The organism is Streptomyces sp. NPDC048361, from assembly GCF_040651795.1.
In the GTDB taxonomy this organism is placed as follows: Bacteria; Actinomycetota; Actinomycetes; order Streptomycetales; family Streptomycetaceae; genus Streptomyces.
In genome coordinates this window covers 1-55,651 of record NZ_JBEZKW010000028.1, presented here as the reverse complement: position 1 = coordinate 55,651, position 55,651 = coordinate 1, and the positions used below count along the sequence as shown (strand labels likewise).

At 69.2% G+C, this 55,651-nt stretch carries 53 protein-coding genes and 10 pseudogenes (1 of these 63 cut by a window edge); 31 read left to right on the top strand and 32 right to left on the bottom strand.

Translation table 11 applies throughout. The features are described 5' to 3' along the window. From AB0D31_RS18090 to AB0D31_RS18060, 7 genes are all read left to right on the top strand, one after another. On the top strand, nt 1-181 hold the final stretch of the coding sequence (locus tag AB0D31_RS18090) for a beta-ketoacyl synthase N-terminal-like domain-containing protein (RefSeq protein WP_362723646.1). It extends 758 nt beyond the left edge of the window; 181 of the gene's 939 nt are visible here — the last part of the coding sequence; its start codon lies off the left edge, out of view; the stop codon is at nt 179-181. A 42-nt stretch (nt 182-223) separates the two neighbouring features. Further along, entirely contained in the window at nt 224-1,030 is an 807-nt protein-coding gene (locus AB0D31_RS18085; RefSeq protein WP_362723643.1) for an SDR family oxidoreductase, read from the top strand. Between the two features lie 60 nt (nt 1,031-1,090). Then, nucleotides 1,091-1,354, top strand: a complete 264-nt coding sequence (locus AB0D31_RS18080; RefSeq protein ID WP_362723640.1) for a phosphopantetheine-binding protein — start codon at nt 1,091-1,093, stop codon at nt 1,352-1,354. A gap of 139 nt (nt 1,355-1,493) precedes the next feature. Continuing rightward, the gene (gene fabG / locus AB0D31_RS18075) at nt 1,494-2,240 is read left to right on the top strand and encodes a 3-oxoacyl-[acyl-carrier-protein] reductase (RefSeq protein WP_362723637.1); all 747 of its coding nucleotides are present in this window, start codon (nt 1,494-1,496) and stop codon (nt 2,238-2,240) included. 109 nt (nt 2,241-2,349) lie between these two features. Next, nucleotides 2,350-3,297 (top strand): alpha/beta fold hydrolase, encoded by a 948-nt coding sequence (locus AB0D31_RS18070; protein ID WP_362723634.1) that lies wholly within the window; start codon nt 2,350-2,352, stop codon nt 3,295-3,297. Then, nucleotides 3,294-4,352, top strand: a complete 1,059-nt coding sequence (locus AB0D31_RS18065) for an LLM class F420-dependent oxidoreductase (RefSeq protein WP_362723632.1) — start codon at nt 3,294-3,296, stop codon at nt 4,350-4,352. Before AB0D31_RS18070 ends, AB0D31_RS18065 begins: the two co-directional genes overlap by 4 nt. Before the next feature lie 190 nt (nt 4,353-4,542). Continuing rightward, entirely contained in the window at nt 4,543-5,724 is a 1,182-nt protein-coding gene (locus tag AB0D31_RS18060) for an NAD(P)/FAD-dependent oxidoreductase (RefSeq protein WP_362723629.1), read from the top strand. Between the two features lie 65 nt (nt 5,725-5,789). Here the strand turns inward: AB0D31_RS18060 and AB0D31_RS18055 are convergent, their stop codons facing one another. From AB0D31_RS18055 to AB0D31_RS18030, 6 genes and pseudogenes are all read right to left on the bottom strand, one after another. Continuing rightward, nucleotides 5,790-6,212: an acyl-CoA thioesterase gene (locus AB0D31_RS18055; protein ID WP_362723626.1), complete on the bottom strand. Its 423-nt coding sequence runs from the start codon at nt 6,210-6,212 to the stop codon at nt 5,790-5,792. Between the two features lie 25 nt (nt 6,213-6,237). Beyond that, nucleotides 6,238-8,766, bottom strand: coding sequence for a LuxR C-terminal-related transcriptional regulator (locus tag AB0D31_RS18050; protein ID WP_362723623.1), 2,529 nt, complete (start codon nt 8,764-8,766; stop codon nt 6,238-6,240). Between the two features lie 615 nt (nt 8,767-9,381). Further along, nucleotides 9,382-9,600, bottom strand: coding sequence for a hypothetical protein (locus AB0D31_RS18045; RefSeq protein ID WP_362723620.1), 219 nt, complete (start codon nt 9,598-9,600; stop codon nt 9,382-9,384). A 57-nt stretch (nt 9,601-9,657) separates the two neighbouring features. After that, nucleotides 9,658-9,858, bottom strand: a complete 201-nt coding sequence (locus AB0D31_RS18040) for a hypothetical protein (protein WP_362723617.1) — start codon at nt 9,856-9,858, stop codon at nt 9,658-9,660. A gap of 127 nt (nt 9,859-9,985) precedes the next feature. After that, a pseudogene (locus AB0D31_RS18035) lies at nt 9,986-10,081 on the bottom strand (hypothetical protein); the annotation flags it as partial. A 76-nt stretch (nt 10,082-10,157) separates the two neighbouring features. Beyond that, a pseudogene (locus AB0D31_RS18030) lies at nt 10,158-11,006 on the bottom strand (MBL fold metallo-hydrolase); the annotation flags it as partial. 93 nt (nt 11,007-11,099) lie between these two features. Between AB0D31_RS18030 and AB0D31_RS18025 the strand changes: the two are divergent. After that, nucleotides 11,100-11,447, top strand: a complete 348-nt coding sequence (locus AB0D31_RS18025) for a hypothetical protein (protein ID WP_362723614.1) — start codon at nt 11,100-11,102, stop codon at nt 11,445-11,447. A 58-nt stretch (nt 11,448-11,505) separates the two neighbouring features. Next, nucleotides 11,506-11,682: a hypothetical protein gene (locus tag AB0D31_RS18020; protein WP_362723611.1), complete on the top strand. Its 177-nt coding sequence runs from the start codon at nt 11,506-11,508 to the stop codon at nt 11,680-11,682. A 290-nt stretch (nt 11,683-11,972) separates the two neighbouring features. On the opposite strand, the pseudogene AB0D31_RS18015 reads toward AB0D31_RS18020, so the two are convergent. Beyond that, nucleotides 11,973-12,158 (bottom strand): annotated as a pseudogene (locus tag AB0D31_RS18015) (FAD-binding protein); the annotation flags it as partial. 25 nt (nt 12,159-12,183) lie between these two features. Continuing rightward, entirely contained in the window at nt 12,184-12,594 is a 411-nt protein-coding gene (locus tag AB0D31_RS18010; RefSeq protein ID WP_362723608.1) for a VOC family protein, read from the bottom strand. A 158-nt stretch (nt 12,595-12,752) separates the two neighbouring features. On the opposite strand from AB0D31_RS18010, the gene AB0D31_RS18005 reads away from it, so the two are divergent. Beyond that, the gene (locus tag AB0D31_RS18005; RefSeq protein WP_362723605.1) at nt 12,753-13,025 is read left to right on the top strand and encodes a hypothetical protein; all 273 of its coding nucleotides are present in this window, start codon (nt 12,753-12,755) and stop codon (nt 13,023-13,025) included. A 575-nt stretch (nt 13,026-13,600) separates the two neighbouring features. Then, on the top strand, nt 13,601-18,814 hold the full coding sequence (locus AB0D31_RS18000; protein ID WP_362723602.1) for a hypothetical protein: 5,214 nt from the start codon (nt 13,601-13,603) through the stop codon (nt 18,812-18,814). Between the two features lie 94 nt (nt 18,815-18,908). Here the strand turns inward: AB0D31_RS18000 and AB0D31_RS17995 are convergent, their stop codons facing one another. Continuing rightward, a complete protein-coding gene (locus AB0D31_RS17995; RefSeq protein WP_362723599.1) occupies nt 18,909-20,165 on the bottom strand; it encodes a hypothetical protein in 1,257 nt (418 codons plus the stop codon). A gap of 199 nt (nt 20,166-20,364) precedes the next feature. On the opposite strand from AB0D31_RS17995, the gene AB0D31_RS17990 reads away from it, so the two are divergent. After that, nucleotides 20,365-21,624, top strand: a complete 1,260-nt coding sequence (locus tag AB0D31_RS17990; RefSeq protein ID WP_362723597.1) for a NucA/NucB deoxyribonuclease domain-containing protein — start codon at nt 20,365-20,367, stop codon at nt 21,622-21,624. Between the two features lie 387 nt (nt 21,625-22,011). Here the strand turns inward: AB0D31_RS17990 and AB0D31_RS17985 are convergent, their stop codons facing one another. Further along, nucleotides 22,012-22,992 carry a hypothetical protein gene (locus AB0D31_RS17985; RefSeq protein ID WP_362723595.1) on the bottom strand — a complete coding sequence of 327 codons (981 nt, stop codon included), beginning with the start codon at nt 22,990-22,992 and terminating at the stop codon, nt 22,012-22,014. A gap of 554 nt (nt 22,993-23,546) precedes the next feature. Here AB0D31_RS17985 and AB0D31_RS17980 point away from each other — a divergent pair. Next, nucleotides 23,547-23,957 (top strand): annotated as a pseudogene (locus AB0D31_RS17980) (winged helix-turn-helix domain-containing protein); the annotation flags it as partial. A gap of 144 nt (nt 23,958-24,101) precedes the next feature. Beyond that, entirely contained in the window at nt 24,102-24,548 is a 447-nt protein-coding gene (locus AB0D31_RS17975; protein ID WP_362723763.1) for a hypothetical protein, read from the top strand. Between the two features lie 372 nt (nt 24,549-24,920). On the opposite strand, the gene AB0D31_RS17970 is transcribed toward AB0D31_RS17975, so the two are convergent. Together AB0D31_RS17970 and AB0D31_RS17965 are read right to left on the bottom strand one after the other, a co-directional pair. Next, on the bottom strand, nt 24,921-25,853 hold the full coding sequence (locus AB0D31_RS17970; protein ID WP_362723592.1) for a hypothetical protein: 933 nt from the start codon (nt 25,851-25,853) through the stop codon (nt 24,921-24,923). Nucleotides 25,854-25,886: 33 nt separating this feature from the next. After that, entirely contained in the window at nt 25,887-26,420 is a 534-nt protein-coding gene (locus AB0D31_RS17965; RefSeq protein ID WP_362723589.1) for a YbhB/YbcL family Raf kinase inhibitor-like protein, read from the bottom strand. A gap of 109 nt (nt 26,421-26,529) precedes the next feature. Between AB0D31_RS17965 and AB0D31_RS17960 the strand changes: the two genes are divergently transcribed. Further along, nucleotides 26,530-27,222, top strand: coding sequence for a GntR family transcriptional regulator (locus tag AB0D31_RS17960; protein WP_362723586.1), 693 nt, complete (start codon nt 26,530-26,532; stop codon nt 27,220-27,222). 512 nt (nt 27,223-27,734) lie between these two features. Here AB0D31_RS17960 and AB0D31_RS17955 read toward each other — a convergent pair. Further along, a complete protein-coding gene (locus tag AB0D31_RS17955) occupies nt 27,735-28,451 on the bottom strand; it encodes a TetR/AcrR family transcriptional regulator (RefSeq protein WP_362723583.1) in 717 nt (238 codons plus the stop codon). Between the two features lie 194 nt (nt 28,452-28,645). Between AB0D31_RS17955 and AB0D31_RS17950 the strand changes: the two genes are divergently transcribed. From AB0D31_RS17950 to AB0D31_RS17935, 4 genes are all read left to right on the top strand, one after another. After that, nucleotides 28,646-29,263, top strand: coding sequence for an NAD(P)H-binding protein (locus AB0D31_RS17950; protein WP_362723581.1), 618 nt, complete (start codon nt 28,646-28,648; stop codon nt 29,261-29,263). Continuing rightward, on the top strand, nt 29,263-30,228 hold the full coding sequence (locus AB0D31_RS17945) for an amidohydrolase family protein (protein ID WP_362723578.1): 966 nt from the start codon (nt 29,263-29,265) through the stop codon (nt 30,226-30,228). The genes AB0D31_RS17950 and AB0D31_RS17945 overlap by 1 nt, the downstream gene beginning before the upstream one ends. Before the next feature lie 286 nt (nt 30,229-30,514). Next, a complete protein-coding gene (locus tag AB0D31_RS17940; protein WP_362723576.1) occupies nt 30,515-30,646 on the top strand; it encodes a hypothetical protein in 132 nt (43 codons plus the stop codon). Between the two features lie 16 nt (nt 30,647-30,662). Continuing rightward, entirely contained in the window at nt 30,663-31,061 is a 399-nt protein-coding gene (locus AB0D31_RS17935) for a nuclear transport factor 2 family protein (RefSeq protein ID WP_362723574.1), read from the top strand. Nucleotides 31,062-31,215: 154 nt separating this feature from the next. On the opposite strand, the gene AB0D31_RS17930 is transcribed toward AB0D31_RS17935, so the two are convergent. The 4 genes from AB0D31_RS17930 to AB0D31_RS17915 form a co-directional block, all read right to left on the bottom strand. Continuing rightward, a complete protein-coding gene (locus AB0D31_RS17930; RefSeq protein ID WP_362723749.1) occupies nt 31,216-31,557 on the bottom strand; it encodes an MmcQ/YjbR family DNA-binding protein in 342 nt (113 codons plus the stop codon). A gap of 145 nt (nt 31,558-31,702) precedes the next feature. Then, nucleotides 31,703-32,266, bottom strand: a complete 564-nt coding sequence (locus AB0D31_RS17925; RefSeq protein ID WP_362723571.1) for a YbaK/EbsC family protein — start codon at nt 32,264-32,266, stop codon at nt 31,703-31,705. A gap of 518 nt (nt 32,267-32,784) precedes the next feature. After that, nucleotides 32,785-33,393, bottom strand: a complete 609-nt coding sequence (locus tag AB0D31_RS17920; RefSeq protein ID WP_362723568.1) for an N-acetyltransferase — start codon at nt 33,391-33,393, stop codon at nt 32,785-32,787. Nucleotides 33,394-33,765: 372 nt separating this feature from the next. Continuing rightward, a complete protein-coding gene (locus tag AB0D31_RS17915; protein WP_362723565.1) occupies nt 33,766-34,134 on the bottom strand; it encodes a VOC family protein in 369 nt (122 codons plus the stop codon). A gap of 63 nt (nt 34,135-34,197) precedes the next feature. On the opposite strand from AB0D31_RS17915, the gene AB0D31_RS17910 reads away from it, so the two are divergent. Continuing rightward, a complete protein-coding gene (locus AB0D31_RS17910) occupies nt 34,198-34,677 on the top strand; it encodes a MarR family transcriptional regulator (RefSeq protein WP_362723563.1) in 480 nt (159 codons plus the stop codon). 132 nt (nt 34,678-34,809) lie between these two features. Here AB0D31_RS17910 and AB0D31_RS17905 read toward each other — a convergent pair whose 3' ends face one another. The 3 genes from AB0D31_RS17905 to AB0D31_RS17895 form a co-directional block, all read right to left on the bottom strand. Continuing rightward, nucleotides 34,810-36,051 (bottom strand): HAMP domain-containing sensor histidine kinase, encoded by a 1,242-nt coding sequence (locus AB0D31_RS17905; RefSeq protein WP_362723560.1) that lies wholly within the window; start codon nt 36,049-36,051, stop codon nt 34,810-34,812. Between the two features lie 9 nt (nt 36,052-36,060). Beyond that, nucleotides 36,061-36,813, bottom strand: coding sequence for a two-component system response regulator CseB (gene cseB / locus AB0D31_RS17900; protein WP_362723557.1), 753 nt, complete (start codon nt 36,811-36,813; stop codon nt 36,061-36,063). Nucleotides 36,814-37,028: 215 nt separating this feature from the next. Further along, a complete protein-coding gene (locus AB0D31_RS17895) occupies nt 37,029-37,985 on the bottom strand; it encodes an endonuclease/exonuclease/phosphatase family protein (protein WP_362723746.1) in 957 nt (318 codons plus the stop codon). Nucleotides 37,986-38,613: 628 nt separating this feature from the next. Here AB0D31_RS17895 and AB0D31_RS17890 point away from each other — a divergent pair. After that, nucleotides 38,614-38,850 (top strand): annotated as a pseudogene (locus AB0D31_RS17890) (FAD-dependent oxidoreductase); the annotation flags it as partial. 248 nt (nt 38,851-39,098) lie between these two features. Here the strand turns inward: AB0D31_RS17890 and AB0D31_RS17885 are convergent. Together AB0D31_RS17885 and AB0D31_RS17880 are read right to left on the bottom strand one after the other, a co-directional pair. Continuing rightward, a pseudogene (locus AB0D31_RS17885) lies at nt 39,099-39,218 on the bottom strand (DNA-binding response regulator); the annotation flags it as partial. A gap of 82 nt (nt 39,219-39,300) precedes the next feature. Continuing rightward, complete coding sequence (locus tag AB0D31_RS17880) at nt 39,301-39,675, bottom strand: helix-turn-helix domain-containing protein (protein ID WP_362723554.1); 375 nt, start codon at nt 39,673-39,675, stop codon at nt 39,301-39,303. Between the two features lie 95 nt (nt 39,676-39,770). On the opposite strand from AB0D31_RS17880, the gene AB0D31_RS17875 reads away from it, so the two are divergent. The 3 genes from AB0D31_RS17875 (at nt 39,771) to AB0D31_RS17865 (ending at nt 43,771) form a co-directional block, all read left to right on the top strand. Next, nucleotides 39,771-40,652, top strand: coding sequence for an NAD(P)-binding domain-containing protein (locus AB0D31_RS17875; RefSeq protein ID WP_362723552.1), 882 nt, complete (start codon nt 39,771-39,773; stop codon nt 40,650-40,652). 270 nt (nt 40,653-40,922) lie between these two features. Further along, nucleotides 40,923-41,468: a hypothetical protein gene (locus AB0D31_RS17870; protein WP_362723549.1), complete on the top strand. Its 546-nt coding sequence runs from the start codon at nt 40,923-40,925 to the stop codon at nt 41,466-41,468. Nucleotides 41,469-41,815: 347 nt separating this feature from the next. Next, nucleotides 41,816-43,771: a transglycosylase domain-containing protein gene (locus AB0D31_RS17865; protein WP_362723547.1), complete on the top strand. Its 1,956-nt coding sequence runs from the start codon at nt 41,816-41,818 to the stop codon at nt 43,769-43,771. A 151-nt stretch (nt 43,772-43,922) separates the two neighbouring features. Here the strand turns inward: AB0D31_RS17865 and AB0D31_RS17860 are convergent, their stop codons facing one another. Continuing rightward, complete coding sequence (locus AB0D31_RS17860) at nt 43,923-45,251, bottom strand: hypothetical protein (RefSeq protein WP_362723544.1); 1,329 nt, start codon at nt 45,249-45,251, stop codon at nt 43,923-43,925. 362 nt (nt 45,252-45,613) lie between these two features. After that, nucleotides 45,614-45,841, bottom strand: a complete 228-nt coding sequence (locus tag AB0D31_RS17855) for a hypothetical protein (protein ID WP_362723541.1) — start codon at nt 45,839-45,841, stop codon at nt 45,614-45,616. A gap of 278 nt (nt 45,842-46,119) precedes the next feature. Between AB0D31_RS17855 and AB0D31_RS17850 the strand changes: the two genes are divergently transcribed. Both AB0D31_RS17850 and AB0D31_RS17845 read left to right on the top strand, forming a co-directional pair. Beyond that, nucleotides 46,120-47,220 carry an amidase domain-containing protein gene (locus AB0D31_RS17850; RefSeq protein WP_362723539.1) on the top strand — a complete coding sequence of 367 codons (1,101 nt, stop codon included), beginning with the start codon at nt 46,120-46,122 and terminating at the stop codon, nt 47,218-47,220. 117 nt (nt 47,221-47,337) lie between these two features. After that, a complete protein-coding gene (locus AB0D31_RS17845; protein WP_362723536.1) occupies nt 47,338-47,736 on the top strand; it encodes a hypothetical protein in 399 nt (132 codons plus the stop codon). An 18-nt stretch (nt 47,737-47,754) separates the two neighbouring features. On the opposite strand, the pseudogene AB0D31_RS17840 reads toward AB0D31_RS17845, so the two are convergent. The 7 genes and pseudogenes from AB0D31_RS17840 to AB0D31_RS17810 form a co-directional block, all read right to left on the bottom strand. After that, nucleotides 47,755-48,161 (bottom strand): annotated as a pseudogene (locus AB0D31_RS17840) (transposase); the annotation flags it as partial. A gap of 149 nt (nt 48,162-48,310) precedes the next feature. Continuing rightward, nucleotides 48,311-48,595: a carbohydrate-binding module family 20 domain-containing protein gene (locus AB0D31_RS17835; RefSeq protein ID WP_362723743.1), complete on the bottom strand. Its 285-nt coding sequence runs from the start codon at nt 48,593-48,595 to the stop codon at nt 48,311-48,313. Beyond that, nucleotides 48,592-48,948 carry an alpha amylase C-terminal domain-containing protein gene (locus AB0D31_RS17830; RefSeq protein WP_362723740.1) on the bottom strand — a complete coding sequence of 119 codons (357 nt, stop codon included), beginning with the start codon at nt 48,946-48,948 and terminating at the stop codon, nt 48,592-48,594. The genes AB0D31_RS17835 and AB0D31_RS17830 overlap by 4 nt, the downstream gene beginning before the upstream one ends. A gap of 517 nt (nt 48,949-49,465) precedes the next feature. Then, nucleotides 49,466-49,738, bottom strand: a pseudogene (locus AB0D31_RS17825) (alpha-amylase); the annotation flags it as partial. Between the two features lie 8 nt (nt 49,739-49,746). After that, nucleotides 49,747-49,968, bottom strand: coding sequence for a hypothetical protein (locus AB0D31_RS17820; protein WP_362723534.1), 222 nt, complete (start codon nt 49,966-49,968; stop codon nt 49,747-49,749). A 592-nt stretch (nt 49,969-50,560) separates the two neighbouring features. Beyond that, the gene (locus AB0D31_RS17815) at nt 50,561-50,989 is read right to left on the bottom strand and encodes a MarR family transcriptional regulator (protein ID WP_362723531.1); all 429 of its coding nucleotides are present in this window, start codon (nt 50,987-50,989) and stop codon (nt 50,561-50,563) included. After that, nucleotides 50,989-51,405, bottom strand: a complete 417-nt coding sequence (locus AB0D31_RS17810; RefSeq protein ID WP_362723529.1) for a polyketide cyclase — start codon at nt 51,403-51,405, stop codon at nt 50,989-50,991. The genes AB0D31_RS17815 and AB0D31_RS17810 overlap by 1 nt, the downstream gene beginning before the upstream one ends. A 199-nt stretch (nt 51,406-51,604) precedes the next feature. Here AB0D31_RS17810 and AB0D31_RS17805 point away from each other — a divergent pair, with 199 nt between their 5' ends. The 3 genes and pseudogenes from AB0D31_RS17805 (at nt 51,605) to AB0D31_RS17795 (ending at nt 52,623) form a co-directional block, all read left to right on the top strand. Continuing rightward, nucleotides 51,605-52,024, top strand: coding sequence for an alcohol dehydrogenase catalytic domain-containing protein (locus AB0D31_RS17805; protein WP_362723526.1), 420 nt, complete (start codon nt 51,605-51,607; stop codon nt 52,022-52,024). Nucleotides 52,025-52,043: 19 nt separating this feature from the next. Further along, nucleotides 52,044-52,193, top strand: a pseudogene (locus tag AB0D31_RS17800) (NADPH:quinone reductase); the annotation flags it as partial. Nucleotides 52,194-52,284: 91 nt separating this feature from the next. After that, nucleotides 52,285-52,623, top strand: coding sequence for a zinc-binding dehydrogenase (locus AB0D31_RS17795; protein ID WP_362723524.1), 339 nt, complete (start codon nt 52,285-52,287; stop codon nt 52,621-52,623). A gap of 341 nt (nt 52,624-52,964) precedes the next feature. Here the strand turns inward: AB0D31_RS17795 and AB0D31_RS17790 are convergent. Next, nucleotides 52,965-53,201, bottom strand: a pseudogene (locus tag AB0D31_RS17790) (Lrp/AsnC family transcriptional regulator); the annotation flags it as partial. Nucleotides 53,202-53,570: 369 nt separating this feature from the next. Here AB0D31_RS17790 and AB0D31_RS17785 point away from each other — a divergent pair. Both AB0D31_RS17785 and AB0D31_RS17780 read left to right on the top strand, forming a co-directional pair. After that, the gene (locus tag AB0D31_RS17785; protein WP_362723761.1) at nt 53,571-53,849 is read left to right on the top strand and encodes a hypothetical protein; all 279 of its coding nucleotides are present in this window, start codon (nt 53,571-53,573) and stop codon (nt 53,847-53,849) included. 838 nt (nt 53,850-54,687) lie between these two features. Continuing rightward, nucleotides 54,688-54,957: a hypothetical protein gene (locus tag AB0D31_RS17780; RefSeq protein ID WP_362723521.1), complete on the top strand. Its 270-nt coding sequence runs from the start codon at nt 54,688-54,690 to the stop codon at nt 54,955-54,957. Nucleotides 54,958-55,651: the final 694 nt, after the last annotated feature.

Here is a 55,651-nt window from a genome sequence, read left to right as displayed (position 1 = left end):
AGCCGTCCTGGCCTGGCTCGGCAACCGCTGCGCGGACCTCACGGCCTCCCCGGCGGGCGCCGGAGCGCTCACCCCGCTGCGCCACCTCACCGACGCACTCGCCGCCCGGGACGGCCGCGGCAGGATCCTCGTGACGGCCGCGGCGGAGGGCAATGTGGCATTTGCCCGGCTGGACGCCTGAGCACACTCCATCCCCTCCACCCCAGCAGAAAGGGAACCCGCAATGATCACAGAGGTCCAGGGATCCTGGTCCCTCGTCCTGGGCGTCTCCAGCGGCTTCGGCCGGGCCGTCGCCAGGACGCTCGCGGAACGCGGCGGCAACGTCATCGGTGTGCACTTCGACACCGCAGACGGTGCGGAGGCCGCCGCCAAGTTCGAGGGCGAACTCCGGGACACCGGAGTGTCCGCGCACTTCTTCAACCTCAACGCGGCGAGCGCGAGCAGCCGCAGGGAGGTGGTCGGCCGGGCCGTCGAACTCACCGGCGACAAGGGCATCCGCATCCTGCTGCACTCGCTGGCGTTCGGCTCGCTGCTGCCGTTCGCGCCCGTCCCGGACGGCCCGCAGGACCAAGAGACCGTCAACTCCCGGCAGTTGGCGATGACCCTCGACGTCATGGCCAACAGCCTCGTCTACTGGACCCAGGACCTGCTCGCCGCGGGACTGCTCGGGCGCGGCGCGAAGATCTACGGGATGACCAGCGCGGGCAGCACCCGCGTCCTGGACAGTTACGGTCCCGTCTCCGCCGCCAAGGCGGCCCTGGAGGCCCATCTGCGCCAGCTCGCCGCCGAGCTGGCGCCACGCGGCATCGCGGCCAACGCCCTGCGCGCGGGCACCACGCTCACGCCGGCCCTGGAGAAGATCCCGCACAGCGCCGCGTACGCAGAGGTGTGCCGGACCCGCAACCCCCACCGGCGGCTCACCGAGCCCGAGGACGTCGCCGAGGCGATCGTCCTGCTGTCGATGTCCGACTCGTCGTGGCTCACCGGCAACGTCATCGGCATCGACGGCGGCGAATTCCTCACCGCCTGACCACCCGCCCGCCGCACCACGCGACATACCCGGCACATCCGTACGGAAGGAAACCACCTCATGTCCGAGAACACCGCCGTAGCAGTGGACACCGAGGAGCTGCGCTCGCTCGTCGCCGACGCACTGGAGCTCCCCGCCGAAGAGGTCACCGACGAGGCGAACTTCGTCGAGGACCTCCAGGTCGACTCGCTGATGGCCCTGGAGATCGTCGTCAACCTGGAGAAGAAGTACGGCATCAAGATCGCGGAATCCGACTTCAAGCAGGTCTCCGATCTGCTCCAGGTGCGCGCCCTGGTCGACTCGAAGCTCCAGCAGGCTTCGTAGACCGTCCTCGCAGGGCCCCGCGCCCGTCGCGGGGCCCCGCAAAGCCGGCCGCACCCCCTGCCGACCCGCCCCATGCGCGCCGCCGATCCGGACGGCGCCCCCGGGCGACCGACTCCCAAGCCCATCGAAAGGCAGCATCATGACAGACGGCGCACGACCGGTCGCCCTCGTCACCGGAGGCTCCCGCGGCATAGGAAGGGCCGTGGTCACCCGGCTCGCCCGCGACGGCTTCGACGTGGCACTGTGCTACCGCTCCGACAACGGCGCGGCCGAGCAGGTCGCCAAGGAGATCACCGCGCTCGGCGCGCGGGTCCTGACCCGGCGGGTGGATGTCTCCGACCCGGCCGCGGCCCGCGAGTTCGTCGACCGGGCCGAGGAGGAGCTCGGCCCGCTGGACGCGGTGGTCACCAGCGCGGGCATCGTGCGCGACAACCCCCTCGTCCTGATGGAGGACGACCAGTGGCGCGATGTCATCGCCACCAACCTCGACGGCACCTACACCATCTGCCGGGCCTCGGTCTTCTCCTTCATGAAGCGGCGCACCGGCACCATCGTCACCCTGTCGTCCGTGGCAGGCGTCCACGGCAACGCCACCCAGAGCAACTACGCGGCGTCCAAGGCCGGCATCATCGGCTTCTCCCGCTCCCTCGCCAAAGAGGTCGGCAGGTACGGCATCCGCGTCAACTCCGTCGCACCCGGCCTCATCGAGACCGACATGACGGCCGACATGGCCGACACCGCCAGGAAACAGATCCTGGACAAGATCCCCCTGCGCCGCTTCGGAACGGCCGACGAGGTCGCCGACCTGGTCTCCTTCCTGGTGTCGCCTCGGGCCGCCTACATCAGCGGCCAGGTGTTCGGCATCGACGGAGGCCTGGTGGTGTGAGCGGCCTCAGCGCTACGAACCTCCGTGACGGCGCCCGACGGACACCCCCGGTGGGAAGCCGGACAGCCCCGGCGGGAAACCGGACGTCAGGCCGCCGGGGGGCGTGGACATGAGCGACCGGCCGGCCGCCGTGCTCGCGGCGCCCCTCGACGCCCTGCGCGCCGCGTACACCGCCTTCCACCCGCCCGGCTCCGAACGCCGCCGCCGCCCCGAGCAGTTCGGGCTCAGGGCACAGGAGGTGACCATCCCCGCCGGCAGAGGCGGCCGCACCCTCGCGGGCTGGCTCTGCGCGGGGGAGCGCACGGACCGGGTGGTGCTGCTGGGCCACGGCCTCGGCCTGGACAAGTCCCGCAGCCTGCCCTACGCCCGTTACCTGCACCGGGCCGGTCATACGGTGCTGCTGTTCGACTACCGCAACCACGGCGACAGCTTCCGGGACCGCGGATTCACCGGATTCGACCGCAAGTTCGCCCAGGACACCGTCGCCGCCGCCCGGTACGTGACCACCCTGACCGAGCACGCCCACGCGCGGCTCGCCCTGTACGGCTTCTCGCTGTCGTCGTTCGCCATGCTGCGCGCGCTACGCGAGTTGCACCCAGTCGTCGACGCGGTGGTCTGCGACAGCGGGCCCGCCTGCGACCCTCCGGCGATCTCTCCGAACCTGCTGCGCGAAGGCCTGCTCACGCTGCCGGAGCGTGCGCGCGGCGGACGGGCGGGGGCGGTCGCCGAACGGTCCTTCGAGCTGTTCAACCACCTCACCATCGGCGGCGCCCACTGGCCGCCCGCCCCGGCCGCGCCCGGCTACGCCACCACCCCGATGCTGTTCATCGGCGGCGGCGCGGACGCCGTGGTGCCCGCCGAAGAGATCGTGCGGCTGGCCCGCCGCTATCCGCACGCGCGTACCCTCGTGCTCCCCGACGCCCGCCACCTGCGCGGCCTGTGGACCGACAAGGAGCGCTACACCTCGACCGTCCTGGAATTCCTGGACCGGGCCTGCGCCCCGGCCGCGAACGACCCCGGGGCGGTCGCCGATCCCACCAGGACGGTGCACCGATGAGACTCGGACTGAACCTGCGCTACCTCGGCAACCTCGGTGCGGGCGCCGACCCGAGGACCTCCGCCCGGTACGTGGTGGAGGCGGAACGCCTCGACTACGCGGTGGCCTGGACCGCCGAGGCCTTCAGTTCGGACGCGGTGTCCCTGCTCGGCTACCTCGCCGCGCAGACCAGCCGCATCGACCTCGGCACGGCCGCCATGCAGATCCCGGCCCGCAGCCCCGCCATGACGGCGATGACCGCGACCACCCTCGACATCCTCTCCGAGGGCCGGCTGCGGTTGGGCCTCGGCGTCTCGGGGCCCCAGGTCGCCGAGGGCTGGCACGGTGCACGCTTCGACAGGCCGCTGGCGCGCACCCGCGAGTACCTGGACATCGTCCGGATGGCCATGCGCAGGGAGGACGTCGTGTACGACGGCGCGCACTACCGGCTCCCGCTGCCCGACGGACCGGGCAAGCCACTGCGCCTGGGCACCCGGCCGCGTCGCAAGGACGTGCCGGTCTACCTGGCGGCCGTCGGCCCGCGCAACGTGGAACTGGCCGGCGAGATCGCCGACGGCTGGCTCTCCGTGTTCTTCCCGCCCGAGACCGTCGCCGAGCACCTGCCGCTGCTGCGGGCTGGGCGGGCGAGGACCGACCGGGACCTGACCGGGTTCGACATCGTCTCCTCCATGCCCGCGGTCGTCGGCGAGAACGTCGCCGACTGCGCCGACCGCGTCCGCATGTACACCGCGCACTACCTGGGCGGCATGGGCTCCCGCAAGGAGAACTTCTACAACCGCCTCGCCGCCCGCACGGGTTACGCGGACGCCGCGCGGCGCGTCCAGGAGCTGTACCTGGAGGGCCGCCCGCGCGAGGCAGCCGCGGCGATCCCCCAGCAGTACCTGGAACGCACCTGCCTGCTCGGCCCCGTCGAGCGCATCGCCGACACCCTGCGCGAGCACGCCGGGTCGGGAGTCACCACACTCTCCGCGATGATCTTCCCCGTCGACGCGGAGGACGGCCTGCGGACCCTGCGCGCACTCGCCGACGCCCTGGACAAATCAGGCGTCGGCTGATTGCCGTCCCACGGACGGCGCCCGGCACCGGGCCCGTCGCCCGCCATCCGTCGCCCGCCGCGTCGGCCCGGAACCGGGCCCGCTGCCCGCCGCGTTCTCCGTCGCGTCCCCCGCCGCGGACTTTCCACCCCGGGCCTTCATTGCCTCGGCCCCTGAACCTTCGACCCCCCAGGAAAGGCACGGTCGCCCCGTGTACGACGTCATAGTGGTGGGAGCGCGGGCCGCCGGCTCCCCGACAGCCATGCTCTTCGCCCGTGCCGGATACCGCGTGCTGCTCCTGGACCGCATCCGTCACCCGCGGGACACCCTCTCGACGCTCTACATCCATCAGCCCGGCGTCGCCCATCTGAAGCGCTGGGGCTTGCTCGACGCGGTCGCCGCCACCGGCTGCCCGCCGCTCGACCGTGCCCGTCACCAGGTCAAGGACGTGGTGCTCGAAGGCTGTTCGTGGCCTGCCGACGGCGTCACCGCCGCATACGCCCCGCGCCGGTACCTGCTGGACCAGATCCTCACCGACGGCGCGATCGCTTCCGGCGCGGAGTTCCGCGCACAGTCCGCGGTCGACGAATTGGTGTTCGAGGAAGGCCGGGTGGCCGGCGTCCGCTACCGCTCGGGCGGGCAGCAGTTCGAGGAGCGGGCCCGTCTGGTGGTGGGTGCGGACGGCATGCGCTCCAAGGTCGCCGACCTCGCCGGTGCTCGCACCGAGCTGGAGGACCCCATGCTGACCTGCGCGTACTACTCGTTCTGGTCGGGAATCGACACCGGCTTCGAGGTGTACGAGAGCGCCCGCAGGTGGGCGGGGTTCGTTCCCACCAACGAGGGGCTGACCCTGGTCGGCACTTACTTTCCGATGAAGGAGTACGACCGGGTGCGCGCGGACGCCCGTACCGCCTACCTGGAGAACATCTCCGCGATCACACCGGTGCTGGCCGACCGGATGGCGGGCGCGACGCAGGAGGACCGGCTCTTCGGCACAGGCAACCAGCGCAACTTCTTCCGCCGGGCGGCGGGTCCCGGGTGGGCGCTGGTGGGGGATGCGGGCCACCACAAGGACTCGCTCACCGGAAAGGGCATCACCGACGCGTTCCGGCAGGCGGTCGCGCTGGTCGAGTCGGTCGGCGACGGGCTGCGGGATGCACTGGGTCTTGACAAGTCGCTGGGCCGGTACGGCGAGCGACGCAACGACCTGGTCATGGACGGCTACCGGGACACCCTGGCCGCGGCGGAGCTGCGTCCGGGTCGTCGACTGCCGCTGATGCGCGCCATCGTGGGCGACCCGCAGATGACCTCGCGGTTCTTCTCCACCATCTCCGGAGTGCTGCCTTCCGCCGAGCTGATGACACCGGAGCTGCGGGAACGCGTCGGGGCGTGACGCGCCGGTCCCCCCGCGCGAGGACGAGCGGGGGAGGCCGGCGCCGGCCGTGCGGGGCAGCGCCGTCAGATCCCGGCCACCGCCGGATTGGCCGCCACCGAACGGAAGGACTCCCGGGGGTCGGAGACGAGCCTGCGCGCGTCCAGGTCGAGGATGCCGCCCACGTTGAACACCTCCGCCACGAGGGTGCCGTCGGCCTTGGTCATGGTCTGCTCCACCCGGAAGCTCTTGCCCTCGCCGAAGACGAAGGCGCAGGTGATGTCCACCTCGTCACCGGCTACCACCTCGCGGTGGTAGCGGATGGTCGTCTCCAGGTTGACCGGGCTGACGCCCTTCTTCAGCAGATCCGCCTGGTTGATTCCGGCCGCTCGCAGCAGTTCCCAGCGCGCGTGCTCCGCGTGCTGGAGGTAGACGTTGCCGTTGAGGTGCCCCTGCGCGTCGGTCTCGTAGACGCGGACGGTGACCCGGACGGTGAAGGGCTTGGACATGGTCTTCCTTTCGGGGGTGCGCATCTCATGCGCCGTGGGTGATGTGACGGGCGACTTCCACCCGGGAGCTGATGCCGAGCTTCCGGAAGATCGCCCTGAGGTGGTAGTTGACGGTGTGCGGTGACAGGCCGACCCGGCGTGCGACCTGACGGTTCGTCAGGCCCTCGCTGACCAGAAGGGCGATGGACCGCTCGGTCTTCGAGAGTGCTTCCCAACCCGCGGTGGCGGCCCTGCCCTGGCGGGGAGGGTTCGCGACGGGCGTTCCGTGCGCCTCCGTGAAGGCCCGGATGCGCTCGATGTCGCCCTGCGAACCGATCTGCTCGAACCGTGCAAGTGCGGACCGCAGTGCGGCGGAGCCGAGAGCGCCGTTCTCCTCCTGCACGCTCAGGAGCATCCCCAGGTCCTCCTCGGCGAGCGCCCCGGCGCACGGGCTGACATGTTCGCGTGCGGCCCGGCGTAGCGCCTCGGAGTCCCGCTCCAGCAGCCCCCTGGCGTGCAGGGCGGCGACCGCCAGGGTGGGGTGCTCCGCGTTGGCGGCCGCGAACCTCTCGGCGGCCGTCACCACGGTGGCGGCGAGCGGCATGTCGTCCGCGGCCAGAGCGAGTCTGACGAGCCAGGCCGCAGCGGCAGCCTCCTCCACGAACAGCTGGGGAGAGCTGAGGAGATGCGCGTACGTCGTGGTCAGCAGCTCCGCCGTGCGCTGCGGACCGAGCTGTACGGTGGCCACCAGGCACTCGCCCCAGTCGAAGTGGATCGAGGGGAAGACCGTGCTGTCGGCGCCCACGGCTGCCCGGCAGCGCCACACGTAGTCGGCGGCCGACGCCAGGTCGCCGCGGCGCAGTGCGACCAGGATCAGCACCGCCTGCCCGACCGGTACGACCCAGCCGCCGCCGCTCCTCGCCGCGATCTCCAGCCCGGTCTGCGCGGAGTCCTGGGCTTCCTGGAGCCGGCTGGACTGGAGCAGCACCATGGCCCTGGCGATCAACGGAGTGGCCCTGTGCGGGCCGCCGAGCACCTCGGCCTCCGCCCGGGCCGTGTCGATCAGTTCCTCGGCCTCCTTGAACCGGCCGGTGTCGGACAGCTTGGTGGCCAACGCCAACTTGACGTACGGGGACCACAGCGGCGGGGTGGCCGGGCCCAGGCTCTCGACGGCGCGCCGCCCCCACGCGAGCCCCTCGGTGAGGTTTCCCACGGCCCATTCCAGGTTGGACACGACCACGGTGGCGGTCACCGCGTCCGCTTCGTCGGGGCGGCCCGGGTGGGCGGCGAGCAGCGCCCGCGCCCGGGTGGTGGTGCGCTGCACGCTGTCAGCGAAGAGGGAGACCGTGTTGCGGGTGATCCGCTCGGTCCGTTCCGAAAGCGGTGCGTACGCGGTTCCGACGGGCCCCGCGTCGCGGTAGTGGCCCTGCAGTACGGCGGTCAGTCCGGTACGCAACTCTTCGGTGAGGCCCAGCGGCAGCGGCTCGGCGCGGGTGCTGCGGGCCATCAGCAGGGCTGGCAGCAGCCGGTGGACGACTCCGGGCCCGGCGGGCGGCACCGGGAGGGGGCCGGGTACGGGTACGGGCAGGGGGGCGCTCGTTGATCCCGGCACCGAGCCGGGGGGAGGCGACCCTGGCCCGGTACCGGGGGGAGGACCGGCGGCAGGCCGGCCGGTGATCAGGAATTCCGGCGGCATCGGTACCTGGAGACAGTGCTGCCTGCTCAGGGCGCTCATGTCCTGGCGCAGCGCCTGCCGGACCGCGGAGGGAAGCGAGTCGGCGATGGAACGCCGTACCAGCTCGTGCTGGAACAGCAGCTGCTCGCCCGGGCAGATCAACAGGCCCGAATCAATGGCCTCGTTCAGTGCGGGAAGCATCGACGCCGTGGTCTCCCGCAGCATCGAGGCGACTTCGGCGACCATGAAGGAGCCGCCGACCGCCGCGGCGACCTGGACGAGCTGGCGGGCCTTGTCCGAGAGGGAGTCCAGCCAGTGCTGTGCAAGGTCGCGCACCCGTCGTGGAACGCGTTCGTCCAGCAGTCGGACCCGGTTGTGGGAGATTTCCACAGAACCCTCTTCACGCAATCCGTGGACCAGCTCCACGATCAGAAGGGGGTTTCCTCCCGCGCCGGCGATCACGGCGGCGAGCCTCGGATCGGGCGCGCCGCCGAGGATGGCGGCGGCGAGTTCTGTAGAGGTGGCGTCGGAGAGCCTGCCGAGTTCTATCCGGTGGCATCCGGTGAATTCGCTGGAAAGGCGGCGCATCGCTTGGCTCTGCAATCCGGTGCGAAGCCCGATCACCCGGACCAGGGGAGCGGACCGGGAATTCGGCGGAGCCTTGTAGCGGGCCAGCGACGCCACTGCCTCGGTCAATTCGTCGGGTACGTCGTGCAGGTTGTCCACGACCACCAGCCGCGGCTTGGGACTCTGCGCGGCGGAGGCGAGCACTGCCCGGAGGGAAGCGGCCTCATGGCGCCCTGCCGTCCCTCCCGCCGCGGGGTTAAGGAAGGAAGAGATGGTGTAGCCGAGCTGCTCCGCAGCTCTCTGGGATTCCAGGAGCACCCTGGTCGTCCCCATACCCGGCGGTCCTTGGACGGTGAGCGTGTCGCTGCGCCCGGCAGCGCCCCCGCCAAGTAACTGCTCGATTCGTGCTAACTCTGTTTTCCGGCCGAATGTCTGAATTAATTCAGTGCGATCCGTCATGTCACCCTAAGTGTTCCCGTTCGAGTGAGATCCTCCGGCGAGGGCGGTGCATTCTACTCACGCCCGTCAATGTCGTCCATGGCGTACTCCCCCTTCCCGACGGCGGCCGAATGGCGGTCCGACCTTCCTTCAGACTGTCATGGGGGCCGTCAGGAAGCGGAGACACATCGAATTCGATGCGTGAGCTTCGTCTCAGTTTCGGATTTCGTGGCGATCGCGTGTCGTTTTCATGGCGGCAGAGTGTCGCGCCGGGCGGCGCGCTGTGGCTACGGGCGGTCGGTCCGGTGCGGACTGTGGCTGCCGGGCGCCCGTCTGGTGCCGACAGTGGCTGCCTGCCAGGCGCTCGGTCCGGCGCGGGCCGCGCGGGCCCTGGAGGCCATGAAGCAAGGGCGGGGCGGGGGCAGGTCTCGACGTGCTGACGTTCGTCTGGCGGGCAGTTGAAGCCGGCGCGCGGCTCAGGCAGTGGTGGGAATACGCGTCCGCGTTCGTTCACCGCTGGGCTTCGGCCCCGGTGCCGGCCCCCTGCCCGGCGCCGAGCATGCATGCCACGGGCCACCGCGGGTCGTAGCGGGCCCAACCCGGGTCCCCGGTGGTGGCGAACGCGACCCACGCGGCGTGGACCGAGGCCGCGAGACCGGCTGGGGCCGGCACGGGTCCGAGCAGCCCTGTGTCCCCGTGCAGCCAGGGCTCGTCGGCGACGTCGAACACGAAGGGCAGTTCCACAGTGTGGGCGGCGCCGAGCCGTCCGCTCAGGGCCGTCGAACACTATCCGAAGGAATATGCGTACGTACGCCCACCTGAGATCCGCGCGTGCGCCTGTGCCATGCGCGCTGTACCCGCGCCGAACAAAGCCTGTCCGAGCAGGGCGGAGCGCAGCTCGCCCGGCGCCGCGTCCGGCCGGGCCGCGCGGTGCGCGGCGAGGACGGCCTCCGGAGCGGGGTGCAGCCGGTCGGCGACGGCGAGCACGTCGGCCTGCGTGGTGGACTCCAGGCCCGAAGTACGGTGTCATGTCGAGCCGGCCGAAGTCGCGGACCGGTGGCGGAGCGGTGGGGCCGGGCCGCGTGCCGTCGCGGACACCGGACCATCCCGGGTGCGGTGCGGGCGGCGCGAAACGCCCGGCGCCGACCGGTGGCGCCGCGTACGGGATGGCGCGGAAGCGCTCACCGGCTGTCTCACGGGCACCCCGCACGAAGCCTGCGGGACTTTCGACTACGGGATCTGCCTGCTGGGGCACGGTCGCCGTCCCGGGGGAGATCAGGAGGTCATCAGGGGGTCAGGACATGCGGGCGGATGGCCGCCCACTCCTTGATCGCGAACTTCGGCCCGCTGCGGGCCACCTCCACCGCCCCCTGGCCGCCGAAATGCGCGGGGAAGACGAGCGCGTTGGTGTCGGCGGCGCGGCCGAGCAGCTTGAGCCGTGTGGCGCGGGACTGCGCCGGGTCCTCGCAGAAGCACGAGTTGGTCTCCGGCTCGGTGATTTGCAGCGCCGTGTGCACCAGATCCCCGACGAACAGGGCCCGGTCGCCGCCGGATTCCAGGGTGAGCACGGACGAGCCGGGGGTGTGCCCGGGAGCGAGCTCGAGGCGCAGGTTCTTGTCGATCCGGTACGTCTGGTCCCACAGGTGGGTGAGGCCCGCTTGGTGGACCGGCGTGACACTGTCCTCGAAGACGTTCTGGTTCCCGCGGCCGAGCACGCTTCTGTTGTCGTTGGCCGGGTTCCAGAAGTCGAAGTCCCGCCGATTCATCAGGTACGTGGCGTTGGGGAAGGTCGGCACCCAACTCCGGCCGTCCAGACGGGTGTTCCAGCCGACGTGATCGATGTGCAGATGAGTGTTGACCACGATGTCGACGTCCTCGGGCCGCACCCCGGCGGCGGCGAGACGGCCGAGGTAGCCGGTGTCGCGACGGTTCCACACGGGAGCGTAGGGCCGTTCCTTGTGATTGCCCACGCCGGTGTCGACGAGGATGGTGCGTCCCTCGCTGCGCAGCAGCCACGACTGGATCGCCGTACGGCACTGGTCGCTCTGCGGGTCCCAGAAGTCGGGCGCCACCCATCCTCGGTGCTCCTCCCACGAGCCGGCCGGGCTGTCCGGAAAGAACTGTCCCGGGGTCAGCTCAGACGTCCGCGCACGCGGCTGCACCCCGAAGACGTCGGTCTGCGCGACCTGGGACCCCGCAGGCGGGTGGCGGGGCTGCGACGCGAGGAGGTGGCACAGCTGGCGGGCGGCAGCCTCTCGTACTACGCACGGCTGGAGCAGGACCTGTCGCGCGGGGCCTCGCCCGAGGTCCTCGACGCGCTTGCCCGCGCCCTCCTGCTGGACGACCACGAGCGCGAGCACCTCGACCGCCTCGCCGACGCCGCCCGGCACACGCCCCGTCTGCGCCGCCCCCGGCCCGAGAAGCTCTCCGAGGAGACCCGCGATCTCCTGCGTGCCCTCGACGGCGTCCCCGCGTTGGCGCTCGGCCGCCGCACCGACATACTGGCCTGGAACCCTCCAGGGCACGCCCTCCTGGCCGGGCACCTCGACTTCCTCGGCCCGAGCGACCCGGCGTGACGCCCCAACACCAGCCGGATGCTACGAGCTGCGCCATCCCGTCGTCGGCACGGTGACGGTGACGCAGCAGAGGCCGTCGATCGCCCGTTCCCGCGAGCAGTCGCTCATCGTGTGCACCACCCCCGCGGGCTCGTCGTCCGAGCGGGCTCTCACCCTCCTCGACCAGGCGACGCGCACCCGCGCGCCGTTCCTGGACGCTGCCGCCGCACCCCTCATGGGCGACCGGCGGTGGTGACCGCACCGGGCCCGTCTCCAACGTGGCGAGGCCCGCCACGGTAACCCGTGGGCGCACCCGCGGTCCTGGCCGCAGGGGTGGCTCGATGCCCCCTTCGGGCGAGGCGGTGTGCGATCCGGCGCTGGCTGCCGGAGTCGGGTTACAGCGGAGCCGTCACGAGGGTGCAGTGCACGGGGCCGGCGCGGGCCGGGTCGAGGGCGGTACTCGAAGGACGTGGCGACGCCGAAGTTGCCGCCACCACCGCGGATCGCCCAGCACAGGTCCGGATCCTCCGCCTGGCTGACCCGGCGCAACGTGCCGTCGGCGAGCACGAGGTCGGCGGAGATCAGGTTGTCCACGAGCAGTCCGCGGTAGCGGGCGAGCCGGCCGAGGCCGCCGCCGAGTGTCATTCCGCCGATCTCGATGTACGACTCCTGGGAGCCGGTGACCGCGAGCCCGTAGGGCATGGTCTCGGCATCGAACTCGCCCTGGACCAGGCCGGGTCGACCCGCAGGCAGGTTTTCAGGCGCGCTCGGGCCAGGTCGGACCTTGGTCGTTCCAGATGACGCCCCGGTTGCGGCAGAGACAGAAGGGGTGGCCGATGGGATCGGTGTAGACCTGCCAGCCGTAGCCGTTGGGCCCGATGAACTCCTGCTTCAGCGTCGCGCCGAGGTCGAGGACGCGCCGCTGCTCGGGCTCGAACTCGTCCACTTCGAAGTCGAGGTGGAACTGCTTGGGGTGCTCGGTGTCGGGCCACTGCGGAGCGCGGTAGTCGTCCACGCGGATGAACGCAAGCTCGATCTCGCCGAACTGGATGCCGGCCCACTCCCCGGAGCTGCCTTCTTTGACGGGACGGCTCGTCACCTCGGAGTAGAAGGCTGCCAGCTTCATCGTGTCCGGGCAGTCGATGATGAAATCGGTCAGTCGCAACATCCTGCGATCCTGCCACAAGAGCAAAAGTGCGGACGCCGCGACGGATCCCTCCCCGACCGTCCTCGGCCCCGCACAACCGGACGGCCTGCACGCCGCAGAGCGCACCGACGGAGCCCGCGCGGCCGTCGCCGGTCGGCTCCGGTTCGCTGGTGCTCGGCATGGCCGGCGTCGTCCTGTTCGGATCCCCATGGCTGCCTACGGCGCTGCCACCCGCACTCCGCTACGGCCCCCTGCTCCTGACCGTCCCGGTGGGTATCGGCGCCATTGTCTCCGGCATCAACTCCCTGCTCCCGGTGCGCGACGACGACGGCGTCCGGCGGTGGCGGGCCCGGACCGGCATCGCGCTGGGCGTGCTCACCGTCATCATCCCGGTCGTCCTCGTCGCCATCGGCTACCTCATGCTGTCGCAGGCGTACGCACACGCCCAATGACCGGCTCGGACACCGGAACGCGCGCTGCCCGGCCCGGCACTGCGGACGCCACCGAAGGCCGAGCCGGCCGGCAGGGCGACGACGGCAATACGTTTCCCGGCGCCCGGACCGGTCGAAGAGAGTCGCCAACTCTCCCGAAAGGCGGCGCCGAAGGGGCATATCGCGTGGACCAGCCAGTGGTCGCGGGGCGCCAAGTGATGGCCAAGGTTTTCCATTCGATCCCTTTTCTCCTTCTGTAGCCGGGAGTTGGCGATGAGTGGTATACCGGTTGCTTGAGGTTCCCATTGGGGGCTCCGCTATCGCAGCGGAGTCCGGTGCGCTGACTTCCGTTCCGAACTTCCCGGCCCACCAAGCCTTCTTCGTGAGCCGCGTGTACATCTCTTCAGCCCACGGAGTCCCCCAGGCGGCCCCGTCAGGACATTTCCTGCGGCCTCTCGGCGCTTTCTGCGCCCTGCTTCGAATGAAAAGACCACTCGGCGCACATCAACTATCCCCGGCAGCGGCTGCCTGGTTGTCAGGGGTATCCGGACGACGGCGCTGAGGAGATCAACAATTCCTCATCTGAGGGGTGCACCATGAGCATGGAAACATTCCTGCGTAACCCGCGGCTGGGCGGCGACCCCATCGGCGCTGCCGGTACCCAGGGCCCCGGATCCTTCTCGGTCTCGACCCAGCTGATGCAGGACGCGGTGCCCGCGGCTGGCGTGTCCGTGGGCGACGGCCGCAACCAGGAGGCCCTCTTCGCGAACCCGTTCAAGAGCGGACGGGAAGAAGCCCTGGTGATCAACCGGCAGCGGCAGCTGACGTACCTGGAACGGACGGACACCTCTTCCACCGGCTGGGTTCAGGAGCCGGTGGCGAACACACCGCAGGTCGCCGAGGTCGTCGTGGCCGTGCATCCCTCCGGAGACGTGTGGGCGATATGCAGCCCCAAGGACACGACAGCCAAGGTGTTCGGACTGGTCCTGGCCCTCGACGCGCGCGAACCGGACGGTACGGCGCGCTGTGTGTGGCAGGGCATGACCTCGTTCAACAAGATCGGACTCGCGGCCCAGGCGATGACCGTGTCCTACGCGCCCGACGGCGGAGCACTGGTCCTGGGTACGAGCGTGGAAGCCAGCAGCGGGCCCACGCACCTGGTTCTCACTCCGCAGTTGAAGAGCAGTGACGGCTCGGGAGGCGGCTGGTTCACCGAACCCACCGCGCTGCTGGTCCAGGGCCATCCGCTGGTGGGCGGCGGCTATCTGCCCTACCTCTCGTCGGGCGGCCGGCCCGGCACCTACGTCTACTACTCCCAGGACGGGCAGAAACTGCTCCGCTGGGAGGAGCGCATGGGTATGCCGGTGGGCGACGCCCTCCAAGTCAGTACGTCATGCGCACAGTTCTGCGGCGCCTACCACCAGCCGTACCTGAACCGCGACAACCCCCAAGGAGACATCGGGTTCCTCTACGTCGACACGAAGGGGTCTCTGGTCTGGGGTTACCGCATGTCGCCGGGAGGCGATGTCGTCACGGGGGAGGTCAGCGATGTGGACTTCGCGGCCAAGACGAGACTGTGGCAGGACGCCGACGGCAAGATGCACGTCTTCGGGCTCGACTCGGACGCCACCTTGACCGTGCTGCACCAGGCAGGCTGGGAGACCGCCGGCCGGCAGATCGGTGCGCTGCGGGTGCAGACCCTGCAACCGAAATGGACCCAGGCCCGCGTCGCGTCGGCCCCTCCGGGCATCGGCGGATACGACCTGGCCCGCCCGAACGACCGGATCGTGGCATTCGACTACACCCGGTCCGGGCACTCCGACCATCTCTTCGCCTACCGGCCCGGTCCGACCCACTACTACAGCGACCAGACCGTGTGGGTGGTCGAGCGGACCGACGAAGTCGGCGGGTTCGCCCGGGCCTTCAGCAACGAATACGGCCTGCCCGGCTACGACTTCACCTCCCCCGACGACCGCGTCGTCGCCTACGACTACACGGGGTCGGGAAGCGCGGACCACCTGCTGGCCTACCGCCCGGGGGCCGGCAAGTTCTCGATCTTCAAGAAGCGGGACGGGGCGGAAGGCTTCGTCCCCGTGGCCGGCGCCGCCACCGGCGGCATCGGCGGCAGCGATGGAACGTACGACCTGACGGACCGCCGGGACCGGTTGCTGCCCTTCGACTACCTGGGCAACAAGAAGAACGACCATCTGCTGGCCTACCGGCCGGGCACGCGCACCGCGTGGGTACTGGCACCGAAGGGCGACGGCTCGTTCACGCCGGTGGTCAGATCGTCGACCGGCCTGGGCGGATTTTCGCTGAACAACGCGGCGGACGAAATAACGGGCCTCGACTACAACAGCAAGGGCAGCAGCACCCACCTGCTGGCCTACCGCCCCGGATCGGGCATGGTGTACATCGTGGCGCCGGACAGGAAGGGCGGCTTCACCGCGGTCGTCCATAACCAGACCGGCGGGATCGGCGGCTGGGACCTGATGGAACCCGAAGACCGCCTCGTGCCCTTCGACTACTCCGGGATCGGCTGCGACGACCACATCCTGAGCTACCGGCCGGGCGACATCCCCGGCCACACCTCCCGCCAGGCATGGGTGCTGCGCCGGGACGGCGACACCACCACCTACAAGCCCAGCATCCAGGGCAAGGGTCTGGGCGGGTACGACTTCTCCTCCCTGAGCGACCTGGTGACCGGCCTGGACTACAACGGCACGGGTGGCCTGTCCTACCTCGTCGCCTACCGGCCCGGAACCGGCAAGGTCTCGGTGATGGGCCAACGCGGCGCGAACCACATCGCCCCGGTCTACCAGACACCGCCACCACCGGCGACCACGGTCACCGTGGGAGTGCACGCCGCGGTGGTGGACTACCAGCTGGATCCGTATCCGGACTACAGGCCGTCCGAGCTGATCAAAATGAGCGGCATGCCTCCGGCCGAGGCGTACTGCGTGTGCACCCAGGACATCACCACCTCGCAGTGGCAGATGGACAAGGTCCGCCTGCCCGAACCGGTCAGGAAACCCGGCCAGTCCGCCCCTCCTCCTGACGTCGTCTCGCACTACGTCGCCGATGTCACCCTGCTGTCCAAGGCGGGCCAGCCGCTGCCGGACCACCCCGTGTCCGTGTCCGCCGACTCCCTGGTCGAGGTCCAGATCGCCGAGATCTCCTACCAGGTCGGCCCCGGACGCCCCGTCGCCGTGACCACCAGCCCCCTGGGCAAGCTCGCCCTCGCCATCGCCGCGCGCGGGCTCAACCCGCCGGTGATCCACCTCAACGCCGACGGCCTCCAGTCCGGCACAGCCATCGACTTCGCCGCCCAGGCCAACGACTTCCTTGCGGGCAACGGCACCCTGCCGTCGCAGAACGGTATGTTCACCCCCGACCTGCTCGAGCACGCGACGGTTCCGTCGAACATGCCGGGAGCGCAGGAGGACCCCCCGCCGCTCGCCAACTGGACGGCCCTCAAAGAACGAGGTCTGACACCCCAGATCGTGGTCGACCACTGCACCAACATGTACGGACAGGCGGCGGGGAACAGTGCGCTCCAGCCCGTGCTGCTCGACGGCTTCGACGAACCCCAGCCCGTCATTGGGTACGTCATCCAGCTGTGGGATCCCGACCGGCCCGCCTACCAGGCCTTCCGTACCCAGCACGAACTCGACGCCTACCGGAAGTACCGCAATGCCCACCCCGCGTACGGCGGTTGGTGGGACGACTTCAGCAGCTGGGCCTCCGACGTCTGGGAGGGCATCAAGACCGGGGCAGCCAAGGTGGCCGAAGTCATCGTCACCACGATCACCGAGATCGCCATCTGGGTGGGCGACGCCATCGTCTCTCTCGGCGAAATGGTGATCGAGGCCATCGAGCAGGCCATCCAGGCCGTCGAGGCGGTCTTCCAGATGATCGCCGACGCCATCATGCGCGTCATCGACTGGCTCAAGTCCCTGTTCTCCCTCGGAGCCATCTGGAACACCAAAGTCGCACTGGAAGACGCCGTCACGTACTTCGTCCCGCTGTTCTCCTCGACGATCACTTACGCGCAGGGCCAGCTGGACGGATGGCTGACCAATGTACGCGGCAGGATCGACGACGCCCTCGACGACCTGACGCGGGAGTTCGGCGGAACGCGTATGGGGGACTTCGGCAACAAGGTCCCCGCGGCGACGGGACCCACCGGTACGCAGGTGAACACCGGCGAGCTCAACACGCCGCAGGCCAACTGGATGCAGAACAAGGCACTCTCCGGTAACGAGGCCTACCGGATCCAATTCCTGGACGCCCCCCCGTCCGGGATCGAGGAGGAACTGGCCGTCAAATTCACGACCATGTTCGATGCCTTCGGTGCCACGGGCCCGCAGGCCCTGTTCGCGAAACTGGAGGGCCTGTACGCCAAGATCGAAGGCTTCTGCACGGTCGATGCCGGAGCCGGCGCCGACCGCTCGGCCTTCGAAAGCATCGTCGAGATGCTCCGGACGCTCATCGACGCCGTGCTGGACGCGATCGGTGCTGTCGCCGACAAGGCCTTCGAAGCCGCGGCCTTGGCCGCCGCTTCCTTCGGGGACCTTTTCAACCAGCCCCTCACCACTCCCTTCGGGCTCCTCGAAGCCCTCTATGAGTGGGTCCACCAGCAGGCGCGGCCCAATGAACCCGCCGAGACGCTGACCCTGGGACGGCTCATCCTGCTGATCGCGGCCTTCTTCATGACGGTGATCCACAAACTCATCCACGGAGTGGACACCGAACCCTTCCCGCAGGGTTTCCCCACGAACATCCCGCTCCCCTCCTGGGACCCGCGCCACGTTCCGAGTACGGAGGAGGACCCGCCACCGGACTGGGCGCTGAACGACAGCCTGCTTCGGGTTCAGGAAGTCCTCGGCGTGTTCGCGGCGGTCTTCGACGGGTTGGCCACCTTCGGCACCGATCTGGTCGCCCTCAACCCCTCGGCCGGGAACAATGGGATGCGGCGCTTGGTCAACGGCATCGCGTGCTTCGGGAAGACCCTGTCCCTCGTGGTCACCTGTCCGCCGGTTCTCGGCAGCACATGGGAGCAGACGGAGGGTACGGTCGCCTGGGGGATGCAGGTCGGCAGATTCGGCTGCGACGTCGGCCTGACCGCCGCCGGCCATCTCGTCAAGTCGCTGGGTGAGCGCTCCACGCTGCTGAAGAACGCCGGAAGGGTCATCGAGGACGCCCACCACATGATCGAGGGATCGGCCGGGCACTTCGTCCTCGGCGGCGTCTCGATGGGCTGCGGCATCGCGAGCGTTCTGAAGTCCCCGCCGGAGAGCAAGGGGCTGACCCAGTGTGCGCTGGCAAGTACGGTGCTCGGGAACGTTCCTGACATCCTCCAGGTCTTCCGCACCATCGCCCGGGCGGTGTCCAGGGACGCCCTGCCCACGAAGTACATCATCGGCATCGTCGCCGTACTGGACGGACTGAGCGTGGCCGGGTCCGATCTGCTGATCGCCGTACCGGCGATCGTCGAACGGTACAACCTGCCGACCATCGACACGACCAACCCGTCCGACGCGACCGTCGGCGTCGAGTACACGTGGACGTTCAAGGGAACCGGCGGGGAGCGGTCCATCAACGACTCGAAGAAGTTCACCTTCTACGACCGGATGCCGGCCTGGCTGACCACGCGGGACGAAACCACCGGGATGGTACGCGGGACGCCCACCAGCGCGGACGTCGTCACGCCACCCGTTAAGTTCCTCGTCGCCTGTCACGACGGATTCGCGCCGCCCCAGGGGAAGACGGCCGAATTCACCATCACCGTCAAGGAGAAGCAAGCCTGAGCCGCTCATCCGCCGAACTCGCTGAGCCGGCGTCCGAGGGTCCCGCGTCGACGAGCAGTCACCCGTCGACGCGGGACCGGCCGATACAGGACCCTCAGACTCCGGTCAGGCTGTATGTACCCGTTCCGTCCTGCCGGCCGCTGGAGTACTGACGGATCAACTCCCCGTCCGCGTAACGGTCATGGCCCATCATGGAGCCGGTGTACTTGTTCTGGAGACCGATCTTCGAGCTGCCGGGTACGTCGCGGTAGATGTAGAACCTCTGGAGGTCGTCCTCCCCGCAGGTAGCCGTCGTCAGGTAGGCCTGTTCCTGGTTGGCGATGTTCGCCGGGATGGTCGCGCATCCGCCGTTGCCCCAGTTCCACAGGGACGCCTCGATGACTCCGTTGCGCTCGGTCACGTTGCACAGGCGCCAGTTGTCCAAGTGGGCGCTGAAGAAGTTCGATTCGCGCAGGCGGATGCCGTCGTTGGCCAGGAGCGGTGCGCTCCAGTTCAGGGGCTTGCCGGGGACGTCGATCCGGTAGACGGCAGATTGGCAGTCCAGGGCAGCGCGCGGGGCGGCCTTGGCGGCCTTCGTGTTCTGGGTGGCCTTGGCGGCTGTTGCGGCGTTGTCGGCGTCGTGCTTGGCCTGGTCGGCCTTGGCCGAGGGGACGGGACCTGCCGCGTGTTTCGCGGTGGCGGCGGGGGAGCCGCAGTCCAACAGGCCCTGGGCCTTGGCCATGATGCTGTTGGCGGGGACCTTGTCCTCGCAGCGCACCGCGCCTTCCTCGAGGGTGGTGAAGGTGGTGTAGCTGCCCGTGTCGGGGCCCTCGGTCCACTTCAGGCCGCCCGCATCCGAGCGGTTGCAGTTGAGGCTGCCGTAGGTGCCGGTGACCTTCTTCGTCCCCTCGTACAGGCCGTAATAGCCGGGCTGGAAGAAGTTCCACGAGATCGACTTGCTGGTGCTGGAGGTTTGGGTGTAGTTGACCTGGACGTTCAGGCCCAGGCTCGCACCGACCGAGCCGAGGGCCTCGACGGCGAAGCTGCCCTGAACAGTGCCGTTGAGCCCGACGGAGACGGAGATGGTCTCCGTGACGTTCGTGTTGACGCTCTGGGTGCCGGTCGAGCCCTGGGTGACGTACCAGCCCTTGAAGTGCGTGATGGTGGGTGCGACTTCGGCGCTCTTGATGATCGGGTGGCGGGTCCCGAGATCGGCTGCGGTGCAGGTCTGGCCCGGCTGAATCGTCTGCCCTGCGACGGGCGCGGCCGGGGTGGCGGCGGCCGGAGTGGCGGCCAGGCCCACGGCGGCCGTTGCGGTGGCTATGAGCGCTCCGAGCCCTCTGCCCAGGCGTGTTCCTGTGGTGCGGCGCATCGTTGCTTTCCCCCTGCTGTGCGTGGTCTGTGAGATGAGTGTGAGTGAAACTAGCGCCGCCAAGGGCGACAGGCCTAGACCACAACTGGTCAAACCAGATCAAGAACTGTCCCGAACTCGATTGGCACAGAAGGGAGTTGCCCGGTTCCATGCTTTCGGTGTGCCCGCGAAGGGGCCACCGACGGAAGGGACCACCCTTGTGAAACACGTCAGACGCGGCATGGCGGCGACAGCTTCACTCGTCCTCACCGCAGCCCTGCTGGCCCTGGGCACCCAACCGGCCACAGCCGCCCCGGCGGCCCCTCCCCATGGCCACGGCACCTGCACGGCTGTCCCCTCCGGCAAGGAGGCCCCCAAGGGTGCGGCGTGGGCCTGTTACGAGGTCACTTCCGGACCACCCGCCCCCGCCCTCGCACGCGCTCTTGCCCCCGCTCCCCGCGATGGCGATCCGGATCCCGATCCGAACAGTCCGGGAAGCCTGTGCGACAAACAACCCAACTCCACTCGCCTCGCGTACTGCGTGACAAGGGGATTGAGGTGGACCTACCTGGACGCCGATCAGAAGACGGAGATCGGCAGAGCCGAGGGCGAACTCGGGATCTACTCCAAGCTCCAGGGCGTGCCGCAGGCCAATTGGAAGGAGAGCGTGGTCGTCACCCTGCACAGCAAATCGGACACGATCCCTGCCGTGGAATTGGACCTGCTGCCCATCTGCACCGGACAGTGCTCCGTGACGTCGGGGCCCCTCGTCGCGAAGCTGGAGAAAGTGGATGCCAGTGTTGGCGGCTCCATCACTTACAGCTCTTCGGTCGGCCCGGATGCCGAGGCACTGGTCCAGCCTCAATACCACGCGGCAATGAGGCTCCTGGTTCCCGGAACGCCCCTGCCATCTGTCAACACCGACTGGGTCGGCCCCCAGATACGCTGCGACGGCAAGACCGGCGAATGGACGGGCTGCGTCATCCCGGAGCACATGGCCAACGTGACCATCCGCAGGTCCCTCTACCGGGCCGCCGCCGTCACCTACGAGTGGGCACAGAACAACCTGACCACCCTCAGCATGGGCACCAAGAACAAGCCCCTGCACTACAAGAAAATGACCGAAGAGGAGAAAAAACGCAGTCGAGACCTCACCTGCAATCTGGCGCCGGACAGATTCGTCAAAGACCCTTCGGTGCCGGACGATTCGTGTGACGAGTTCCCCTTCGCCGCGACCCAGGAGGGCGGTAAAGCGGGCACCCGGTGCGTGGACATCCTCCCCCAAGAAGTGGGCGGTGTATGGGACGTCAGCAACGTCAAGGTCCTGCGCAACGACAATGTCAAAACAAATGCGCCCTGTGTACGCGGCCACGTCACCAACCAGGACAACATCGATGCGGGCAGTAAAGAATTCGGCGCGGCGGTGCGGTCCGACCGCATCCTCGACGGCGAGGCCTTCCAGGTGATCATCGCCCCGTAAGGGTCGGGTCTGCCTCCCCGGGGCACCGGGAGAAGCGGACCAGGGGCCGGTCAGGTTCGAAGCCTCGGGCGTATGGCCGCAACGGGCCCAGTGTCGTCGAAGACATGGGCCCGCTCCCCGAAGCGGCCCGTCACCGGGGCGGGGGCGGCGGGATGGGCCGGCCGGGCTGTTGTCCGTCGTCCCCGATCGGCGACCTGCGCTCTGCGGCAGCGACTACTGCCGGACCCCCGAATCAGGCACCACCACGCAGGTCATATCCCTCGACACCGCACCCCAGCCGGACAGGTCGTACGCCCCACGGGGCGGTGTCGGGTCAGCGCACCGGCAGCACCCGGGTGTGCTCCTGGCGCACGGCCTGGAGGGAGCGCGGGTCAAGGCCGAGCAGGTTCAGGATGGTCGGCGCGATCTGCTTGGTCTCGGCTTGCCGGCCGAGGGGTGGGCCTTGTGCCAGGCGGCGTCGAGGCCGTCCAGCAGTGGGCCGGGATCGACCCGGGTGAGGGCGGCGGGGTCGATGGGCGACTGACGGTGCTTGGCGGACAGGATGACGCTGGTGCTGTCGGCCAGGTGGTTCTCGCGGAGCCGGGCGGTCAGCGTGCCGATCTCGCCGTCCACGTAGTCCAGGCTCTTCGCCAGCAGCGGGCCGGGGACGCCCTTGGAGGCGTAGCCGCCGGCGAGGCCGTTGGAGGCGGGCAGCTTCTGCGCGGTCGAGACCGACTGGAAGTTGAGGCCGAAGACCGCCGGAGTGCCGACCTTGTGGTTGCGGCTGTGGTCGTATCCGTCGATCTCGTTGAGGACGGCCTGGGCCTTGTAGCCGTCGTACTGCTGGGTGGCCTTGTTGTCGTCGGTCCAGTCGTCCCGGGCGGGGTAGCCGGTGGCGTCACTGTTGATCTCCGGAGTGAAGAGATCCTGGATTCCGTTGCCCGAGGGACCGTTGAGGATGTCGTAGGCCGCGTGCTTGTCCGACCACGCGGTGCGCAGGCCTGCCTGGCGCGCCACCTCGAAGACGGTGTTCACCTGGAGGTAGGAGTGCGGCTGCACCGGCTTGCAGGTCTTGGGGTCGACCGGCAGCTTGGCGGGATTCAGCAGGCCGACCGGGCGGCCGGTCATCGAGAGCACACTGCCGGGCAGGCCCTGGAGTCCCTGTCCGGCGTCGAGGGCGTGAGGATCCTTGTCCAGGTCCTCGGTGAGGTCCACCTCCGCGCCGGGCTTGACGCCCGTGCAGCCGATCGTGCCCGCGGGGAGGAGCGACGCGTCGTAGGAGTCGTCGTAGTAGACACCGGTGGTGCCGGGCCCGCCGCCGGTGACCTGGGCGACCATGCCGGGCAAGGAGTCGGAGGGCGTGGTCGTCCCGGCGTTGCTGTACTGCACGCCGCCGCCGACCAGTCGGGCCAGCGCCGAGCGTGGGTGCTGCTTGACGTACCCCGACGAATGACATGTGAACTTCCGCCGAATGCCCTGGCGGCTTCCGGAGAGGGGCGTGGCGGGCCGTAACCGGTCGGTCCGAGTTCCGCAGAGGCTTTCGGGCCGGTCCGAAGTCCCCGCGGGGGCTTACCGGGGGCGGCGCTCCGGGCGCGCTGGAACGGGCGGATGCCACGTTCGAGTTGGGCGTGGCGCCAGACCTCGTGCGTGTGCGGGGACTCCTGGGCGCGTTCGTCGAGTGCGTCGTCGATGTGCGTTGTTTTGGTCGGCAACCTCTGGTGCGCGAAGTGGGGCAACGTCCGCACGGCGACCGGTGACCGGCCTTGGCCGGGGTGCTCGCCCGGACCGGAACCGGGCAAAAGTGGCTCGGAAAGGTGACCGTGCGGAGCGCCCGCAAAGCCGATCTGACGCACGGACAGGTTCCAGGATCGAAGGCGAGTGGTCGGCTATGAGCAGGAGGTGGGGCTGCACGGCGAAAACGATGAGCCAAACAGCCCGACTGCATGCGTATACCGCCCGCACATGCCGCTTCCCCGGCACGGCCCTACGGGGCGCCACGCCACCCAGTTCTTCGAAACGACCGCCGCTCCTTTTCGGCCAACGCCGCCGTAGTGGGCGACCTAAGGTCTAGACCACAGCTCTGTTGTCGGAGAGGATGCGCACCATCACCCCCCGTAATGAAAGGTGAGCGCATGTTTGGTTTGTACGGTCTGCACCCCAGCACTCCACCCGTCCTGCCCGCCTACCTCCGTATCGCAGATGAGCTGCGCCGCGACCTCGTTCGGCGCGCCATCCGGCCTGGTTCCAAGCTGCCGTCCGAGCGGGTTCTCGCCCAGGGGTTCCAGGTCAACCGTCAGACGGTGCGTGCCGCACTCCAGCGGCTCAGGGACGAGGGGGTTGTAGTGACAGATCGCCGTGGCACTTTCGCCCGGACTGCGGCGGCCGCCTCTTCTCCGCCTCAGGTCAAACTTCCGTCGTTTCCCGGGGTTCCGTCTGCCGGACCAGGCACAACAGTCCAGTCACGGCTGTTCCGCACCTCCCTTCCGCCTGCCCTGGCGGTGCCGCTCGGCCTTCAGCCCGGCGAGAACACGCTCACCCATCACCACCGCACCCTGCGCTCCACGGGTGAGACCATCCATGACGCCGTCACGTACTTCTCTCCCACAGCGACCAGCCATGTGCGCGAACTCCGGCTCTACCAGAACCGTGTGCCGGTGGGTGACCCGGACATGCGGCTGTTCTACGAATGGGTGGACAGGGCCGGACTGCGTCCGGTGATCCAGGAATCCGTCAGTCTTACGCGTGCGGGCGAGTGCCGGGCGGACGACCCTCCCCGGCTCGCGGCGCGTCGGCACATACATGATCAACACGGCCGCATCCTCGCCATTACCGACTTCGGCTTCACCTCGCAGTGGACTGAGCTGACCTTCGAGTTCATCGGACGCCCCCTGGTCCCGTCCTCCATCGCGAAGAGCACACCCGCATTCCGACACGCCTACCCCTGACAGTGCGAGCAACTGGCCGCGCCAGACAGTCACTTCACGTGCGAGCCGTCCGGGGAGTTCCCGTGGGCACCACGGTCGCGGCGGAGCTGGCTCCGCCGGATCGTGACGGCGTCGAATGCCACCGCGAGGTGCTGGGTGAGGCCCAGAGCCGGCTGGCCGCCCGGGACGCCGCCGCGAGGCGCTGCGCGTCGTGGGCGTGCCCGACCCCGAGGACGTGATGGCGTCTTCGTCTGCGTTCCGGGAGCGGCGTGACATGGAGGAGCACGGCGGCCGGCCTGTGGGCGGCGCCCTGTTCGGGATGTCTGTGTGGCTGCACCGGCAGCCGGCCGGCCCATGCCGTTCCCGGTTCGGTATCGCGTGTCGGGGGTCAGGTCACGTAGCTGTCGTCTGTTTCGCTTGTCGGGAAGCGAGCTGAGGTCGATCTGCCTGCGCGGTGGCCTGGAACGTCCCTGCTGCGGTGAATGCGTTGGTGATCGGCGCGATGAGCGAGGCGAGGCGGCGGGCGCCTGCGTTGCCGATCGGTGCCCATAGCGCGGCGCAGTGCGCGTCTGTCTCCACTTCGATGCGCTCGCGCGCCGCACTGCCGACTTCGGTGATGACGCCGTGGGAGTCGAGCCAGCCGCGTGCGACGAGGCGTGCCGTGGCCGCCTTCCACTCATCGTCGTCCCACCGGCGGGTCGCTCGCGCCAGAGTCATGGGGAGACGGCCGGTCGCGGCGTGCAGAACGAGACAGTCGCACGGCCCGAGGCCGTTGTCGGCGAGTACGACGAGATGGGCATCGCCGCGCCACTCGCGTGCCACCGTAATCCGCTGCCAGAGCGCGGCGAGAGGATCGGCGGGAAGCGTGACCGAGGCGTTCGCGGCGGCCAGCACCTTGCCGGCGTAGTCAGCGCCGGTGACGACCGTGTCGATCAGCATGCGCGCCTCGGCAAGGTGGTGATCGCTGAAATGTACGTTGACGCGCCGCATCGCCCGGCCGACGGCCCGGAGGCGGGCGTCCTGCCACTGCTCCGGCGGTGCGGCGTCCCATGCGCCCGCCATGGCCCGCACGGCCTGCGGGCTGAAGTTGTAGAAGGCAGCGAGCGTGACTTGCCAGGGCACGGGGCCCATCGCGGCCGACCGGAAGGCCAGATACGCCGGCCCTTGGTCGGTCACGCCGAGCTCGGCGGCCTCCTCGGCGGTCTCGGGGACGAGATAGGTGAACAGGTGGGCGGCACTGATGGCGCGGCTGACGTCACGGACGGCGTTCAGGTCCATCGGGCCGTCGCCGGTGGAGGCGGGGTGGGGAAGGGCGTCGAGGTGCATGGCGGTGGTGTCTCCGGGGGTCGGGTGGTGCTGTCAGGCGGGTGTTTCAGCGGTGGCGGTCAGGACCGCGCGTCCAAGGGTGTGGCCGGCCATGGTGAAGCCGAGGACGGCGGGTGTGGCGTCGGCCGGGACTCCTGTCGAGGGGATGTCGAGGGCGTGCACGACGACGAAGTAGCGGTGCGGGCCGTGTCCGGCCGGCGGGGCGGCGCCGATGTAGCGGGCCACGCGGGCGTCGTTGGGCAACTGGTAGGCGGCCTCCGGTATTTGTGAGCCGGTGTCGTCGCCGGCGCCCTCGGGCAGCTCGGAGACGCTGGCAGGGATGTCGACGACCGCCCAGTGCCAGAACCCGGACCCGGTGGGGGCGTCGGGGTCGTAGACGGTGACGGCATAGCTCTTGGTGCCGGCCGGGGCGCCGCTCCAGGACAGCTGCGGGGATGTGTCCTTCCCGCCGGGCAGGCCGGAGGAGTGCTGCTCGGGCGGCCACGCGGCCCCGTCGGTGACGGTGGTGCTGGTGACGGTGAATGAGGCCGCCTGAGGGAGGCGGGCGAAGGGGTCGTTGGCAGGCACAGCGGTCGTTCCTTTCCGGACGAGGACGTCCTCATCGGCTACTGAATCGACGGTAACACGGATAATCGATTATCTAGGGGATCGTCTAAAAGAGGCCTAGGATGGGCTCATGACTCAGACGGCGCACTCCTCGACCCCGCCGGGGAAGCAGATGCTTTCCGAGCAGGTCTACGCACACCTGCGGGACGCGATCATGCGTGGGGACCACCCTCCTGGCGCCCCTCTCAAGCCTCAGGATCTCGCCAAGGAGCAGGGCGTGAGCCTGGCTGTGGTGCGCGAAGCGCTCGTGCGGGTGGTCGGCGAGGGGCTCGCCGACCGGCTGCCCAACCGTGGTTTCGCCGTCCCGTCCTTTTCCGACCGCCGCTGGCAGGAGATCGCTGAAGCCCGTCGCACCGTCGAACCGGTCGTACTGCGCATGGCCATCGAGCGCGGCGACGTCGACTGGGAGGCCCGTGTGCGGGCCGCCCACCATCGTCTGGTGCGCACTCCGGCGTACGCGACGGGGGAGGGTGAGTACTACACGGGCGCTTGGGCCGAAGCTCACAGAGCCTTCCACCGCACGCTGCTTGAGGGGTGTGGCAACCGCGCGCTGCTGGAGACCTTCGACCGGTTGTGGACCCAGAGCGAGCTGGCCCGCCGTTGGTCGGCGCACCGCAACCCCGACCGGGACGGCGCCAAGGAACACCGCAGCCTGGAGAAGGCGGCGTTGGACCGCGACGCCGACACTGCGGCCGCGGTCCTGGTCCAGCACCTCACCTCGACCGCGGCTGCCCTGACCGACGATTCAGGTCGGGCCACCTAGGCTTACGCCGCGACACGGGGCCGAGGCGGGAGTTCACGTCCAGCGCGAACCGGCCGTAGGGGTTCCCGTGGGCCCAGAACAACAGGTGCCCGTGGATCCAGAACGACAGGGTCCCGTGAGTTGGAACAGCAGGGACAGAGCCCGCCGGTCGGCGTCGGTGAGCCGCTGGTGCCCCTTCTCCTCGCTCAGGATGTCCTGAAGGAGCCGAGGTTGACGTGCGCCAGGCGGACTTGAACGGGTGCCAGGTGAGCATCGGGATCGGCTGCGACTCTTTGGCGGAGTCGGTCAGGTCGCCGTCCGTGCCGTAGAAGAGGTCGTGGCCGGCGCAGTTCCCGTTGTCAACGGCCTGGAAGCTGTCGTTGATCTCGCGCCGCGGGCGCGTCGGCGAGGTAGTCGCAGGTGAACGCCGTACGCACCGCACGCCCGGGCGGGGCGGTCGTGGGCTCCACCTGGCGCGGGCGCGTCACTGGGCCCGAAGTCGGCCGCGGCGCGGAGCTGTTGGCGTGAGCGGCTCATGTGGGGCGGTCCGCCGTCCGGGCGAGCTGCACGATCTCGTCGACGGGCCGTCCGGTGTGCAGGGCGAGGGTCTGCGCGATGAGGTCGGTGAGGTCGGGCCAGGGCATGTTCCCGTGCGCGTTGTACAGGGCGACCAGGCCGTGCAGAGCGGTCCAGAGCAGCAGGCCGGCCTGCCACTCCTGTTCGGGGCCGCGACGGTGTTGCTCGTGGGGGTCCTGGTGCTCGTGAGGGTCCTGGTGTTCCGGCTGGTCCTGCTGGACGCGGGCCAGCGAGGCGACGACGGATCCGAGCAGTTCCTCTCCCGCGCCGTGTGCGTTCGTGGGCACCAGCTCGTCGGGCATCCCGCCGCCGAAGAGCGTGCGGTACTGCCCGGGGTGGTCGACTCCCCAGTGCACGTAGGCGGCGCACCGGGCGGCCAGGTCGGCCAGGGGGCCCTCGGCGCCGTCCGCGGCCGTGCGCATGACCGCCGCGAGTTCGTCGTAGCGCAGCCGCAGCACGTGCTGGACGAGCGCGCCGAGGTCCGGGAAGTGGCCGTAAATGCTCGCGGGGGCGACGCCGACCTCGCGGGCGACCTGCCGGAGGGTGAGCGTCTCGGGCCGTTCGAGCGTGGCCAGCAGCCGGGCGGCGGCCTCCACCAGTTCGGTCTTGAGGACCTGCCCCTGTCCCCGCGGGTTCCGCCGGCGTCGGCGGGGGACAGCCTCTTCGCTGCTCACAGGCGTACTCCCGGCGTTCGGCAACAGTCGTTCACTGTACCGCCGACCCGTGCACCCGCTCTCACTCCCTCATCTCTGACAACTCCCTCTCCTCTGGCCCTCTGTCTTGCTCCTCCGGCCCTCGTCTTGACAGCGGGTTACCAACACTTGTTCACTTACGAAGCCAACAGGTGTTCAGTCATTCGGGAGGAAGCATGCGCATCGCCGTACTCGGGGCGACCGGCAGGGTCGGCCGCCTCATCGTGGAGCAGGCCCTTCAGCGCGGGCACGAGGTCGTCGTACTGGTCCGCCGACCGGAGACCCGCCCGGTGTCCGGGCAGCCGACCGTCGAGATCCGCCAGGCCGACGTCACGGTCCCCTCCGGGTTTCCGGACCTGACCGACGTCGACGTGGTGGTCTCCGCGCTCGGCCGTGGCAAAGACGACGGCGAGGGGACGCTCGTCGCCGGCGCGAGGGTCCTCGCCGACCTCCCGGTGCGCACGCTGTGGCTCGGCGCGCTCGGTTCCGGCTCCTCCGTCGGCGCCGGCGGCGGGATCTATCAGTGGGTCATGAAGGCATTGGTCGGCGAGGAGCTGGCGGAGAAGGCCGCCGCGGACTCGATCGCCCTCGACGGCGGCGCGACCGTCTTCCACGCCCCCGACCTGTGGGCCGGCGGCGTCAGCACCGAGCGCCGCAACATCCCTCTGGAGGACTACACGAAGCCCGTCCTGCCGCCGCACGCCTCCCGTGCCACCGTCGCGGCGCTGATGCTCGACGAGGCCGAGCGGCCGACCCGCGCAGCGGGAATCCTCGTGCCGGTGGGACGCGTCTGATGCGCGGGTACGTCGCCGTCGAGGAGGCCATCGCGATCCCGGGCCTGGCGGACCGGCGGCCGCCGACGCCGATGCCGGACAACATCGAACCCGCCTTCCTCGCGGACATGGCCGCCCGGCTGCCCGACGTCACGCGGTTGCGGCTGCCCGACATGGACGCCAACGGCATTGCCCTACAGGTGCTTTCCCTGACCGTCCCGGGCATCGAAGCGGAAGCCGATCCGGCCCGCGCGGTGGACAATGCCCGGTACGTCAACGACCGTCTCGCCGAGATCGTCGACGCCCACCCCGGCCGGTTCGCCGCCTTCGCGGCGCTCCCGCTCCAGGACCCGGCCGCCGCCCTCACGGAGCTGCGCCGAACCGTCGAACGCCTCGGGTTCAAGGGAGCGCTCGTCAACGACCACATCCAGGGCCGGTACCTCGACGACCCCGCCTTCAACGGGGTCTGGGCCGCGCTGGGCGAACTCGGTGTACCGCTGTACCTGCATCCCGGCATGCCACCCGCGGACCGCTGGCGCGTCCTCGACGCCCACCCCGAGCTGGACGGCGCGTTGTGGAGCTGGCAGGCGGCCACCGGCGGGCACGCCATGCGCGTGATCATGTCCGGGGTGTTCGACCGGCATCCGGAGGCGGCGATGATCCTCGGGCACGCCGGCGAGTTCCTCCCCTTCCAGCTCTCGCGCTTCGACTCGCGCTACGCGACCCTCACCGTGCCGCACCCCCATAGGCGCAAGCCGTCCGAGTACTTCGGGAAGAACGTGCTCGCCACGACCAGCGGTGTGTTGTCCCCGGCCGCGATCGAAGCGCTCGTGCACGTGCTCGGTGCGGACAGCGTGCTGTTCGCCGTCGACTACCCCTACGAGAGGACAGGTGCGGCCGTCACCGCCCTCGAACAAACCCGCCTCCCGGACGCCGACAAGCAGAAGATAGCCTTCGGCAACGCCCGTCGGCTCCTAAGCCTTTGAGCGTCCCTCGGGACCAACTGCCGGGCGCGCTACGGTTGTTCCGGCGTCGACGTCCGGCCCGGGCCCGGGCCGGCGGATCCGCGGGACGAAAGGCCCTTCAGCGGGCCTTGCGAGACCCGACCAGGATCTCCGACTTCCGGGCGCCAACGCAGAAGCGGACCTCCGCGTTGGCGAAGTCCGCTCCGTACTCGGTGACCAGGCGGTGAAAGGGCCGGTACCGGTGTGCCGCTGCTTGCGCGGAACCCCCCGCCGGCCTGCGCTCCGGCTCGCCGCTGTGGCGCGCCGGATGGCCGACGCAATCGAAGGCAGCACCGTCCGCGTACTGCGGCACACCGCGCATCTCGCGGCCCGCGAAAACCCGGAAGCCGTCAACGCCGAAATCCACGCCTTCCTCGCCGCCCTGCCCGTCGCGGCCTGACCAGGCAATCACCCTCATGCCCTACACCGCCCACGCGACGACCGTGCCCGACTGGGTCCTCGCATTCATGGACGCCATCGACACCCTGGACTTCACCGATGGCTTCGCACCCCTCACCGAGGACACCGACATGTACTTCGGCACCGCCCACGTCCATGGCGTCGAGGCCATCAAGGCCTTCTTCGTCAAGATCGACGCGCCGCTGAACATCACCCATGAGGTGCTTGAGTGCTGGACCGCGGACAACGGTGTCCGGTTGCTCCGCGGCGAGGCGGTCATGGCCGAGAAGAGCCGACCCGAGCACGTGGTGCGCGCTCCGTTCATGCACATCTTCGACCTTGCGCAGGAGGAGCCCGTACGGGTCCGGACCCTGAGGGTCACAGCGGGGCCGCTGCGCACGGACTCCGTCATGTGACCGGTGGTCCGGCCCCGCCTGCCGCTGCGTGGACCGGCCCGACCGCTGGGTGTGAAGAAGACACCGCAGCCGAGAGTCGAGCCAACGGGCTCACGTCCGGCAGGCAGGAGTGATTGCCGGAATCACACGCTGGCCCGTGCCCGGGGGCGGGGATTCAGGCGGAAGCGGAATGCCGGCCGGGGCCGAGTTCCGGGTGGGCTTCGAGAAGTCGGTCGGTGGCGGCCTGGCGCCAGGAGTCCTCCAAGATGTCGCGCAGCTCACCCAGTCCCTCCAGCGCGGCCAGCCGTACTCTCACCCAGGACGAACCCGCTTCGTGTGCCGGCACCCAGAACTTCTCCGGTTCCGCGGCGATCAGTTCGGCCCGTTCGTGTCGGGGGCAGCGTACGGCGATCGAGGTCTGCTCATCCGGGACGGTGATGAACATCCTCCCGGCCACCCGGAAGGTAGGCATGCTCCACGCCTCCTTCTCGGCGGTCTCGGGAAGGGAGAGGGCCATGCGCCGGACATCCTGGGCGGTCGGTGTGTGTGTCACGACGACCACGGTAGTGAACCCTGGACGCCTGACCCGCGCAGGGTGATCACTTCGGACCGGTGCGGGCGCCCGTCACAGCCATCGCGCGCCGGATCAATGACAAGCCGCGCTAGACCGCCAGGTTCTCAAGGACTTCCGCACCCGGGAGCTGGGCAAGCGCCCAACCCGGGACGATCAGCTTGCCGCGTCGCCGGCCGCTGCCGATGAGGACGTACGGGGTGTCCACCACCGCCGCGTCCACGAGCAGCGGCCACGAGGCGGGCAGACCGATGGGGGTGATCCCTCCGTACTCCATGCCGCTCTCGTTGACGGCGACGTCCATCGGCGCGAACGACGCCTTGCGCGCGCCGAGATGCCTGCGGACGGCACTGTTCACGTCGACCCGGGCGCCGCCGAGGACGAGGCACGCGGCGAGCGTGGTCTCACCCCCGCGCTTGGCGGCGACCACGACACAGTTCGCGGACGCATCCAGAGGCACGTCGTACGTCTCGGCGAAGACTGCGGTATCGGCCTTCGCGGGATCGCTGTCGACGTAGATGACGGCCTGGGCCGCGCCCTGTGTGTCCCAGCTCCTGAGAGCTCCGGCCACGGGCGCGGCAAGGCTGTCGTGGACGTCGAGCGCGGTGTGAGCGATGTCGAAATTGCCGAAGGGGGCGGAAACTGGGGTGGCCATGGACGGACTCTAGTGCAGTGCGCGATTGCCTTCGGGCCGTCTCCCGAGGGCCTGGCTCCCCAACCCGGCGGTCCCGCCCACCGGTCGGGAGCCCGGTCGTGGCGAGGCTCCGGGCGGGTGCCGGCAGCATGGTGACGGGGCCAGCTCCGTGCCCGGTGCCTCTCTCCGAGCCAGTGACAGACGCGAAGCGCTGCGCGATGAACACGCACAACGTCCCAGAGCGAACCCCGTCCATGAGTACGAACTCGCGGACTTGGCCGGCGTCCTGACTGATCACCGCCCCGATCCTGGGATGAGGATCGACCGCGATGTCCACCACGACGAGCACGTCAAGGTGCTGTCGGACTTGGCTCCATGGAGGGCACTTTGGGCCATCGCCAAGTGGACCAACTGCCCGATGGCGGCTATCCATTGCCCGTCTGGTCAGGCAATTGGTCGCAGCACCACCGCGAGGCGATCCTGAGATCGGCGACCAGCACGTGCCGCGCGGGGGCCAGCCCCGCGCGGCACGTGCCGGGTCAGATACCGAACGCGGCGGCGTAGCGGACGGTCCCGCTGGGGAGCGGATGGCCGGCGTCGAGGCTGAGGGCCATCAAGGCGTCATCGGGGACGTCGATGGTCAGCCCGATGCCGTGATTCGAGGCACGGGTGAACCCGAACCGGGGGTAGTAGGCCGGGTGCCCGAGGACGACCACGTGGCGCTCACCGAGGGATCGTGCCGCGGCCAGGGCGGCACGGACCGCCGCTGTGCCGGCACCGGTGCGCTGCTGTTCCGGCCGGACGGCGCTCGGTGCAAGGCAGAGGGCCGGCGTGGTGTCGATGTGGCAGCGGGTCAGCAGCGCGTGACCCACCAGGTGGCCTGTCTCGTCCGCTGCGACGAGGGAGAGGCCCTTGATCCAGGCGGTCGAATCGGCGCGCAGGCTGTCGACGAGGTCGGCCTCGGCGGGAGTCGAGAAGGCGGCGAGGTTGATGCCGCGGATGGTGGGGATGTCGGCGCTGGTTTCGGCGCGCGTGTTCCACAGTTTGGCCGAGAGCCGATGACCAACCGTGACCTCATCGTCAGACCCTGCCGTTCGAATGCGGCGGAGAAGACATCGGCCCGGGTGCCGGGCAGGCGAAGCCTTCATGGTCGGATTACTGATGCCATCGCGTATGAGGTCTCTTCCCCGCCCGGGGCCGGCGGCCAGGACGCGACGCTGACGGCGTCGGTGCACCACTTTGCCGCCCACTCGGTCCTGGGACCGCATCTCCGACCGGGGCGACCAGGGTGCGGCCGGGTGGAAGGACCGACCGTCACCAGGACGTTCATCGAGCCCGGCCTGTCCGTACGCGACGGCTTCGCCGAAGGACCGCTCGCCGACAGTGCACTGGTCCGCACGGCCCGCGCCGGGAGGCTTCTCGACGAACTGCTGGAGCAGGCACCCACGATGACCGACGCCCAACTTGCGCGACGGCGGGCACGGGGCGCTGCCACGGTGATCGGCGGTGGCGTTCGCCGATCAGGCACGGTCGTGGAGAGTGACGTGGTAACCGTCGGGGTCGGCAAAGGTGAACGTCCGGCCGAAGGGCCCGTCGATCGGTGCGGAGACGATCGTGTGACCGTCGGCGACGAGAGCATCGTGGATGGCCTGGACGTCTGTGGCATGGAGCCAGATCGCGGCACCGATGCCGGGCTGGGCGACGGATGCGAGATCCGTGCCGGGAACGATGGTGCGGAGCGCGAACGCGATCGGCCTGGTCTCGAAGACGACGGCGTGCGGAGGTCCGGCCTGCGAGCGGACGAGGCCGAGGTAGTGCTCGTAGAACGCCTGCGAAGCGTCGAGGTCGCGTGCCTGGAGCGAGATGAAGTCGGGGCCGGTCGCGGGCATGATAATGCTCCTTCTCTTCGTGTCAGATTCCTGACACAGGTAAAGCTATGTCAGACTTCTGACATGAGTCAAAGCGATGTCGGCATCGACCTGGACAAGTCACTGGGCTACCTGCTGAAAGAGGCTTCGAGTGCCCTGCGCGCAGCCATGGAGGAGGTGCTGCGGCCACTCGGAATGAGCGTGACGCACTACTCCTGCCTCGAACTGCTGGCCCAGCGGCCGGGCTTGTCGAACTCCGAGCTCGCGCGGGGCGCGTTCGTGACACGTCAGTCGATGAACGTGCTGCTTCAGGCCTTGGAACGAGATGGCTACGTGAGCAGGCCCGCGGAGGCGCCCGTCGGGAAGGTTCTTCCCGCCCGGCTCACGCCTCGCGGGCGACGGAGTCTGGAGAAGGCGACCGTAGCGGTCCGGTCCGTCGAGGTCAGAATGCTGGCCGGCATGACCGAGACCGAGCAGACAGGAGCATTCCGGATCCTGCAGAAAATGATTCATTCCCTGCGCGACGGCGACGGCGATGGCGACGGTGACGACGGCGGCGCATAGCCCGTTCCTCGGCGCGCCTCGTGCCGCGTCCGGGCCGGAGTGCGGCCGAGCGTGGGACTCCGTGCAGGCGACCTCGGAAAACGACAGCCCCGCCTGGCGGTGGCGTCGGTAGGGGTTCTGGCGGCGCGACGGTCAGGTCCGGGGGAGTTCGAGGGTGGCTGTCGCGCCGCCGTCGGGGGCGTTCGTGAAGCTGAGCTGGGCGCCGAGTACCTCGGACTGGCCCAGGGCGATGGTCAGCCCGAGGCCGTGTCCGTGCCCGCGCTCGGCGCTGTTCGTGCGGAAGCGCTGGGGGCCGTGGGTGAGCAGAGCGTCGGGGAAGCCCGGCCCGTGATCGCGTACCGTGACCCGTGTCCCGGCCACGGTGACCTCGACGGGAAGCGCGCCGTGCCGGTGGGCGTTGGCGATCAGATTGCCGATGACGCGCTCCACCCGGCGCGGATCGGTGCGCACCTGGGCGGGCTCCTCGAAGCGGACACGCGTGTCGGCCCAGCCGCGGCGGACCACGTCGGAGACCAGTTCACCCAGCGGTACCGTGTCGCGGTGCGCTACCTCGGCGCCGGCGTCGAGCCGGGAGATCTCCAGGAGGTCCTCGATCAGGCCGCGCAGGGTGTGCACCTGGGTGCGCACCAGGTCCGCCGCCTCGTCGCCCGTCGGCAGCAAGCCCGCCGCGGTCACCAGGCCCATCAGGGGCGTGCGCAGTTCGTGGGCAACGTCGGCGGTGAACCGCTTCTCGGACTCCAGCCGCCGCTGCAGGGCGGCGGCCATGTCGTCCACGGCCGACGACATCGCGGTGATCTCGTCCCTGGCCCTGCCGGGACGGCCGATGCGGGCATCGAGGTTTCCGTCGGCGATGTGCCGGGCGGTGCGGGAGCCATGGCGCAGCCGCCGGTTGATCGGTTCCGTTGCCAGCGCGGCCAACGGGACGACGAAGGCGAGGGCCACCAGCACGGCCTTGACGATGCTGCGGTCCAGGAGCTGGAGGCCGCGCACCTCCGCGCTCATGTCCGTACGCACCGAGAGGACTTGGTCGCCGACGCGCACCGCGGCCCACATCCAGTACCAGTTCGGCGGTCTCTGGTCATACCAGAGGGCGTACTCGCCGGGCAGTCGCACGTCTGCCAGTTTCGCCCGCAGCGGCTCGGGCAGCTCGTCGACCGGTCCGAGGTCTGCCGTCTCCGGCCGTCGGCCTGTCCGGTCCAACTCGTCCTGTGCTGCGCGCAGTTGGGTCACTGAGCGGTCCTGGCCCGCGGCCCGGCCGTGCTGTGCGGTCGCGTTGTGCACGAGAACGCCGATGACGGTGGCGACCGCACAGCAGGCCACCGCCACCAGTGCGGCGATCTTCCAGCGCAGGGCGCGGGGGTTGAGGAAGTTCATGGACGTCGCTCAGTCCCGTACGAGCTTGTAGCCGAAGCCGCGGACGGTTTCCACGCGGTCGGCGCCGATCTTCTTGCGCAGCCGCACCACGCACAGATCGACCACGCGGGTGTCGCCCTCCCAGCCGTAGTCCCACACCTCGCGCAGCAGCATGCGCCGGTCGAGGACGACACCGGGGTGCTCGGCGAAGGTCAGCAACAGCCGCAGCTCGGTCGGTGTCAGCGGCACGGGCCGGCCGGACCTGTGCACCTCCAGCCCCAGCGTGTTGATGGTCAGGTCCCCGAACGCGAGTGTGGCGGGGTCATCCGCGGGGGAGGTCCGTCCGGGCCGCGCCGTGTCGGTTGACGCATGGGACGCATTGAAGGAGGCGCGCCGCAGCAGGGTCCTGATGCGGGCGACGAGGATGCTGGTGTCCACGGGCTTGATGACGTAGTCGTCGGCCCCCGCTTCGAGCCCGGCGACGACATCGAGGGCGTCGCCGCGGGCGGACATCATCAGGATCGGTACGAGGCTCTCCTCGCGGATGCGCCGGCACAGGCCGATGCCGTCGAGGCCGGGCAGCATCACATCCAGGATCAGCAGGTCGTGCCGCCCGGCCCGGAATGCATCCAGAGCGTCGAGTCCGTCGGCTGCGACGGACACCTCGTACCCGTAGCGTTCCAGTGCCAGCTGAACGGCACGGCGGATCACCGCGTCGTCCTCGACGACCAGCACCCTGACCGGGTCCGGGACGAGGGGGCCGGACGAGAGGGGTCCAGACAAGAGGTCACCTTTCCCCGCGGCAGCAAATTTCCCCGCGGCAGCAAACGTGCCGGTCGTTGACCGAAGCGTAACCACGGCAGAGCCGTACGCGGTCGCGCCGAGCCCGCGGCGCGTGGCGTGCCCCTGGGTGGTGCGGTTGGTGGGCCGTCACAGGTTCCGGGTCGTCACGGGTTGCGGGCCGTCACGGGTTCCGGGTCGTCACGGGTTCCGGGTCGTCACAGGTTCAGCGACGCCGCGACCGGGAGGTGGTCGCTGCCGGTCGCGGGCAGGGTCCACGATGAGACGGGCTTGATCCCCTTCACCATGATCTGGTCGATACGCACCACCGGGAACGTGGCCGGCCAGGTGAAACCGAACCCGCCGCCGGCCTTCGCCTGCGCCGAACTCAACTGCTGTGCAAGGGGTTTGAGGGCCGAGTCCTCCACCGATCCGTTGAAGTCGCCGAGCACGACGACTCGGGGCAGCGGCTCGGCCCGTACGAGCGCGGCGAGCTTGGCCCCCGACTCGTTACGGGTCGCCGTCGCGAAGCCGCTCGGCAACACCCGCACCGACGCCAGGTGCGCGACGTAGACGGCGACCGGGCCCTGCGGCGTGTCGACCGTGGCGCGCAGGGCCCGTGTCCACGGCATGATTTCCAGCGGCTCCACCGCCCTCAGCGGATACTTGCTCCACACCCCCACCCCGCCGCGCACCTGCGCATAGCGATAGACCGACGCCAGCTCCCGCGCGTAGGTGTCCTTCGCGGACGCCTTCCGGGACAGCTCTTCGAGTGCCACCACATCGGCGCCCGAGGCGATCAGAGCGCGGGCGGTTCCGCCGGGGTCGCCGTTCTCCTCGTTCACGTTGTGGCTCACCACCGTGAGGTCCCCGCCGGCGGCCCCCTTGTCGGCGAGGACCCCCGCGAACAGGCAGCACCACACCACGGCCGGAATCAGGACGACGACCAACGCGAGCCCGGAGCGCCGCGCGAGGGCGAGCACGAGGAGGACCGGCACAACCAGGCCCGTCCAGGGCAGCACCGTCTGGAACAGGCTGCCCAGGTTACCGAAGCTGTTGGGGAGAAGGCAGTTGCAGGCCATGGCCAGCGCACTGAGCACCGCGCATCCGGCGAGCCACCGGCCCCGCCGCGGCAGACGCCGGAGCAGCGGGCGGCGGGCGGCGTCCCGCACCATCGGGCTCAGCCCCTGCGGCACCACACCGACTGGACGCTTCGTACCTGTGGACACCTCGGCCGCCTCCCACATCCGGGACTCGTACACCGTGCTCCGGGTACGGCCCAAGACTTCAGGACCGGCGCTTCCGCCCGGTCAACGCCAGACTGCGAGCGCCCTGCGGATGTGTATCAACTGTGCTTCGGCCCCCGTTTTGCCAGCACCTGGCAGGGCAGATCGCCCCGTGTCAGCTCACGCCATGGCCTGGTCGGCTTCGCCTCGTCGAGGCAGCAGCGCGTTGCGTGGAGCGGCGCGTTGCGTGGGGCGGCCGCCGGCACAGGTGGTCGGCATCGTCGGCGAGGCCCGGCCGGCATGTGCCTCGTACCACTCGTGGAAACCCAGGCCGGTTGGTGCGATCAATGCCTGCGGCAAGGGATGCCAGGACGGCATGGTGGCGAGTCAGTGGGCGCCTGACGCGACGGTCCTCCCGAGGCCAACGGGCATGGAGCTGGACCTCGCGGCCTCCTGCTCGACGCTGCAACCTGCGTCACGAAGCGCCGAAAGGCGCCGCAGAATGACGTAGATCACAGCGTCACCTCGTCTGCACACTGCTCGACAAACCTTCTCCGAGAGCTGTCGAGGGAACGAGATGAACGAGCAGGAGCAGGCCGACGTCGTCGTCATCGGTGCCGGAGTGTCCGGACTGACGGCAGCGCGGCGTCTGACCCAGGCCGGGCACGCGGTGGTCGTGCTCGAGGCGGGCGATCGGGTCGGCGGCCGCACCGTCAACCTGGACGTCGCAGACGGCGTCGACACCGAGGGCGGTGGGCAGTGGGTGGGCCCCGGACAGGACCGGTTGCCGGCGCTCATCGACGAGCTCGGTCTCAAGACCTTCGGGCTCGAAGTGGATGTGCGACACAACAGGCCAGTCGCCTCCTGCGACGGATTCGGGGTCGACACGGAATCCGCGAAGGTTGTCGGCGCGGCACGATACCGATGTTACTTTTGGCCCTCGCCCTCGCCCTCGCCCTCGCCCTCGTCTCGTCGAGGATTTCGTGGCGGACGGTGCGGTAGTTATCAGCCAGCCAGCCAGCCCGGGCGGCCCCGCGCCCGGATGCGTATCACCGTCCGCCGCTACGTCGTGCACCCCCACGTACTCGTCAGTCCGCTTTCGTAGGCGGCAATGACAAGTTGAGCACGTTCCCTGGCTCCCCGTTTTGTCAGCAGACGGCTGAAACGCCACCGGGCGGTGGCCACGCGATACGACAAACTCGCGGTCCGCTACGAGGCGACCGTGCTGGTCACGGCCGTCAATGCGTGGTTGTGACCAGCACGTTCACAACAGACCCTGGGCCGCCTTCTCTTCCAGCCCTCGAGTGGTCGGCCGCTCGCGTCCCCAGGCGGCCAGCGGCTGGAGTGCGTCGTTGAGGTGCATGCCGTCCTCGGTCAGCGAGTACTCGACGCGGGGCGGCACCTCGTCGTAGGAGACGCGGCGCACGACGCCGTCCGCTTCCAGCTCCCGTAGGTGAGAGGCCAGCACCTTCTCGGTGATGCCGGGGAGCAGCCGACGCAGCTCGCCGAAGCGGCGGTAGGGGTGCTCGTGGAGCGCCCAGAGGATCAGCACCTTCCACTTGCCCCCGATCACCTCCATCGCGGTGTCGATCCCGCAGACGTGTCCGTCTGGTGCGCTCGGCCGGTTCAGCGTCGTCATGCCCCACCCTTCTGACGTGCTCGCTCACCCCGGGGTAACCACCCACTCCGAAGTGCGTACTTGATCACTTCCGGGCCTGTGACCAGCCTATCGGCATGGCACACAACACTGCTGAGAAGACTTCCGTCACGCTGCTGGGCCTCGGTGCGATGGGCACTGCGCTGGCCCGTACCTGGCTTTCCGCCGGCCACCCGCTCACCGTTTGGAACCGCACCCCGGCCCGCGCCGCGGCACTCGCCGCCGAGGGGGCACGGGTCGCGGACAGCGCCGCTGAGGCGGTCGCGGCGAACCCCCTGGTCATCGTTTGTCTGTTGGACGACGCCTCGGTCGAAGAGGTGCTGGCCGGCACCGACCTGGCCGGCCGGGACCTGGTCAACCTGACCACCGGCACCCCTGCCCAGGCCCGCGCCCGCGCCGAGTGGGCCCGCGAGCGCGGTGCCCGCTACCTGGACGGCGGGATCATGGCCGTCCCGCCGATGATCGGCGTCCCGGAGGCCGGCGGCTACGTCTTCTACAGCGGCTCGCGGGAGCTGTTCGAGCGGCACCAGGAGACCCTCGCCGTCCCGGCCGGTACCACCCATGTCGGCGAGGACGCGGGCTTCGCGGCTCTGCACGACGTGGCCCTGCTCAGCGCCATGTACGGGATGTTCGCCGGTGCCGCGCACGCCTTCGCCCTGATCCGAAAGGAGGACATAGATCCCGCGGCGCTCGCCCCGCTGCTCGCCGACTGGCTCGTCGCGATGGCCCCGGCGGTTCACCAGACTGCCGACCAGCTGCGGAGCGGCGACTACACCAAGGGTGCCGTCTCCAATCTCTCCATGCAGGTGGCCGGCACGCCGACCTTCCTGAGCACCGCCGAGCAGCAGGGTGTCAGCCCGGAACTACTCAGTCCCTACTTCGAGCTGATGCGCCGCCGCCTGGCCGAGGGCAGTGGCGAGGAGGACCTGACGGGCGTGATCGACCTGCTGGTGCACTGACCAGCCACTCGCCGCCCCAGCAGCGGCCGTGCTGGTCAAGGTCCTCAGCGAGACTCTGCGACCAGCACTTTCACAACACGCCCTGGTAAGCGAAGGGCTGCTGGCGGCACGGATCGCGGCCGGCCAGCAGACCCGGCGCTGCGTACGATGCTGGATGTCGGCCCGTCCTACTTGATCCCCTCGGCCCTGGCAGCCGGGCCGGTAGCGGGAGCCAGGTGGTGGCACCGCTGGACCGCGCTCGCCGTGCTTGCGGTCCGTGCACCGCACATCATGAGCGATCTGACCAAGCTGGCGGTCACTCCCGTCGGCCACGTGACAGCACTGGTCACGGGGATGCTGCTCGCATGGGGGCTGCGATCGTCCGGCGACCGCCACTGCTACAGGCCGGGACTGACGTCATGTGCCGCGCCGCTTCAGACCGAAGAGCGCACCAATGAGCGGGCATTGGCAACGTTGAGCTGGTGGCTTCGGGGCTGGATGATCGCCGGTTCGATTGATCATCGGGGGCCGGCTGTGGGGAGCGGCGGCCTACATCAGAACGTCGAGGGCGCCGTCACCCCGTACCCGCTTGACACCAAACCGCACGTCTCACGCCACCTTGCCCAGAACTGCGTGATCGCATTGTTCCTCACGCCCATCGCCAAGCCGCGACGCTGGAAGAAGAGGGAGCGCGAGGCCGCCTCCCCACTGGAAGTCCTGAGCAAGGGGCTCCGGCAACCCACGGGCCACATGCTGCCTGTTGCACGGAGCCCTGGCTGGGATCGATCCTGCGTTCCGCCCCACATAGCCCTTATGAGGGCACTGGGTGCTACTTGATGACTGATGTCCCAGCTTCTCCGCCGCTCGTAATGCACGGCGGAACGCCCGATTTCTGGCCCATGAGCGACTCCCGTGCCCGCGCCACCGGCTACCGCATTTCGCACCAGCCCCCACCTCTCAGTGATCACTGCGTACTCCTGTTCTAGGGTGTGGGTGGAATTGCAGTAGAGGGGATACTGAGTGTGAGCAGGCGCGGTGGGGCTGGGCGGGGGTGGTGGGGTGGCGAGGAAGACGGCCATGACGTCGCTCAGGGGCGTCGGCGCGCGGCCGTCAAGCGTGGCCCGAGTGGTGCGATAGCGAGGTCGTGGCGTGCGCTCTCGCCGTTCGTCGCCTTCCTGCGCACCGTGCCGCGGCGCCTGCGGCCCGCCTACCCCCGGGCCGGCCGCGCCGGCTGGCGGCGCTGGATTCCGTCCTGGCGGCAGTGGATCGGACTCGTCGGTTCCGGGGCACTCGGCCTGTGCTGCTTGATCGGATACGCGTACGCAACCACCGACATACCGGACGATCTCAACACCTTCGCGACGCAGCAGGACAATGTCTACTACTGGTCCGACGGTTCCAAGATGGCTCGTACGGGCTGGGTCAGCCGGCAGGAGATGCCGCTCGACAAGGTGCCTCCGAAGGTCCAGGGCGCCGTACTCGCGGCTGAGAACGCGAGCTTCTACAGCGACTCCGGAGTCTCGCCCTACGGCATCCTGCGCGCCATGAAGGCCGCGGTCACCGGCGGCGAGTCCCAGGGCGGTTCGACCATCACCCAGCAGTACGTGAAGAACGCGTACCTCAACCAGGACCGCACCGTCTCGCGGAAGTTCACCGAGATCCTGCTCGCGGTGAAGCTGGACCGGCAGACCAGCAAGAAGCAGATACTCCAGGACTACCTCAACACCAGTTGGTTCGGGCGCGGCACATACGGCATCCAGCGGGCCTCACAGGCGTACTACGGCAAGGACGTCTCCCAGCTCAATCCGAGTGAGGGCGCCTTCCTGGCCTCGCTTCTCAAAGGCGCCGCGCTCTTCGACCCCGCCATCAGCAAGGACAACCACGAGCGCGCTGTGGAACGCTGGGGCTGGACCCTGGACCGGATGGTCTCCACGGGCGCCCTCACCCGCGCCGAACGCGCGAAGTACACGAAGTTTCCCGAGCCGCTGGCGCCTACCGTCACCGGCGACGCCAAGGGCCAGTCCGGCTACCTGGTGGAACTGGCCAAGGCGTACGCGACCAGGGCCGGTCACATCAAGGACGCCGACTTCGACCTGGGCGGCTACCAGATCTACACGACGTTCGACAAGTCCCGCATGACGGCCCTGACCGCTGCCGTGCAGAAGGCGCAGAAGAGTTTCGACGCCACACGGCGGCCCGCCACCGACGCGCACGCGAAGATCGGTGCGGCGAGCGTCGCCCCCGACGGCCGGCTGCTCGCGGTCTATGGCGGACCCGACTACCTGAAGCAGGGCTTCAACGAGTCGAACGCGACCACCGTGCCGGTCGGGACGGTCTTCACGCCGTTCGTGTACGCCACCGCACTCGATGACGGCATCGTGCGCTCGCGCGACAAGCCCCGCACCCCCATCAGCCCGTCCGCCAAGTACAACGGAAACGACAATGTCACCGTGAAGACGCCCGAAGGCCCGTACTGGGACCGCGGCGGCAAGGTGGCGAAGGGGCAGAACGACGGCGGACGGAACTGGGGGCAGGTCACCTTGCGCCAAGCCATCGCCAACTCCGTCAACACCCCGATGCTTCAACTCGGCCTCGATGTCGGGCTCGACCGGGTCGACGCCCTTGCCGAGCGCTCGGGCATGCTCACGTCGAGCCTCGGCCCGCACGTTCCCCTCTTCGCTCTCGGGGAGAACTCGACACCCAGCGCCATCCGCGTGGCCGGCGCCTACGAGACCTTCGCCGCCGAAGGCATGCACACCGAGCCGTACTCCGTGCGCGCGATCTCCCGCAACGGCGCCGCGACGCCGCTCGACAATCCGCAGCCGGCCCGCGCGATGTCGGCCAGGGCCGCCCGCGCGGTGACGGACGCCCTGCGGGACGCGGTGACACAAGGGACCGCGAAGAGCGCCCGTACGGTTCACCCGGGCACGGGCGGAAAGACCGGAACCACCGCCGGGAACACGGTCGGCTGGTTCGCGGCCAACACCGCGCGGGAATCGACGGCCGTGGTCATCTACCGGATGTCCCTGACGGATCTGGTGCCGCTGTCCCTGACCGGCCTCGGCGGCGACGCTCCCGATACCCCGAGCAGTGAACGAGCGGTGCGGCTGTGGTCGGACTACATCAGAGCGGTGAAGTGACCGCCTGCGTCAAGACGACAGCCGCCATATGAAGGCGGTGAAGTGACCGCAGCTCGCGTGGTCCCGGGCATCCACGGCGCGTACCCCCCGCCGCTGCGCTTCCGGGGGAGGGCCCACCCAGGCTCGGCTCTGCCGACCCGACCTGTTTGATCTACTTGACCAGCGTCTTCCAGTCCGGTGCCTCTGCGGGGTCGAGCAGGCGCAACTGGGCCAGCACCTTCGGGTCCTGGGCGTCCAGCCAGTCGGACAGTTCACGGAACGACACGCACCGCACGCCCTCGCGCGGACAGACGTCCTTCATGACGTCCTCGACGGCCTTCATGTAGATGCCGCCGTTCCAGTCCTCGAAGTGGTTGCCGATGTACATCGGGGCCCGGCTGCCGTTGTAGACGCGGTTGAAGCCGTTCAGATACGACTTGCGGGTCTGCTCCAGCCACGCCGGGTACTTCGAGGGGTCGCCCTGGGTGCTCTCGCCGGACTGGTTGTAGAGGAAGTTGAAGTCCATGGAGAGGACTTGCACCTCTTTGTCCTGCAAGGGCATGAGCTGCAAGGGGAAGTTCCAGATGCCGTCGATCTTGTTCGGCCAGAGCTGGAAGTCGCCCGATGAGCTCGCGTCATAACGCCAGCCGTACGGTTTGATCGCGGGGATGAGGTTCTTCTGCCCTTCCAGGCAGGGGGCGCGGCCGCCGACGACCTCGCGGTCGGGGTCGAAGGGGAGCGGCGCCTCGTCGGTGAATCCCGTGTTGGTCTTCCACGTCTTCACGAACGAGTACGCCTGGTCTATTTCGCTCTTCCACTCGGCGGGACTCCAGTCGCCACCGCCCTTGGGGCCGCAGAAGTGGCCGTTGAAATGCGAGCCGATCTCGTCGCCGTCGGCCCAGGCGCCGCGCAACTGCTCCAGGGTGGTCTTCACGTGCTCGACGGTGGGGTAGGAGATCGCGGCCGACCCCTGGCTGTGCTGCGGCGGGCGGTACAGCATCCGCTTGCTCTCGGGCAGCAGGTAGATGCCGGTCAGGAAGAACGTCATGTGCGCCTTGTTGGCCTCGGCCACCTGACGGAAGTGGGAGAAGAGGTGGTCGTCCCCCTCCAGCGCGCCGTCCCAGGAGAAGACCACGAACTGCGGGGGTTTCTCGCCCGGCTTCAGCCGCTGCGGCTTGAGCTGGCCGGGCTGCGGGCCGGTGTACGACGTGGAGCCGTCCCCGAGCACCTTGGTCTTGCCGTCCCAGGCCTCTTCCTTGCCCTTGCCGTCGCCGGTTTTTCCGTCCGGTCCGGAGGAGGGGGAGGCCGCGGTCTTCTTGCCCCGCTCGGCCGCATCGGACGGGCTGCCCGCCGTGAGGGCGTACGCGGTGGCAGCGGTCGCACCCAGCGCCAGGATGCCGGCGCCGACTCCGAACCTCCTGCGGTTCTGCGCCTTCCTGCGCGCCTTGCGGACGGCCCGGGACTCTGCCGGGACACGGGAGGCGTCGTCGGTGTCAGCCATCGCAGTTGTGTCCCCCATGGTCGCCGCAGCCGCCGCGTGTGGATAGTTGGTGCGAATATAGAACTTATTTGGCATGCCTGTCGCAACACAAGTCCCCGTGGTCGCCCCTCAAGCACCACGCCGTGCGGGCGCCGCGGCAGCGGCCCGGGGCAGGGCGGACGGCCCGGTTTGTGCGTGCCGCTCGCAACCGCTTCTGCGGGGTCGCGCAAACCGGCAGCAAACCGGCGACAGGAAACGGCAACAGGAAACCAGCAGCAGGAATCGAGCAGCAGGAAGTCGGACCAACCGAAAAACAGCGCAGACGCGGGGCCCGGCGAATATCGCCGGGCCCCGCACCAGTTACGTTCCACCCCGAGGTCCCGTCAGATGTCGACTCCGGTCGGCGTGTAGCCGACGGCCGCGTCGGTTCCCGGAGTTCCGGACGGCGGGGTCCGGCCGACGCGGTAGCGGACGCTGCCGTGCTCGACCACGTCGCCGGCCCGGTAGCGGTCCACCACGGCGGGGTCGAACGGGAAGGGGCCGGTGGCGCCATCGGGTCGCCCTTGCTTCGAAGCCGCCCCGAAGACCTCGCCGTCGTACTCGTTCGCCATGCGTCCTCCTTGCTGTTCGGGCGGTGGCGCAACCGTCCTTGGTCACGCCGCCGTCGTCGTGCCACTGACGCCTGCCCGAGCACGGTGGACGCACACACCGTCCGTCCAGGGCTTACGGCCGAGACCCTTGAAACGAGGTCCGGTTGCGGTCGCGGCCGACGAACGGGTCCAAAGACGCGGCAACTCATGCCAAGATTTCACCGCACTGGTTCATGCGGACCGGTGACAAGGGGAAAACAGTGATATCAAAGACATTCCGACCTGCTATAGGCGTCGCCTTGGCCGGGGTCCTGTCGTCGGCGTTCCTGCCGACCACGCCCGCCAGCGCCGCCCCGCGGCCACACGCGGCGGACAGCGCGACCGTCAGCACCTTCGCCCGCATCGCGGGTGACGTTCTCACGCAGCGCAGTCAGGCCCTGGTCGAGGACCGAGCCGGCCGCCACTCCGCGGTGACCACCGGCACCAAGGCCCGTATGTCGGCACAGTTGAAGCGGGACGAGGACGCCGCACTGGCGTCGCTGCGGTCGCGCAAGACGCGGCTGAACGCACTCGGTGAGAGCTACACCGACGCGGACACCCACGTCGCCGTGAACAAGGCGACGGTGTCCGGTCGTCAGGCGACCGTGGAGGTCACCGAGGACACCACGCTCACCTACAAGAAGATCCGTGGCGACGAGCCCGCCACGACCGGCTTCCGGACGCGGTACGAGCTCGCACTCACCAACACCGCGGGATCTGTTTGGGAGTTGACATCGATCAAGTCCAAGGACGACGGGCCGGTCGCCGTCAACGAGCCGACTATTGCCAAGGCCGCCGTCGTCACGGACGACGGACAGACCTACCCGGACGGCACTCCGGCGTCCACGAAGTACCCCGCGCCGGCCAAGCCCAAGACGAAGACCGGCACGGGTTACGACTACGCCGCGATGGCCGCGTACGCCGAGAAGTACTGGAAGAACTACAACCCGGCCTACCGGCAGTTCAACGGCGCGGGCGGCGACTGCACCAACTTCGTCAGCCAGGCCCTCAAGGCCGGCGGATGGAAGAACGCGCCTGGCTCGACGTCCGACTACCGCAACTGGTGGTACGACGGCGCCCTCCAGACCGACTCCTGGGTCGGCGTGAACGACTTCGCGTGGTTCACGCTCTCCAATCAGCGTGCGACCAACCTGGCCAACGTGTACCAGATGGACGTCGGCGACGTCCTTCAGATGGACTTCGACCGGGACGGGTCCAAGGACCACTCCATGATGGTGACTTACCGAAGCAGCACCGGAACTCCGTACCTCACCTACCACTCGACCAACACCTACCGGAAGTCGCTGGCGAGCCTCATCGCCTCGTACCCCAACGCGGTCTACTTCGCCTACCGCACCTGACGGTCGGGCCCGGCGGACGGCCTCCCGATCCGCCGGGCCTCGCCCCAGCCAGGGCCTGTCGTCAAAATGTGATCTGCCTTCGATTCCTCTCTGACGGGTCACGGTCATCATGGGCTGATGAGTAGATATGCAGAGGTCATCGTTCTGGCGCGAGGGGCCGAAGAGATCATGGAACCGCTTACTCGCCCCGACGAGGGCCGGGACTGGCACCAGTGCTTTACACGTGTGGATGACGGCATGTTTGACGGGTCGCGTATGCCGTCCGTGGAGTGTTACGTATGGGTGATTCAGTTCATCCGCCACAACTGGCGTGGGTTGCTGAGTCATCTGGAGTCTCTGGCGTGGCCGTATCCGCATTCCGTTCAAGTCCTCGTCCGCGACGAGGAGGACGACTGCTTCGGCCTCTGGATGATCTACGACGGCAAACTGGTCGAGGTGTCACTGCCGCGTACCGTACGAGAGCCGTACTCGTCGTCCGTTACCGGAGTCCTTTCCCGGACCGACCGTGGCGCCTGAGTGTTGCGCTCCGGTTCGTCAGCTCGCCCACATCGGAAGTGAGGCGAGGGTGACGGCTGCTTCATATGACTGGGTGGTCTTGTCGTAGCGGGTGGCGATACCCCGCCATTGCTTCAGATGGTTGAAGCACCGTTCGATGACGTCGCGGTGCTTGTAGGCCTCCCGATCGAAGGCCGGCGGGCGGCCGCCGCGGCTACCGCGCCGGGTCCGGTTGCGGACCTGGTCAGCCCGCTCGGGAGTGGTGTGCGCGATGTCGCGGCGGCGGAGCCAGGCGCGAATCGCTTTCGAGCTGTAGCCCTTGTAGCCCAGGACATGATCGAGTCGGACGCACGGCCGTCCCGGTCCGGTCCGGAGCACCCGGATCGCCCCATCACAGCGATGAACCGGGTGCAGTCGTTGGTGTTGCCGCCCATCACGACGCGAGCGGACCGGTGGGTGCCGCCCTTCGCCCAGGAGCGGGCGGCCGCCCTCGGTAGTTGCCTGCGGCCGCGAAGGCGCTCCAAGCCCCGCACAGCCACCCGTGACGCCCGCCCCTGGCATCGCGGCTGCCGGGGGGCGGGGCACTTCGGATGGGCTACTTCCAGGTGTCGTTCAGCGTCGTCCCGGACGTGCCGCTGCTGGCGGTGCGGTTCGCACCGGGCTCCCAGGTCACGTTGTCCTGCGCGTCCTTGAGGATGTACTTGTCCTCGAACGACGCGTTCGCCGGCAGGCCGGCGGTGGCAGACCAGTGCGTGCCGTCGCTGGAGGTGAGCGGCACGGCGTCCTTGGTGTTCCAGCTGGCGAGGGCCGCGGGAGAACCCACCAGGTAGACCTTCTGGCCAGCCGGGACGGTCGCGGTCTCGTGGAAGGTCTCGGTCACCGTTCCCGCGGGCGGGGTGGGGGCGACGTCGTCGGCGGCGTAGTGGGCGGTGGCGTGCCGGTGCCGTACATGGCGACGGCGTCTCCCGCCGGGACCGTCACCGTCGCCGTGCCGGACGAGCCGACCGTCACCGTCGCGCCGCTGCACGCGCCGGAGGCGTTCGGGGTGGAGTGGATGACGTCGCAGTAGGTGCTGGCCGCCAGGCCTGTGGTGAAGGTCTGGGTGAGGGCACTGCTGCCGTTGTTGATCGCGATCCAGGCGGCATTGCCGCGGGAGAAGGCGATGGCTTTGCCGCCGGTGTCCCACCAGTTGGCCACGGTCTGGCCGGCGGCGGCGTTGTGCCAGCCGACCATGTTGGCGATGCCCTGCTCGCGGTCGGTGCAGTCCAGGCGCCGGAGGAGCAGTCGGTGGCGGTGACGAACCCGGCGGCGTTGGCCGGCGGGGAGTCGTCGTGGCCGTTGAAGGCGTAGCCGGAGAACACGCTCGGGGCACCATAGCCGTAGGCGAGCGTGAACTCGGTGGCCAGCGTGTACTGCGTGCCGTTCTTGTGGTTGAGGGTCGAGCCGTCGCGTTCGGTGTCGTGGTTGGTGACCATGACGCCGTCCTCGTCGGCCGGTTGCAGGCCCGAGGAGGCGAGGTCTTGAGGTTGGCGACGCTGCCCTGGAAGGCGGACTTGACCGCGTAGGCGAAGTCGAAGCCAATCACGCTGCCGTTGGACTCGAACGCAGCCGGAGCCAGGTTGCCGCCGCCGGGGTAGACCTCCTGCAGCACGTAGGGCCGGCCGCCCCACTGGGTGTCGTTCAGACGTGACTCGATGTTGGCCATGTCGGCCTGGTTGATGTGCTTGGCCGCGTCCACCCGGAACCCGTCGACGCCGTAACCGATGAGCTTGTTCAGGTAGCCGGCGATCTTGCCGCGTACTCCGTCGGTCTCGGTGTAGAGGTCATTGAGGTTGGACAGGTCGCACTCCTGGACCTGCTGCTGGTTGTTCCAGTCGTTGAGGGAGAGACTGGAGTTGGGACAGTTGGCGGGGTAGCTGTGGAACTCGCCCGCGCCGTAGGGCACCTGACCATACGTCCGGGAACTGGCACTGAACGTGTCGCCTCCGTAGGAGTCGGTGCTGGACTGGTCGGCGCCCGACATGTGGTTGATCACCGCGTCGACGTACACCTTGAGCCGGCCGCGTGGCACGAGGCGACCATGGACGCGAACTGGGTCTGTGTCCCCATACGGCTGTTCAGGTCGTAACCGACGGGCTGATAGACCTCCCACCACGGATGCGCCCGGCGCGCGCCGTAGACCGTGGGGACGAACAGGCCCTTGGCGCCCCAACGCGAGCTGTGGTTGTAGACGACGTCCTGGTAGATCTTCATGCCCTTGGCGTGGGCTGCCCCCGCCCTACGGCGACGTCAAGACATCGCGCAAGATTTTCCAAGAAGTTGCGCAAGAGCACAGGTCTGAGGTCTTGCCATCCTGAACTTCGCGGCGCGGGCCGGGGCCGGCGAGGCAGGCGCTCCGCCGCCCGCGCTCCCACCGGCCATTGGCCCGCGGGGGATCTGGTGTCCAGGCGAAGCCGCCGAGCATGGTGCCCTGCTTGGCCGGCGGCGGCGCCTGGCCCGTGGTCACGCTCGCGGCGACGGACGGGGCGGAGACGTTGCCGGCCGGCGGGCGTACGTGAGGTAGGTGGCTCGCTGGTTGCGTTGGGGGCCGGTGCAACCCCAGGTGTGCGCAGATACTGCCTGATTGCGCGGCAGCGCCCGTCAGGCGGCCGCCTGTGTGCGGGCCGCGTGACGGGCGCGATGGGAATGCTGTTACGCCGGTGTCGGCTGATGAGATCGCAGTGCGTCTGCCGGCCGCCCGCGATCCCGAGACGTGGCGAAGGGGGCGGTGCGGCTGGTCTGTTGCGGATACCCCTGGCCGGGGGCTTCGAGGCCGGGTGGCCCTGCGGTTAGCGGTGAGAGTGTTTCAGGATTCGGGATGAGCCAGGCGGCCGAGGAGGGATACCGCGTCGTCGAGGGGAACCGGTTGGAAGAACCGTGCGTCGACGTGCTCGACGGCGGCAATCGCGCGTGGGGCCAAGTCGGCGCCGGCGTCGGTGACGCGTAGCCGTTTGGCACGGGTGTCGGCCGGGTCGACTTCACGCTCGATGAGTTCTTTGCGTTCCAGGGTGCGTAGTACCTGGGAGGTCATCTTGATGTCGGTGCCGGCTTGGCGGGCGAGCGCCAGCTGGTTGGGGTGTTCGCCCTGGGTGTTGAGCCACCAGGCGCAGGCGAGCAGTACGAACTGCACGTGGGTGAGGCCGAGGGGGGTGAGAGCTGTGGCAATGTCGCGTTGCCAGCGCAGGGTGGCATGCCACAGCAGGAATCCGGGGCTGTCGCCGGGGCTGAGGGGCATCAGCTGAGAGCCAGCTTGACCAGTGCGGCCATTGTATCGGGCCAGTCGGCGGTGATGCCTGGGCCGATCTGCGGGCCGGCCTCGTTGGCGCCGGTGCCGGTGATCTCCATCCGGTACACCACCCGGTTCCGGGCCTGGTCGATCCGGTCGATCCGGTGGGTGGTGCGCAGCAGCAGGCCGTCGAAGCGGGCCTCGTCCACGAACAGTTCATTCTCGACCGCCTCGGCGATGCGAAGGAATACCGGATCGTCCCCGGGCGGCGTCATCGCGATCTGCGTGCCCGCCGCGAACGGCCCATTCAACTCGATCTTCTCGATCTCAGCGTTCCAGGTGCCCCAGTTCTCAACGTCGGCCCAGAGCCGCCAGATCGCCTCGGGGGTGGCGCCGGTTTCGATGCTGTGCTCGTACTCCCACATGAGTACCCTCCTCCAATAAATAATCTGCTAGTAGATTATCTGCGCGCAGACTATCTGTCCAGCGGTGGCACGATCTTTTCCGCCGCGCCGCGACGACCCACTCGAGCCACCGCCCGCGTTCTTGCAGCTTCACCGCATTGCCGCTGCAGAGCGGCGTTCCCCTGGGTCAGTAGCCCGAGGGTGAGCGGAGGAGTGAGAGATGAAGTCCGTCATCCGGACGACCGCCGGCGGCCCCGAGGTGCTCCAACTGGTCGAGCGCCCCGTGCCCGAGCCCGGCCCGCGCGAAGTACGGGTCCGTATGCACGTCTCGGGTGTCAACCCCACCGACTGGCGCAGTCGCAGACGTGCGCTGCCGCCGGGCATGATCGAGGAGGTGCCTCACCAGGACGGTGCCGGAGTCATCGACGCTGTCGGTCCGCAGGTCGACCTGGCACGGGTCGGAAAGCGAGTGTGGATCTGGGAGGCCGCATGGGAGCGGCCCTGGGGAACGGCACAGCAGTACACGCTCGTGCCGGACCGGCACGCCGTCGACCTGCCCGACCACGCTTCATTCGAACTCGGCGCCGCTCTGGGTATTCCGGCCCTAACTGCCCACCGCACGCACGCTGACAGTTCATGACGGCGGACCAGGGCGTATCGTGCCCGGCGCTCTGCGGGGCGCGACCGTATTGGTGGCAGGCGGCGCCGGCGCGGTCGGCAACGCGGCGATCCAGCTTGCCCGTTGGGCCGGGGCACGTGTGATCAGTACAGTCAGCGGTCCTGCCAAAGGCGCCCTGGCGAGAGCGGCAGGCGCCCACCAAGTGGTCGACTACCGCTCGCAGGACGCGACCAGAGAGATCCTGGCCTTCGCCCCCCGAAGGCGTCGACATCATTGTGGAGGTGGCTCCGGGCACCAACTCCACTCTCGACATCTCCGTGGCCGCGCGGGGAGCTGTGGTGGCGTACTACGGGGGCGGCGAGGACGAGCGGCTCTGCGTCCCGGTGCTCTCCTCGCTGGCGGCCAACCTGCGCTGGCAGAGCGTCTTCGTCTATACCGTGCCGGCTGCCGCGAAGCAGCAGGCCCTCACCGATGTTGCGGCAGCCGTGGACGAAGGTGCGCTGCGTGTGGGGGAGGAGGTGGGGATGCCCCTGCATCACTTCACGCTGGAGCAGGCGGCTGAAGCACATGCCGCGCTCGAACAGGGCGTGGTCGGCAAGATTCTGCTCGACATCCCGTGACCTGTTCAGGGGACCAGCACAATGCCAGGCACCGTGCACGCGACGGTCATACCCGCCTGGGTGCTGAAGTTAATGGACGCCACCGACCTGCGTGAGGCGATGGACGACGTCCGGCGTGCGGTGGCGGTTCTCTCCCCCCGGCTCCGTGAAGCGCTTCGTGCCGTGGCCCGCTCTCCTGCGGGCCACGGAGGAAACCCGCTTCGGGTCGGGTGGGCCCGCCGGGGTGCCCCTATGGCCACGACCATTCGGGCCACCGATCTTGCCGGCCGGGCCGCCGACCTGAACGGCGCCCTGATCGTCACCGCCACAGCCGGAGGGGAACCCCATGCGCCGCATGCGCTGTAGTCGGGCTCGCCGAACAGCCGCTGAGCCTGCAACACGTGGGGAATCGCGGCGACGGCCTCCTCGAAGGCGGTGACGGTGTCGGATGTCTCCCAGCGCAAGGTCGCGAAGACGAGGGCCTCGAAGTTCAACCCCGGAGCCGCCGGGTCGAGGACCGCTCGATAGCCGCGGATCGCACCCGCGCGCTCGAGATCCCGTAGCCGACGGTGGCACGGGCGCGCTCGGAGCACGCGGGCCTCTCGCCCTTGAGGCGCGTACCGCCGAGCAGGCGCGCTCGGAGCCGCGCCCGGGATGTCGGGCTCGGCCCTCTCGGCCCCCTGGGCACCGGAGTCGCCGACGCAATCGCGGTGCGCCCGACAGCGCCCGGTCCCAGGCCGGTTGGGGCCGGCCGGACATGGAGCACGTCTCGTCGTCGGGGCGAGTGGCGTCGGCGGCCCGGGTGCAGGCCGAAACCGTCCCGCTCTGGCCCAGGCAGCCCCAGCGCAGAGCGGGTACCCACCCCCGCCGTGGCGCCGGAAGCTCCGCCCGCCTGAACCATCAGGAGGCCGACGAGGTTGGATGGCCTCATGGTGAGACGACAGCGGGAGAAGAAGGGGCGACCCCTCTTGGGCGTGTCGAAGGGCCTCGTCCTTCTCGCGGCGCCGGAAGGGTGGCGCCTCAGTGTCCTGACAGTGGAAGGCGGGATGCTCTGCGGGCACCTCGCCGACGTTCCGCCCGACGCCGGCCCAGCCGAGGCACGGGCCGCCGCGGCGGCCATGCTGATGGAACTCGCACGCGACGTCAACGCACAACATGTCGACGTGATGTGGGACCCGCCCCGGGAGCCCGGATCCTGGGCCGCCCAGGTCACCGTTGCCGCGACCCCGCCGAGCACCTGCGGTTGAGCGACAGGCTCAAGGGCCCTCCCGAAACTGCGCTCTCCGCACTGCGCTCTCCGCAGACTGGAGGCAGCTCTCGTCCTGAGTACCGGCACTCATGCGGAGGGACGCGGGCGTCTCACAGGTTCCGCTCATGAGCATTGAACGGTGTTTGCCCACCTAGCCGTTGCATGTCGGGTCCGGGGCGCTGGGGCACGGCGCGCTCGCTGTCGTTCTTTTCGGGTTGCCGCGGCTGCCGCGTTCGCTGTCACCAGCGGTTCGTTACGCCCCGTTGTTGCTGATCATCCCTCTGGGGATTCTCGCCATCGTTGATGGGGTCAACTCCCTGCGTCCTGTGCGCGATGAGGACGGCGTCTGGCGATGGCGCGCCCGGGCCGGTATCGCCCTGGGCTTGGTCACGGTCACCCTCCCGGTCGCGGCGGCATCACCGGCTACCTCGTGCTGTCACACGCGTACGGGCGGGCCTCCTGACCTGCTCAGCTACCGTGCAGGGCTGTGGACCGCAGCCTTGCACTCCGCGCGAGAGAGGCCTGCCGGTCCGATCACCGGTGGCGGTGTGGGGGCGGTGCTACCTACACCGTGCCGACTGCCGAGGGAAGTAGCCGCGCAGCGGTCCTTGCGGTGGCCGGCGATGTGCCCCTCACGGCAGCGCGCCCTGGCCAACAGCGACACGCGTCCGCGGTGCCGCGGGCGTCGTCCGGAGAACTATGCCGCTGATATGAGTTTTTGGTCTGGTCGAGGTGTCGCGGGGCTGGGCGGGTGTGGTGGTGACTCGGGCCAGGAAGGAGGGCTGGGAAAGATCAGCACGCGTGCTGGTCGACGTATCCCCTGAGAAAGGCTTCTGATGAAGAGCAAGTTCAGTAAGGCTCTGGCAGTGTCGGTCGTCGTCATCGCGCTGGGAGGCATCGCCGCTCCCGCGTACGCGGACGTCGCGACCGGTGGGCACTCCGCCGGTGTCGCCTCCGGAAGCGAGCCCTTCGTCGCCGGTCGCTGGATGCACTTCGCTCACACCACGCACGTCCACACCGCGGACGCCGGACGCGGCTGGGCCACCGCCACCCACCACGGCACCGCGGTCGGTGGCGAAGAGAGCAGCCTCGTCGTCATCCACTGACCCCGCAGCACATCCAGGGCCTGCACGCCTGTGCGGCGACACCACTGACCATGGGGCTTTGTGGTCGCTGTGGGGTCGCCGTCGCGCGACACGTGCAGGCCCTGGGCGAGGCGCCCCAGGTCCGGCAGTGAGCCCGACCGCGCGCCCCGCTTTTTGTCCTGTCCTGAGGACCGCCGAGTGTGCCTCTCATCGACCACCGCCGTACCTGTTAACCCCACCCGGAATGATCGGCGCTCGCCCGGCATGGAGAGTCGTGTGCCGTCAGTCGCGGTGGCTCAGAACCGCAACGTCCGCGCCGAGTCCCACCACCAGCGGCCCGTCGGGCGCCACCCTCAGTGCCCTGATGCGGGACGGGAACGCGTACGTACCCATCTACTGCCCGCTGTTCGCGTCCCACGTCCAGACCCGTTCGTCCGCCGCCTGCGGCGACGATGGGGCGGCCGTACAGCAAGCCCATCGCCCCCCATTACCGTTTTCGTAGCCCCGCAATGGGGCTGCCAGCCTTCGGAGTTGGCATGACTACCTCCCCTTGTCGAGTGCATGGCCCGGGGGGTGGTGTCACCAGCTTCGGAGGCACTGACAGACCGCTGATTAGGGGCATGACCACCGGCTTTCCCCAGGTCGGGAGGCTCTTCGTAATGTGGATGTGGCGATCAGTGCCGTGGCGAGGCCGGTTGAGTGCGACCGGAGCGTG

Coding starts and splice junctions, on each gene's coding strand:
- AB0D31_RS18085 (WP_362723643.1), top strand. CDS start 224: ATGATCACAGAGGTCCAGGGATCCTGGTCCCTCGTCCTGGGCGTCTCC.
- AB0D31_RS18080 (WP_362723640.1), top strand. CDS start 1,091: ATGTCCGAGAACACCGCCGTAGCAGTGGACACCGAGGAGCTGCGCTCG.
- fabG (WP_362723637.1), top strand. CDS start 1,494: ATGACAGACGGCGCACGACCGGTCGCCCTCGTCACCGGAGGCTCCCGC.
- AB0D31_RS18070 (WP_362723634.1), top strand. CDS start 2,350: ATGAGCGACCGGCCGGCCGCCGTGCTCGCGGCGCCCCTCGACGCCCTG.
- AB0D31_RS18065 (WP_362723632.1), top strand. CDS start 3,294: ATGAGACTCGGACTGAACCTGCGCTACCTCGGCAACCTCGGTGCGGGC.
- AB0D31_RS18055 (WP_362723626.1), bottom strand. CDS start 6,212: ATGTCCAAGCCCTTCACCGTCCGGGTCACCGTCCGCGTCTACGAGACC.
- AB0D31_RS18050 (WP_362723623.1), bottom strand. CDS start 8,766: ATGGGGACGACCAGGGTGCTCCTGGAATCCCAGAGAGCTGCGGAGCAG.
- AB0D31_RS18010 (WP_362723608.1), bottom strand. CDS start 12,594: ATGTTGCGACTGACCGATTTCATCATCGACTGCCCGGACACGATGAAG.
- AB0D31_RS18005 (WP_362723605.1), top strand. CDS start 12,753: ATGGCCGGCGTCGTCCTGTTCGGATCCCCATGGCTGCCTACGGCGCTG.
- AB0D31_RS18000 (WP_362723602.1), top strand. CDS start 13,601: ATGAGCATGGAAACATTCCTGCGTAACCCGCGGCTGGGCGGCGACCCC.
- AB0D31_RS17995 (WP_362723599.1), bottom strand. CDS start 20,165: ATGCGCCGCACCACAGGAACACGCCTGGGCAGAGGGCTCGGAGCGCTC.
- AB0D31_RS17970 (WP_362723592.1), bottom strand. CDS start 25,853: ATGCACCTCGACGCCCTTCCCCACCCCGCCTCCACCGGCGACGGCCCG.
- AB0D31_RS17960 (WP_362723586.1), top strand. CDS start 26,530: ATGACTCAGACGGCGCACTCCTCGACCCCGCCGGGGAAGCAGATGCTT.
- AB0D31_RS17950 (WP_362723581.1), top strand. CDS start 28,646: ATGCGCATCGCCGTACTCGGGGCGACCGGCAGGGTCGGCCGCCTCATC.
- AB0D31_RS17945 (WP_362723578.1), top strand. CDS start 29,263: ATGCGCGGGTACGTCGCCGTCGAGGAGGCCATCGCGATCCCGGGCCTG.
- AB0D31_RS17940 (WP_362723576.1), top strand. CDS start 30,515: ATGGCCGACGCAATCGAAGGCAGCACCGTCCGCGTACTGCGGCACACC.
- AB0D31_RS17935 (WP_362723574.1), top strand. CDS start 30,663: ATGCCCTACACCGCCCACGCGACGACCGTGCCCGACTGGGTCCTCGCA.
- AB0D31_RS17930 (WP_362723749.1), bottom strand. CDS start 31,557: ATGGCCCTCTCCCTTCCCGAGACCGCCGAGAAGGAGGCGTGGAGCATG.
- AB0D31_RS17925 (WP_362723571.1), bottom strand. CDS start 32,266: ATGGCCACCCCAGTTTCCGCCCCCTTCGGCAATTTCGACATCGCTCAC.
- AB0D31_RS17920 (WP_362723568.1), bottom strand. CDS start 33,393: ATGAAGGCTTCGCCTGCCCGGCACCCGGGCCGATGTCTTCTCCGCCGC.
- AB0D31_RS17915 (WP_362723565.1), bottom strand. CDS start 34,134: ATGCCCGCGACCGGCCCCGACTTCATCTCGCTCCAGGCACGCGACCTC.
- AB0D31_RS17910 (WP_362723563.1), top strand. CDS start 34,198: ATGAGTCAAAGCGATGTCGGCATCGACCTGGACAAGTCACTGGGCTAC.
- AB0D31_RS17905 (WP_362723560.1), bottom strand. CDS start 36,051: ATGAACTTCCTCAACCCCCGCGCCCTGCGCTGGAAGATCGCCGCACTG.
- AB0D31_RS17895 (WP_362723746.1), bottom strand. CDS start 37,985: ATGGTGCGGGACGCCGCCCGCCGCCCGCTGCTCCGGCGTCTGCCGCGG.
- AB0D31_RS17880 (WP_362723554.1), bottom strand. CDS start 39,675: ATGACGACGCTGAACCGGCCGAGCGCACCAGACGGACACGTCTGCGGG.
- AB0D31_RS17875 (WP_362723552.1), top strand. CDS start 39,771: ATGGCACACAACACTGCTGAGAAGACTTCCGTCACGCTGCTGGGCCTC.
- AB0D31_RS17870 (WP_362723549.1), top strand. CDS start 40,923: ATGAGCGATCTGACCAAGCTGGCGGTCACTCCCGTCGGCCACGTGACA.
- AB0D31_RS17860 (WP_362723544.1), bottom strand. CDS start 45,251: ATGGCTGACACCGACGACGCCTCCCGTGTCCCGGCAGAGTCCCGGGCC.
- AB0D31_RS17855 (WP_362723541.1), bottom strand. CDS start 45,841: ATGGCGAACGAGTACGACGGCGAGGTCTTCGGGGCGGCTTCGAAGCAA.
- AB0D31_RS17845 (WP_362723536.1), top strand. CDS start 47,338: ATGAGTAGATATGCAGAGGTCATCGTTCTGGCGCGAGGGGCCGAAGAG.
- AB0D31_RS17830 (WP_362723740.1), bottom strand. CDS start 48,948: ATGGTCGGCTGGCACAACGCCGCCGCCGGCCAGACCGTGGCCAACTGG.
- AB0D31_RS17820 (WP_362723534.1), bottom strand. CDS start 49,968: ATGAAGATCTACCAGGACGTCGTCTACAACCACAGCTCGCGTTGGGGC.
- AB0D31_RS17815 (WP_362723531.1), bottom strand. CDS start 50,989: ATGCCCCTCAGCCCCGGCGACAGCCCCGGATTCCTGCTGTGGCATGCC.
- AB0D31_RS17810 (WP_362723529.1), bottom strand. CDS start 51,405: ATGTGGGAGTACGAGCACAGCATCGAAACCGGCGCCACCCCCGAGGCG.
- AB0D31_RS17805 (WP_362723526.1), top strand. CDS start 51,605: ATGAAGTCCGTCATCCGGACGACCGCCGGCGGCCCCGAGGTGCTCCAA.
- AB0D31_RS17780 (WP_362723521.1), top strand. CDS start 54,688: ATGAAGAGCAAGTTCAGTAAGGCTCTGGCAGTGTCGGTCGTCGTCATC.